Source organism: Modicisalibacter xianhensis (assembly GCF_900113605.1).
Classification (GTDB): Bacteria; Pseudomonadota; Gammaproteobacteria; order Pseudomonadales; family Halomonadaceae; genus Modicisalibacter; species Modicisalibacter xianhensis.
The window spans coordinates 1-57,671 of record NZ_FOPY01000010.1 but is presented as its reverse complement, the minus strand read 5'-3'; the positions used below and the strand labels follow the sequence as shown (position 1 = coordinate 57,671).

41 protein-coding genes, 1 tRNA gene and 1 pseudogene (1 of these 43 running past the window's edge) are annotated in these 57,671 nt (G+C 61.0%); 33 read left to right on the top strand and 10 right to left on the bottom strand.

Translation table 11 applies throughout. The annotated features are described in order from the left end of the window. Together BM194_RS12990 and BM194_RS12985 are read right to left on the bottom strand one after the other, a co-directional pair. Positions 1–66, bottom strand: the 5' end (the start) of a protein-coding gene (locus tag BM194_RS12990) for an N-acetylmuramoyl-L-alanine amidase (protein WP_092847379.1). The gene continues 1,359 nt to the left of window position 1, outside the view; 66 of the gene's 1,425 nt are visible here — the first part of the coding sequence; it begins with the start codon at positions 64–66; its stop codon lies beyond the left edge, outside the window. Positions 67–279: 213 nt separating this feature from the next. Continuing rightward, positions 280–681, bottom strand: a complete 402-nt coding sequence (locus BM194_RS12985) for a (R)-mandelonitrile lyase (protein WP_092847377.1) — start codon at positions 679–681, stop codon at positions 280–282. 115 nt (positions 682–796) lie between these two features. On the opposite strand from BM194_RS12985, the gene BM194_RS12980 reads away from it, so the two are divergent. The 4 genes from BM194_RS12980 (at position 797) to BM194_RS12965 (ending at position 4,055) form a co-directional block, all read left to right on the top strand. After that, on the top strand, positions 797–1,687 hold the full coding sequence (locus tag BM194_RS12980) for a LysR family transcriptional regulator (protein ID WP_177223411.1): 891 nt from the start codon (positions 797–799) through the stop codon (positions 1,685–1,687). Positions 1,688–2,034: 347 nt separating this feature from the next. After that, positions 2,035–2,499, top strand: coding sequence for a (R)-mandelonitrile lyase (locus tag BM194_RS12975; protein ID WP_092847375.1), 465 nt, complete (start codon positions 2,035–2,037; stop codon positions 2,497–2,499). 94 nt (positions 2,500–2,593) lie between these two features. Continuing rightward, on the top strand, positions 2,594–3,391 hold the full coding sequence (locus BM194_RS12970; protein WP_092847373.1) for a carboxymuconolactone decarboxylase family protein: 798 nt from the start codon (positions 2,594–2,596) through the stop codon (positions 3,389–3,391). Positions 3,392–3,611: 220 nt separating this feature from the next. Further along, on the top strand, positions 3,612–4,055 hold the full coding sequence (locus BM194_RS12965; protein ID WP_218155396.1) for a cyclophilin-like fold protein: 444 nt from the start codon (positions 3,612–3,614) through the stop codon (positions 4,053–4,055). Positions 4,056–4,594: 539 nt separating this feature from the next. On the opposite strand, the pseudogene BM194_RS12960 reads toward BM194_RS12965, so the two are convergent. Further along, a pseudogene (locus BM194_RS12960) lies at positions 4,595–5,486 on the bottom strand (histone deacetylase family protein). Between the two features lie 366 nt (positions 5,487–5,852). Between BM194_RS12960 and BM194_RS12955 the strand changes: the two are divergent. The 4 genes from BM194_RS12955 (at position 5,853) to BM194_RS12940 (ending at position 18,565) form a co-directional block, all read left to right on the top strand. Next, complete coding sequence (locus tag BM194_RS12955) at positions 5,853–6,572, top strand: Crp/Fnr family transcriptional regulator (RefSeq protein ID WP_092847371.1); 720 nt, start codon at positions 5,853–5,855, stop codon at positions 6,570–6,572. Between the two features lie 484 nt (positions 6,573–7,056). Continuing rightward, positions 7,057–15,633, top strand: coding sequence for a GH36-type glycosyl hydrolase domain-containing protein (locus tag BM194_RS12950; protein WP_092847369.1), 8,577 nt, complete (start codon positions 7,057–7,059; stop codon positions 15,631–15,633). 166 nt (positions 15,634–15,799) lie between these two features. Further along, positions 15,800–17,155, top strand: coding sequence for a Na+/H+ antiporter NhaA (gene nhaA / locus BM194_RS12945; RefSeq protein WP_092847367.1), 1,356 nt, complete (start codon positions 15,800–15,802; stop codon positions 17,153–17,155). Between the two features lie 444 nt (positions 17,156–17,599). Further along, on the top strand, positions 17,600–18,565 hold the full coding sequence (locus tag BM194_RS12940; RefSeq protein ID WP_092847365.1) for a zinc-binding metallopeptidase family protein: 966 nt from the start codon (positions 17,600–17,602) through the stop codon (positions 18,563–18,565). Positions 18,566–18,757: 192 nt separating this feature from the next. Here the strand turns inward: BM194_RS12940 and BM194_RS12935 are convergent. Next, positions 18,758–18,834 (bottom strand) — tRNA-Ile (locus tag BM194_RS12935). Between the two features lie 95 nt (positions 18,835–18,929). Between BM194_RS12935 and BM194_RS12930 the strand changes: the two genes are divergently transcribed. The 15 genes from BM194_RS12930 to BM194_RS12855 all read left to right on the top strand — a co-directional run bounded on the left by BM194_RS12930 (position 18,930) and on the right by BM194_RS12855 (position 41,486). After that, entirely contained in the window at positions 18,930–19,550 is a 621-nt protein-coding gene (locus BM194_RS12930) for a hypothetical protein (protein WP_092847363.1), read from the top strand. A gap of 3 nt (positions 19,551–19,553) precedes the next feature. Beyond that, positions 19,554–20,276 (top strand): 4'-phosphopantetheinyl transferase family protein, encoded by a 723-nt coding sequence (locus BM194_RS12925; RefSeq protein WP_092847361.1) that lies wholly within the window; start codon positions 19,554–19,556, stop codon positions 20,274–20,276. A 113-nt stretch (positions 20,277–20,389) separates the two neighbouring features. Next, the gene (locus BM194_RS12920; protein WP_092847359.1) at positions 20,390–22,486 is read left to right on the top strand and encodes a TonB-dependent receptor; all 2,097 of its coding nucleotides are present in this window, start codon (positions 20,390–20,392) and stop codon (positions 22,484–22,486) included. Positions 22,487–22,645: 159 nt separating this feature from the next. After that, positions 22,646–23,656 carry a helix-turn-helix transcriptional regulator gene (locus tag BM194_RS12915; protein ID WP_092847357.1) on the top strand — a complete coding sequence of 337 codons (1,011 nt, stop codon included), beginning with the start codon at positions 22,646–22,648 and terminating at the stop codon, positions 23,654–23,656. A gap of 185 nt (positions 23,657–23,841) precedes the next feature. Then, positions 23,842–25,938: a TonB-dependent siderophore receptor gene (locus BM194_RS12910; protein WP_092847355.1), complete on the top strand. Its 2,097-nt coding sequence runs from the start codon at positions 23,842–23,844 to the stop codon at positions 25,936–25,938. A gap of 305 nt (positions 25,939–26,243) precedes the next feature. Then, positions 26,244–27,827: a pyridoxal phosphate-dependent decarboxylase family protein gene (locus BM194_RS12905; protein ID WP_092847353.1), complete on the top strand. Its 1,584-nt coding sequence runs from the start codon at positions 26,244–26,246 to the stop codon at positions 27,825–27,827. A gap of 23 nt (positions 27,828–27,850) precedes the next feature. Further along, complete coding sequence (locus BM194_RS12900) at positions 27,851–29,176, top strand: lysine N(6)-hydroxylase/L-ornithine N(5)-oxygenase family protein (RefSeq protein ID WP_092847351.1); 1,326 nt, start codon at positions 27,851–27,853, stop codon at positions 29,174–29,176. Continuing rightward, positions 29,176–30,390, top strand: a complete 1,215-nt coding sequence (locus tag BM194_RS12895; protein WP_092847349.1) for an MFS transporter — start codon at positions 29,176–29,178, stop codon at positions 30,388–30,390. The genes BM194_RS12900 and BM194_RS12895 overlap by 1 nt, the downstream gene beginning before the upstream one ends. Beyond that, positions 30,387–32,879 (top strand): GNAT family N-acetyltransferase, encoded by a 2,493-nt coding sequence (locus BM194_RS12890; RefSeq protein WP_092847347.1) that lies wholly within the window; start codon positions 30,387–30,389, stop codon positions 32,877–32,879. The genes BM194_RS12895 and BM194_RS12890 overlap by 4 nt, the downstream gene beginning before the upstream one ends. Before the next feature lie 99 nt (positions 32,880–32,978). Further along, entirely contained in the window at positions 32,979–33,473 is a 495-nt protein-coding gene (locus tag BM194_RS12885; RefSeq protein ID WP_092847345.1) for an RNA polymerase sigma factor, read from the top strand. 90 nt (positions 33,474–33,563) lie between these two features. Next, on the top strand, positions 33,564–34,331 hold the full coding sequence (locus BM194_RS12880; protein WP_092847343.1) for an ATP-binding cassette domain-containing protein: 768 nt from the start codon (positions 33,564–33,566) through the stop codon (positions 34,329–34,331). 39 nt (positions 34,332–34,370) lie between these two features. After that, a complete protein-coding gene (locus BM194_RS12875) occupies positions 34,371–35,306 on the top strand; it encodes an iron-siderophore ABC transporter substrate-binding protein (protein ID WP_092847341.1) in 936 nt (311 codons plus the stop codon). After that, positions 35,299–37,290, top strand: coding sequence for a Fe(3+)-hydroxamate ABC transporter permease FhuB (fhuB, locus tag BM194_RS12870; protein ID WP_092847340.1), 1,992 nt, complete (start codon positions 35,299–35,301; stop codon positions 37,288–37,290). The genes BM194_RS12875 and fhuB overlap by 8 nt, the downstream gene beginning before the upstream one ends. Positions 37,291–37,550: 260 nt before the next feature. Next, positions 37,551–40,718, top strand: coding sequence for a cellulose binding domain-containing protein (locus tag BM194_RS12860; RefSeq protein ID WP_092847337.1), 3,168 nt, complete (start codon positions 37,551–37,553; stop codon positions 40,716–40,718). 207 nt (positions 40,719–40,925) lie between these two features. After that, the gene (locus tag BM194_RS12855; RefSeq protein ID WP_092847335.1) at positions 40,926–41,486 is read left to right on the top strand and encodes a PRC-barrel domain-containing protein; all 561 of its coding nucleotides are present in this window, start codon (positions 40,926–40,928) and stop codon (positions 41,484–41,486) included. Positions 41,487–41,547: 61 nt separating this feature from the next. Here the strand turns inward: BM194_RS12855 and BM194_RS12850 are convergent, their stop codons facing one another. From BM194_RS12850 to BM194_RS12830, 5 genes are all read right to left on the bottom strand, one after another. Continuing rightward, positions 41,548–43,653, bottom strand: coding sequence for a TonB-dependent siderophore receptor (locus BM194_RS12850; protein WP_092847333.1), 2,106 nt, complete (start codon positions 43,651–43,653; stop codon positions 41,548–41,550). 166 nt (positions 43,654–43,819) lie between these two features. Then, complete coding sequence (locus tag BM194_RS12845; RefSeq protein ID WP_092847331.1) at positions 43,820–45,475, bottom strand: multidrug ABC transporter permease/ATP-binding protein; 1,656 nt, start codon at positions 45,473–45,475, stop codon at positions 43,820–43,822. A 117-nt stretch (positions 45,476–45,592) separates the two neighbouring features. Beyond that, complete coding sequence (locus tag BM194_RS12840; RefSeq protein WP_092847329.1) at positions 45,593–46,510, bottom strand: 5-oxoprolinase subunit C family protein; 918 nt, start codon at positions 46,508–46,510, stop codon at positions 45,593–45,595. Next, entirely contained in the window at positions 46,507–47,211 is a 705-nt protein-coding gene (locus BM194_RS12835) for a 5-oxoprolinase subunit B family protein (protein WP_092847328.1), read from the bottom strand. The genes BM194_RS12840 and BM194_RS12835 overlap by 4 nt, the downstream gene beginning before the upstream one ends. After that, positions 47,208–47,960, bottom strand: a complete 753-nt coding sequence (locus BM194_RS12830; RefSeq protein ID WP_092847327.1) for a 5-oxoprolinase subunit PxpA — start codon at positions 47,958–47,960, stop codon at positions 47,208–47,210. The genes BM194_RS12835 and BM194_RS12830 overlap by 4 nt, the downstream gene beginning before the upstream one ends. A 218-nt stretch (positions 47,961–48,178) precedes the next feature. Here BM194_RS12830 and BM194_RS12825 point away from each other — a divergent pair, with 218 nt between their 5' ends. From BM194_RS12825 to BM194_RS12780, 10 genes are all read left to right on the top strand, one after another. Continuing rightward, complete coding sequence (locus BM194_RS12825; RefSeq protein WP_092847326.1) at positions 48,179–48,616, top strand: VOC family protein; 438 nt, start codon at positions 48,179–48,181, stop codon at positions 48,614–48,616. Positions 48,617–48,660: 44 nt separating this feature from the next. Continuing rightward, positions 48,661–49,608, top strand: a complete 948-nt coding sequence (locus BM194_RS12820) for a LysR family transcriptional regulator (protein WP_092847324.1) — start codon at positions 48,661–48,663, stop codon at positions 49,606–49,608. 75 nt (positions 49,609–49,683) lie between these two features. Beyond that, positions 49,684–50,679 (top strand): TRAP transporter substrate-binding protein, encoded by a 996-nt coding sequence (locus BM194_RS12815; RefSeq protein WP_092847323.1) that lies wholly within the window; start codon positions 49,684–49,686, stop codon positions 50,677–50,679. Between the two features lie 105 nt (positions 50,680–50,784). After that, complete coding sequence (locus BM194_RS12810) at positions 50,785–51,348, top strand: TRAP transporter small permease (protein ID WP_092847322.1); 564 nt, start codon at positions 50,785–50,787, stop codon at positions 51,346–51,348. A gap of 40 nt (positions 51,349–51,388) precedes the next feature. Next, complete coding sequence (locus BM194_RS12805) at positions 51,389–52,690, top strand: TRAP transporter large permease (protein WP_092847536.1); 1,302 nt, start codon at positions 51,389–51,391, stop codon at positions 52,688–52,690. 172 nt (positions 52,691–52,862) lie between these two features. Further along, entirely contained in the window at positions 52,863–53,219 is a 357-nt protein-coding gene (locus BM194_RS12800) for a gamma-glutamylcyclotransferase family protein (RefSeq protein WP_244890962.1), read from the top strand. Positions 53,220–53,299: 80 nt separating this feature from the next. Further along, on the top strand, positions 53,300–54,178 hold the full coding sequence (locus BM194_RS12795) for an AEC family transporter (RefSeq protein ID WP_092847321.1): 879 nt from the start codon (positions 53,300–53,302) through the stop codon (positions 54,176–54,178). A gap of 51 nt (positions 54,179–54,229) precedes the next feature. Then, positions 54,230–54,418 carry a hypothetical protein gene (locus BM194_RS12790; RefSeq protein WP_092847319.1) on the top strand — a complete coding sequence of 63 codons (189 nt, stop codon included), beginning with the start codon at positions 54,230–54,232 and terminating at the stop codon, positions 54,416–54,418. Then, entirely contained in the window at positions 54,418–55,872 is a 1,455-nt protein-coding gene (locus BM194_RS12785) for a GMC oxidoreductase (RefSeq protein ID WP_092847318.1), read from the top strand. The genes BM194_RS12790 and BM194_RS12785 overlap by 1 nt, the downstream gene beginning before the upstream one ends. A gap of 40 nt (positions 55,873–55,912) precedes the next feature. Beyond that, positions 55,913–56,545 carry a flavin reductase family protein gene (locus BM194_RS12780; protein WP_092847317.1) on the top strand — a complete coding sequence of 211 codons (633 nt, stop codon included), beginning with the start codon at positions 55,913–55,915 and terminating at the stop codon, positions 56,543–56,545. Positions 56,546–56,581: 36 nt separating this feature from the next. Here the strand turns inward: BM194_RS12780 and BM194_RS12775 are convergent, their stop codons facing one another. Continuing rightward, positions 56,582–57,337, bottom strand: coding sequence for a sulfite exporter TauE/SafE family protein (locus BM194_RS12775; RefSeq protein WP_092847316.1), 756 nt, complete (start codon positions 57,335–57,337; stop codon positions 56,582–56,584). Between the last annotated feature and the right edge of the window lie 334 nt (positions 57,338–57,671).

Genomic DNA, 57,671 nt, shown 5'->3' with positions numbered 1-57,671 from the left:
GGCGTACGAATCCAGTGGGGTAGTAGCCAGGCCCAGCAGGGCGAATATGGCAGCTCTCACACGCATGATTATGGTTGTTCCCTGCAGGGAGCGTCCACCAGGTGGACGTCATGATTCGGTACGCACCGCTTCGGCGATGTCTATTTACCTGCAAGGATACCATTTTCACTCTCAAGTCTGTCCGCACAGCGCTGGCAGGTACCGCCGACGGACGTCCGCCAGCCGGCTCGACGGCCTGCGGTACGCGCCTGCACCGGCGCGGCGCCGTCACAGGCAGCTTTACACCTTGCCTTCGTACTCCTCGTCCTTGACTTTCTCCATCCAGGTCACCGGACTACCGTCGATTGATTCCTGAATGGCGATATGGGTCATGGCGACATCGGGTGCCGCACCATGCCAGTGTTTCTCGCCAGCCGGGAACCACACCACGTCGCCGGGGCGAATCTCTTCAATGGGGCCACCCTCGCGCTGAACTCGTCCTAAGCCGGCAGTGACGATGAGCGTCTGGCCCGCCGGATGCGTGTGCCAGGCCGTCCGCGCGCCGGGCTCGAACGTCACCGCCGCGCCACTGGTGCGCCCAGGCGCTTCGGCACTGAACAGCGGGTCGATACGAACGGTGCCAGTAAAGTAGTCTTCCGGCCCAGGTGTGGACGGCTGCGTGCCGACGCGATTGATTTTCATGACAACCTCCTGAAGGGTGGCGGTATCGCTATCAGTGAGAGCATTTGCAGGTTAGCAGTCCTCGGGGAGTGGATAATGGGCTTGAACCGGCAGCACCTATGAAAGGAGTTAATGAATGCTGAGGGAAAACATGGCCGGCCTGGTAGCCTTCGCCACGGTCGCCAAAGCGGGAACGTTCACCAAGGCCGCGGCACAGTTGGGCGTCTCCCAATCGGCGCTCAGTCATACGGTTCGCGATCTCGAGAAACGACTCGGCATCAAGGTACTGGCCCGCACAACCCGCAAGGTCGCGCCCACGGTGGAGGGTCAGCGGCTACTGGACCGGGTGGTGCCGATGCTCGAAGAGCTGGAGGGTGAACTGTGGTCGATCATCGATACCCGTGACAAACCAGCCGGCAATTTTCACATCACCACCACGGATTACGCCGCCAATACGATCGTCTGGCCCAAGCTGCGTCCGGTGCTGAATCAGTATCCGGATATTCATGTCGAGGTGGTGACGGAGTATCAGCTCACGGACATTGTCGAGTCACAGTTCGATGCCGGCATCCGACTCGGCGAGCAGGTCAGCGAAGGCATGATCGCGGTGCGCGTAGGGCCGGATTTCGCAATGCGCGCCGTCGCCTCTCCCGACTACTTTCAGGCGCATGGCAAACCCCAGACCCCACAGGAGTTGACCCAGCACCAGTGCATCAACCTCAGGCTGCCCACCCATGGAGGCCTCTATGCCTGGGAGTTCGAAAAGGAGGGTCGCGAGATTCGGGTCAGGGTGCAGGGGCAGCTGACGTTCAACACCATCGAGCCGATACTCACCGCTGCCATCGACGGCTATGGCATCTGCTATGTCCCCGATGGTCTGGCAGCGGACGCCATCGCCGCCGGGAAGCTCGAAGCCGTGCTCGAGGCGTGGTCTCCCCCGTTTACCGGCTACTTTCTCTACTACCCGCACCGCCGGCAGTCCTCTCCCGCCTTCTCGATTCTCGTCAACGCCTTGAGCCAGACGTGATCCGGACACACTAACACCGAGCGAAAGGCCAGCGACAACGCTCGGAGCCACCCTCACACCCTGCATGATCAGCGCGTGCCGTGACATTAAGATTGCCTGACCGTCGAGGACTAACGGCCCAACCACTGCCGGCGGCAACTCACGCCACACCTCTGGCTAAAGCCCCTACCCACAAACCGATTTCGCAGCATTCATGAATTCATCTCATGAGTGCTTGCGCGCCTGGGCCATGGTCGGCCGCGAGAAGCTGTGCAAAGGTTCCTCTCGATAGCCAATTCTTCACCTTATCCCATCAGTTTTCAGGGAATCGCGACATTCAAACTCACCGCTACGCAGAGGACGACACGATGAAAACGAGCCACCTGATCGCCACCCTGGGCCTGAACCTGGCCGCAGGGATGGCCCACGCTGAAAGCACGCAGATCAGCAATCTTCATGATCGGAATACGGTCGTGGGGAGCGAGGATCTATTCGTGGGTCACGCCCTGATCGATCCACTCTTCGACAGCAACGATACCCGCCATACCACCGGCGGCGAAGTCACTTTCACACCGGGTGCGCGCTCCAACTGGCACACCCACCCCGCCGGTCAGACCCTCGTCGTCACTGATGGCATCGGCTGGATTCAGGAGGAAGGCGGTGAGAAACGCGTGATCAAGGCAGGCGACGTGATCTGGACACCGCCAGGCATCAAACATTGGCACGGGGCCTCCGACACGCATTCGATGACGCACATCGCCATCCAGGAGCAGGTCGACGGCAGCGCCGTCGAGTGGTTGGAACCGGTCAGCGACGAGCAATACCAAGGCTGATCCGGCGACGCACCCCCGCCGAGGCTCCGACTCGACCGTAACGGACCGGGGCCCAATGCGTTTCTCTCCCCCGCCGCTTTCTGGAGCCCCCGATATGCGCACCAAACGACTTTTCACGCTCCCCTTGCTCGGTGTTCTGGCCGCCTGCAGTCAGATGCCGGAATCCCAATCGACCCGAGACTTCTCGCCCGCGCCGAGCGGTGACGAGATGAACCGCGTCTCCCCGGCATTCGCACATTACACAGAGGACATGGTCATCGGCGACCTGTGGCATCGGGCCGGCCTGGACCCCAGGGATCGCAGCATCGTGACCCTCTCGGCGTTGATCACTCAGCAGCAGGTCGCCGAGCTGCGCTACCACTTCAACCTGGCGCTGGACAACAGCGTCGCACCCAACGAACTCTCCGAGATCATCACCCATTTGGCGTTCTACACCGGGTGGGGCAATGCCACCGCAGCGGTCACGTTGCTGGATGATGTCTTTTCGGCACGGGGCATCGACAACTCGTCGTCGCCCGCCATACCGACACAGCGCTTACCGCTGGATGAGGAAGCCGAGGCCAAACGTCAGCAGTTCGTCGCCGAGCGCTTCGCCGACGTTGCCCCAGGCGTGGTCGAGTACACCACCGATGCCCTCTTCCTCGATCTGTGGCTGCGTCCCGGCCTGGCCGCGAGAGACCGGAGCCTGGTTACCGTCAGCGCCCTGGTCGCAGCCGGCCAGCCCGAGCAGGTCACCTTCCATCTCAACCGCGCCATGGATAACGGGCTGTCGAAGACTGAAGCCTCCGAGACACTCACCCAGCTGGCATTCTACACCGGCTGGCCCAAGGTGTTTTCAGCCATGCCAGTGTTCAAGTCGGTATTCGAGTCGCGCGGCCTGATCGAGAGTTGATATCTGCGCCTCGCTACAACCTGCACTCGACGAGCATTTTGCCGGGTGCCATTGATACCGAACTGCCCAGCCATATCACCGATCCGGCGGCCTCGGAGGCAATCGGGGCCTTCCAAGCATCGGCGACAATTCCGGCAGATTCATTTGTACGTATCGTCTACTTTGCGATTACCCAACCTCGCCGTCCATCAGCGCGAGCACACCACCTCGAGGAGTCGTCATGCCTCGTATCACTTCAAAACGCGCCTTGGGTTGCTCCGATGCCGTCAAGGGGGCATCCACCACCACCCTATCCGGAGAAAATCACACCATGGATATCGTCTTTGATGTAGAGGGGCAGCAAATCAGCGCACTCCTCGACGACACCGCGGCCGCCCGGGCCTTTGCCGATATGCTACCGCTTGAGCTTTCGCTGGACGATTTCGGTGCCGGCGTTGAGAAAATCGCCGACCTGCCGGGAAGCCTGCCCATCGGTGAGGCCCCCAGCGGTATGACACCGCGGGCCGGCGACATAACCTACTATGCTCCCTGGGGCAATCTGGCCATCTTCCGTCAGGGTTTCAGCTATGCGAAGGGGCTAGTCAAACTGGGAGGATTCACCGCCGATTTTACCGCCATCGACCACAGTGGACCGATAAAGGTCATTATAAGACCTGCCAAGTAGTTGCTCTTGCCCGGGGCGAGCGTGCTCGGCCTGCGACCATTAATGTACGCCAGAACACCTTGGGAACAAGTTTGCTTGAGGTTAGTCGTAGCACGGCTTAAGGATGGTGGGCCCAGCAGGACTTGAACCTGCGACCAAGGGATTATGAGTGCAATTTTGCTAATTTAAGGATCGCGCCTGCAATGCGGTTTTCTAGATAAAACAATGAATTATGCTCCTCCATTTTTCCCACCTGTTACTTTAGTTGTGCGCAATCAGCAACCAATCCGCAACCAGGTACACAATGTATCGAGCTTTAAAGTGGATCGCTTACGGCCTGATCCAGCGCTGCCGGTAGGCGGCGAGTGCCAAGACGCAGCCGGCGGTTATGCCTCGATAGCCCAGCAACTTGGTGGACTGCATTCGGGTCGAGTCGGGTCAATTCAGTTACTGTTTAGCCAGACAGCCGAAAGAGACCTATTTTTGTCGCTTACACTGCTAAGCGTTCGCTAAGCGAGCAGAGAGCCTACCCCCGCATAGCTTGCTAATAGGCTGCATGTTCATCGAAACGCGTCACGATGAAAGTCAGCCAAGCCAGCCACCTCGCTAATGCCTGGCTCTTCGATCTCGGGAGGATCACCACCTGCGAGAACCTCCAAGACGGTGCGGACCCCACGTGCCAGCGATTCGAGATGGTATCCTCCCTCTAGCACCATGGCTAAGCGCCCGCCACAATGGTTATCTGCCAGCTCCTGTACGATGCCGCTCAGTGCACCGAAGCCGCTATAGCTCAAGTTCATGCACAGATCCAGACGGTGCATGTCGAAGCCTGCAGAGACCAGTATCAGATCCGGCTTGAACCACTCGACTGCGGGGACCAGTATTTCGCGGTAGGCCTTGACCAGCGAAGGATCGCCGCAACCAGCCGGTAAAGGCACATTTACGGTCAGCCCTTCGTCCAAGCCCACGCCGACCTCCTCCTTGTTACCGGTACCCGGATAGAAAGGCGCTGCACGGTGGGTATCGAAGAACAACACATTGGGCGAAGCCCAGAAAATATCCTGGGTCCCATTGCCATGGTGGACATCCCAGTCGATGATCAACACCCGCTCGCAGCCGAGCTCGGCTTGGGCGTGAGCGGCGGTCACCGCAACGTTATTGAACAGGCAGAAGCCCCGCGCGCGTACCGAATCCGCATGGTGCCCAGGGGGACGACAAAGGACGCGCGCTGCCGGCCCGCCCCTGCACGACCGCCTTGACCGCAGCAATGGCAGCGCCCGCAGCTACCTCAGCGGCAGCGACACTTCCGGGAGAAACCGCAGTGGTATCGACATCCAGCCATGCCTGCTTACCGCGCAGATCATAAATATTCTCGATGTAAGAGGTGGTGTGTACCCTGCCAAGCTGTTCTTCGGTGGCGGGCCTGGCCATTTCGTAGCGAACCCCGGGCACGGGTTCGCGCGTCAATAAGTCGGTAATGGCCAGGAGCCTTCCGGGATGTTCGGGATAACTCCATTTGATTACGGCACCTTCGAAAAGCCCTCCAAGAATCGCCTATACACGGCTATCCAGCTTTCCGGGTTGGAAAGGCTCCTCGGCGTTGGGCCGATGTGCCAGCATACGGTCATCGTGAATAACGAGTACATCGCGTTCACCGACTAAGAGCAATTCTTCTATGGAAGAAATGGAGAACAGCTTTACTTCACCTGCAGGGTAGTCGACGTCTACGCGAAGCGAATTGGCCTAGTGCCAGTTACGATAAGATCGAGGAAAGACGGAACAGCATGGTTTGAAACTCCTGTCCGATGGAGAAGATGCATGACCGAGAGCCTTTCTCTTGAGAAAAACCACCTATTGGCGGCACTACCCAGCGAGGTCAAGCAGCGCTTAACACCTCTTCTGGAGCCAGTACAGCTTTCCTTGGGGCAGGTACTGCACGAGGCGGGAGGCGCGCTGAGTCATGTCTATTTCCCTAGCAACGCAATCGTGTCGCTGCTTTACGTGACAGAGAACGGGGCATCCGCGGAAATTGCAGTGGTGGGTAATGAAGGCCTGGTCGGTATCGCCGTCTTCATGGGCGGCGAAAGCACCACCAGCCGGGCGATAGTGCAGAGTGCCGGCCACGCGTTGCGATTACCGGTGAATCAGCTCAAGGATGAATTCAATCGCCACGGGGAAATGCTGCACCTGTTGTTGCGCTATACCCAGGCGCTGATCACTCAGATGGCACAAACGGCGGTATGCAACCGCCACCACTCGATCGACCAGCAGTTGTGTCGCTGGCTGCTGCTGTCTCTAGACCGGCTCCCAGGCAATCAATTGAACATGACCCAGGAACTGATCGCCAACATGTTGGGGGTGCGCCGCGAAGGGGTCACCGAGGCAGCAGGCAAATTGCATAGGCTGGGTGTGATCGAATACCGGCGCGGACATATTACGGTACTCGACAGGCCTAGGCTCGAACAGCTTAGCTGCGAGTGTTATGCCGTGGTCAAGAAGGAGAGTGACCGCCTGCTGCCCTATTACACGATCACGTGAACCGGAAAGCGAGGTTATCCTTGGAAATGGCGGGCCAACGGCCCGCCAGGTCATTCAGGCTGAGCTGGGCTCCATGCTCATGAGATCGTCGTCCCCGCGAGCCGCTTGCAGTGGTGCACTCGGGTTAGCTTGGCTGGGAACGTGCAGATACGTGAGCTTACCAAAAACGACCGGTCCATGTTCGGGGCGACGCGCAACGACTAGATGCAAGGTGCTTGGAATACCGGTGCGGGGCAGATCGCTGACATTTTTCATGGGAGGTGACCTCAGTGACGCCATCCGCGAAATGCATGACAGCGACGAGGCTATGTTGCTCTAAGTGATCGGGACATTCAGTGCGCTAGCGCGCTTAAGCGCCTATTTTTCGTCTGACTTCCAGCTCAGTGTGCGCTAGCGAACCGACAAATTCGCGGTTCTTTCGCATAATTCCGGGAACGAAGCATCGCTTGCCCCAGTGGGCAATGCATCGACCAGGATAGCGCTCGTGGCCTCTTTTTTTAGTATTTTACGCCGGGCTTCCTCCTCGCCATCGCCCTGGCATGATACGCCCCCGGTGCGGGAAGAGCTGTTCAGTGTCGAACGGCTCGAACAGCATGCCGGCAGCCTTGCGCTGGCTCAGCGTGTCACCTTCAAACCGCCTAGAGTGTTGCCGCTGGCAAGGCGGCTCGAGGACAATGCCAAGCTCCTGCTGGAGGCTTACCGCGCAAGTGCCCTAGAAGTCGCCGAAGGGCGCGATATCGTTCCCGCGGCGGCCTGGCTGCTCGACAATTATCATCTCGTCGAAGCCCAAATCCGCGAGATCCGTGGCGACCTTCCCCCCGGCTATTATCGCCAGCTACCCAAACTGGCCGATGGCCCTTTTGCCGGCTATCCACGCGTCTTCGGGATGGCTTGGGCCTTTGTCGCCCATACCGATAGTCACCTCGACCCTGATACCCTGCGTGGCTTCATTGCTGCCTATCAACGCGTTCAGCCGTTGACCATCGGCGAGCTATGGGCGGTGGCGATCACCCTGCGCATAGTTCTCGTAGAGAACCTGCGACGACTCGCCGAGCAGATCGTCAGCGAGCAGGCCGCTCGCAACGAGGCCGACGCCCTGGCGACCCGGTGGCTGGTCCCGGAGGGGCACCGATCCTCGCTGGATATCAGTACGTTGCCCCGCAGCACGACACCATTGGCAGAGCCCTTCGTCGCTCAGCTGGCCAAGCGCTTGCGAGGCCTGGATCCGCGAACCAACCCCATGGTGGGCTGGCTGGAGGGGCAAGTCAGTGCCCAGGACGGCTCCATCGATGACGTGATCCAGCAGGCCCAGCAGCGTCAAGGCACCGCCAACGTCACCGTTCGCAACATCATTACCAGCATGCGCTTCGTATCGAGCATCGACTGGGCTGAGCTGTTCGAGAGCGTCAGCCTGGTCGATGCACGGCTTGGCCAAAGTGGTCTCTTCACGCGGCTGGATTTCCCGACCCGCAATAGTTACCGCAGTGCCGTGGAGCAATTGGCCCGTGGCTCTGCACGAGAAGAACTGGAGGTAGTGGACCATGCCCTGGCTGCATCACGTGAGGCGATGGCGAACGCTGGCGACCCTGCCGAGACCGCACGGGTGGGCGATCCCGGCTATTTCCTGATCGCCGCCGGACGACCTTCGCTCGAGCAAGCGATCGGCTTTCGACCTTCTCTGTACCAGCGCTTGCGGCAGGCCATTCTGACAGGTGGCATGAGCGGCTATGTCGGCTTGGTCGCGGTAGCCACCGCTGGGTTGCTGACGGTGACACTAGCGGCTTTATGGTGGCTGTCCGCAGGTGAGCTCCATCTCGGGTGGCTGTGGTTGCTGGGCCTGCTGGGACTGCTCCCCGCCACCGAAGTGGCGACGCTACTGGTCAATCGGCTGATTGTTTTTAGCGTCGGTGCCCAGCCTCTGCCGAGCCTGGATCTTTCCGAAGGCGTCCCACCCACCCTGCACACATTGATCGCCGTGCCGACGTTGCTGACCAACGAGGCCGACCTGCACGAACAAATCGAACGGCTGGAGGTCCATCACCTGGCCAGTGGTGGCGGCGCTATCGTATACGCCCTGCTCACCGATGGGGTCGACGCCCAGCATGAGACTATTGCCGAGGACGCCTCATTGTTGGCGACCGCCAGCGCGGCAATCGCCCAACTGAACCGCCGCTATGGGGTGAATAATGGGAGCGAGCGCTTTTTCCTGCTGCACCGTCGACGGGTATACAATCCTGATGAAAACTGCTGGATGGGCTGGGAGCGAAAACGCGGCAAGCTGCATGAACTCAACCGCCTGCTCCGCGGCGCCCGAGACACTACATTCGAAAATCCTGCCGCTCTGCCGGGCGATGTGCGTTATGTGATTACACTGGATGCGGATACCCGGCTGCCCCGAGGGGCGGCCAGCCGACTCATCGGCAAGATGGCGCACCCATTGAATCAACCCAGTTTCGATGCAAGCCGTCAGCGCGTCACAGAGGGCTACGCCATTCTCCAGCCGCGGGTGACGCCCTCGCTGCCGCTGGGCCGTCAGGGTTCGATTCATCAACGCCTATTCTCCGCTCCCGGTGGCATCGACCCCTATGCCGCAGCCATATCGGATTTGTATCAAGATCTTCTCGGCGAGGGCTCATTTGCCGGCAAGGGCATCTATCATATCGATGCCTTCGAAGCTTCGCTCAGCGGGCGCGTGCCGGAGAACAGCGTACTTAGCCACGACCTGTTCGAAGGTATCTTCGCCCGCGCCGGCCTAGCCTCGGACATCGAAGTCATCGAGGAATTCCCGGCCCGCTACGATGTCGCCGCCAAGCGCCAACATCGCTGGACACGGGGCGACTGGCAATTGCTGCCATGGATTTTCGCACAAGCGATGCCCTGGACCGGCCGCTTGAAACTGATGGACAACCTTCGCCGTTCGCTGCTGGCACCGCTGCTGCTGGCCTGTCTCGCTGTCAGTTGGTTGTTACCGCTGCCCGCGGCTCTAGCAGGCACGCTGTTCGTCATCACGGTCATCGCCGCGCCCTCGCTGCTGCCACTGCTGCTGTCCCTGATCCCGACTCAAGCAGGCGTCAACCTGCGGCACTATTTTCACCAATGGCTTTCCGATCTGAAACTGGCCTTGGCCCAAACCCTGTTATGGATAGCCTTCCTGCCCGACCAATCCTGGCGGATGCTGGATGCCATCGTCAGGACCCTGGTTCGTGTGTTTTTCACCCGTCGCCACCTGCTCGAGTGGACGACAGCGGCCCAGTCGACGGGACGGCCGAGACTGACGCTAACAGGCTTTTATCGCAGCATGGCGCCGGGGACCGTACTGGCGCTGGTGGTGTCACTGGGTGCCGTGAGCCTGACGCCTCCGGCCTGGCCCGTGGCGCTGCTCATGTTGCTGCTCTGGTCGGCTGCGCCGGCAATCGCCGCGTGGATCAGCCGACCCGGAAGTCTCGCGCCACAGTATCCACTACCGATAGCCGAGGCTCAGGAGCTGCGCCTGATCGCACGGCGTACCTGGCGCTACTTCGAAACCTTCGTCACAGCTCGAGACAACTGGCTTCCCCCGGATAATTTCCAGGAAACCCCCCAGCCCGTCATCGCCCGTCGTACCTCCCCCACCAACATGGGGCTTTATCTCCTGTCGGTGCTAGCCGCGCGCGACTTTGGCTGGCTGGGTGCGCTGAATGGCGCCGAACGTCTTGAAGCCACATTGAGGGTCATGCAGACCCTCCCGCGTTATCGTGGACACTTTTTCAACTGGTATGACACCCAGGACCTTCGCCCATTGGATCCAAGGTATGTCTCCTCGGTCGATAGCGGCAACCTCGCGGGTCATCTGTTGGTCATCGCCAATGCCTGTGAAGCCTGGTCGGAAAGCGAACAGTTGTCCGACCCTCGCCCGGGTATTGCAGATAACCTGACCTTGGTGCGCGAGGCCCTCCAGGCGATACCGACAGCTCATTACGTGGATATCGCACCGCTCGTGGCCTGTCTGGACGAGGTCGAAGCGAACTTGCAGGGCGCCCCCCTGTTCACGGCGTGGTTGCCGGCACTGCAAAAACTCGTTGATCATGCCACGGCGGTGGCCCACGGAGCCCTGCGAAATACCGAAGGTGCCTGGGTTGAGGAGTTGTTGTTCTGGGTGGGGGCTCTGCGCCAGTCGGTCGCCGAGCATTGCCGAGACCGAAAGCAGATCGCCAGGAGCGAGCCTCGAAAACGTCTGCGGGCCCGCTTCAGGCAGATCGCCGACACCGCGCGGAGTATGGTGCTGGAAATGGATTTTGCCTTCCTGCTCGTTCCCGAGCGCCAGTTACTGTCGATCGGTTATTCCTTGGACGACAACACGCTCGACGGAAATTGCTATGACCTGCTCGCCTCCGAAGCGCGCTTGACAAGCCTGTTGGCGATTGCCAAGGGCGATGTCCCGACGCGTCACTGGTTCCGTCTCGGACGTACGGCCACGCCGTTGGAGCACGGCTCGGCGCTGATCTCCTGGTCGGGTTCGATGTTCGAATATCTGATGCCGTCGCTGGTGATGCGCGCTCCTGCGGGGAGTCTTCTCGAGCAGAGCAATCGCCTGGTGGTCAAGCGCCAAGTGGCGTATGCCGCTTCGTTGGGAGTTCCCTGGGGCATCTCCGAATCCGCCTACAATGCCCGCGATAGGGAACTCACCTATCAGTACTCCAACTTCGGCGTACCCGGCCTGGGATTGAAACGCGGTCTCTCCGCTGACCTGGTGGTAGCCCCCTATGCGACCGGTCTGGCGACGATGACCGACCCTCTCGGTGCGCGTCGTAACTTCACCCGACTCGCCGATTTGGGGGCGCTGGGTCGTTATGGATTCTACGAGGCGCTCGACTTCACCCGCTCGCGAGTCCCTGAAGATGAAGAGGTCGCCATCGTACGCAGCTTTATGGCTCACCATCAGGGCATGAGTATCGTGGCCATTGCCAACACCCTGCATGACGGCCGGATGCGCGAACGCTTCCATCGTGAACCGATCATCCAGGCCAGCGAACTGTTACTGCAGGAGCGCATCCCGCGCGACGTTGCCATAGCCCATCCCCGCGCCGAGGAGGTGAAGTCGGCACCGAGCGAGGCGCTCAACGACAGCCATGCAATTCGCCGCATCGCGACAACGGCCATAGTAGAGGTACCCGTTACTCATTTGCTGTCGAACGGGCGCTACTCGGTCATGTTGACAGCGACCGGGGCGGGGTACAGCCGCTGGCGGCATATCGCCATCAGCCGCTGGCAGGAAGATGCAACCCGCGATCACCTGGGCAGCTTCATTTTCCTGCGCGATAGAGTCATGCCTGGCGTCTGGTCGGCCAGCGGCCCCATGCCCGGCCAGGGAACGCAGGCTGAGAAAGGCATTCATGAGGTGCTCTTTGCCGAAGACTATGCCCGCTTCACGCACCGTCATGGCGACTTGACCACCCACCTCGATGTGCTTGTATCGGGCGAGGACGACAGCGAGGTACGGCGCGTGTCGTTGACCAACAGCGGGCGGCGGGCGCGTCATATCGACGTGACCTCCTATTCGGAACTGGTGCTGACCACGCCGGCCACCGATGACGCCCACCCCGCCTTTGCAAAACTGTTCGTGGTCACCGAATATCTTGAGGAATTCAGCGCGCTGATCGCCACCCGTCGCCGGCGTGGACCGGACGAAGCGCAGATCTGGGCGGCCCACTTTGCCGTGGTGGAAGGCGAAGTCTTGAGCGAGCCGCAATACGAGACCGATCGCGCCCGATTCATCGGCCGGGGCCGCACGGTGGCAACGGCCGCGGCCCTGAGCGGAGAGCAGCGGCTGACGAATACCACCGGCACGGTACTCGATCCGGTCTTTTCGCTGCGCCATCGCCTCAAGATCGCTCCCGGCAAGGTCGCCCGTGTCGCTTTCTGGACCGTCGTGGCGGCATCGCGCGAAGCGCTGCTGGATCTGATCGACAAGCATCACGACCGCAGCGCCTATGAGCGGGCCAAGACCCTGGCCTGGACCCAGGCGCAAGTCCAACTCCACCACTTGAGCGTCACGCCCGAGGAAGCGGCGGACTTCCAGCGCCTGGCCGCCCCCATCCTGTATGCCGACCCGCGTTTCAGGGCCTCGCGTGAAGCCATCGCGCGCGGCGCGGGTCCGCAATCGGCACTCTGGCCGCACGCCATTGCCGGCGATCTGCCAATCGTGTTGCTGCGCATCGATTCGACCGATGACCTGGCCCAGGTGCGCCAACTGCTGCGCGCCCATGAATACTGGCGCATGAAGCGTCTCGGCGTCGATCTGGTGATCGTCAACGAGCGCGCCTCCTCCTATGTGCAGGATCTCCAGCAGGCCATCGAGACCGCGGTGAACAGCAGCCAGTCGCGGCCACGTATCCACGAGGATCATGCTCAGGGCTCGGTCATCGTCCTGCGTGGTGACCTAATGGGCCTCGATGCGCGCCTTTTGCTGCAGTCCGTGGCCCGGGTGGCGCTGCTGGCGCACCGCGGGCCGATTGCCGATCAGCTCGCGCTGATACCGCCCGCGTTGCGTTACCCGCCCCCAGAGCCGGGTGCAGAAGTGACCGGGCGACACGGCGCGGTGCCGGTGCCATCGTACGCCGAGGCGACGCCGGCCCTCGAGTTCTTCAATGGCCTGGGGGGGTTCGACAAGCAGGGGAAAGAATACGTGACGATACTTGAGGCCGGACGCTCCACCCCAGCCCCGTGGCTCAATGTGATCGCCAACACCGGGTTCGGTTTCCAGGTCTCGGCGGAGGGCTCCGGCTACCTGTGGGCCGACAACAGCCGTGAAAACCCACTCACTCGCTGGTCGAACGACCCCGTGATGGACCCCAGCGGCGAGGCGATCTACGTACGCGACGAAGAGAGCCTGGCGGTGTGGACGGCGACGGCACTGCCGGTTCGCGACGGGGGACGCTATGTGGCACGGCACGGTTTCGGCTATAGCCGCTTCGAGCACGAGGCTCACGGCATCGCTCTCGACCTGGTGCATTTCGTGCCCCTCGACGCCCCCATCCGTATCTCGCGCCTGACCCTCGTGAATCGCTCGGGCCGCTCCCGCCGGTTGTCCATCACCGCCTACGTGGAGTGGTCGCTGGGTCTGTCACGCAGCACATCCGGCCCGTTCATTATCTCGCGCAAGGATGAAGCCTGTGGCGCGATGCTGGTCAGCAACCCCTGGAACATGGCCTTTCCCGGACGCGTCGCCTTCGCCGACCTGGGCGGCCTGCAAACGGCCTGGACGGCGGATCGCGGTGAATTCCTCGGCCATGGCGGCAGCCATGCTTCCCCTGCGGGCCTTGCCGGTCGCACGCCCCTTTCAGGGGCCGTCGGTGCCGGGTGGGATCCCTGCACGGCCCTGCAGTGCATCGTCGAGATGGCCAAGGGGGAGACGGTAGAGATCGTCTCGCTCATCGGCCAGTGCCACTCCGCCGATGAGGCCAGGGATCTTATCGTCCATTATCGTCAGGCCGATCTCGACGCCGAGCTCGCCGCGGTCACCGCCTACTGGCAGGGGCAACTTGGCGCAGTGCAGGTCACTACCCCGGACCGCGCCATGGACATCATGCTCAACGGCTGGCTGCTCTACCAGACCCTCGCCTGCCGGATCACCGCGCGTTCCGCCTTCTATCAGGCCAGCGGCGCCTATGGTTTCCGCGACCAACTACAGGATGGTATGGCCCTGACCTTCGCCAGCCCCGAGACGACCCGCCACCACCTGCTGCGAGCCGCATCGCGACAGTTCGTCGAAGGCGATGTCCAGCACTGGTGGCTGCCCCATTCCGGCCAGGGCGTGCGCACCCGCATTTCCGATGACCGGGTCTGGCTGGCCTATGCCAGCGCGCTCTATATTGCTACCTCGGGCGATGATGCTGTGCTGGACGAGCCGGCGAGCTTCCTGGAAGGTGCGCCGCTCGGCGAGGGTGAGCACGATGCCTTCTTCCAACCCATGATCGCCGACGAAACCGCCTCGCTGTTTGAACATTGCGCGCGCGGTCTCGACCAGTGCCTGACGTTGACGGGCGAGCATGGCCTGCCGCTAATCTGTGGCGGCGATTGGAATGATGGCATGAACCGGGTTGGCGAAGCAGGCAAAGGGGAAAGCGTGTGGCTGGGCTGGCTGCTGGTACGCACGCTGGATCTTTTCCTGCCCTTCGCCGAACAACGCAGTGGCGAAGCTGCCCGCGTTAACCGTTGGCGGGCCCACGCAGTCGCGCTGCGAGGGTCGCTCGAACAGCATGCCTGGGATGGCCAGTGGTACCGGCGGGCGACCTACGACGACGGCAGCTGGCTCGGCACCCGGGAAAGTGCTGAGTGCCGTATCGACTCGATTGCCCAGTCGTGGGCGGTACTCTCAGGTGCGGCAAGTCCACAGCGTGCCGCTCACGCCATGCGTTCGCTGGAGCGTAAGCTGATTTGCGTGGATCCCGGGCTTGCCCTGCTATTCTGGCCCCCCTTCGACCAGCCCGCGCGCGATCCCGGTTATATCGGCGGCTACCCTCCCGGGCTGCGAGAAAACGGCGGCCAGTACAGTCATGCCTCGATGTGGGTCATCCTGGCCCATGCGCAGCTGGGCGATGGCGACAAAGCTGCAGAGCTGTTCTCGCTGCTCAACCCCATCAACCACGCCCGCACGCTGGAAGAGGCAGAACGTTATAAAGTCGAGCCTTATGTTGTCGCTGCCGATGTGTACTCCGTCGCCCCGCATGCCGGGCGGGGCGGCTGGACCTGGTATACCGGATCTGCCGGCTGGATGTATCGGGCGGGGCTCGAAGGCATCCTCGGCATCCGCCGCGAAGGTACTTTTCTGGTCGTCGCCCCGTGCCTGCCTGCTGCCTGGCCGGGCTATAAGGCGATAGTTACAGTGGCGGCGTCGCATTACACCATCCAGGTGGATCAGTCTCCCACCCGGGGCCTCGTTACCTCGCAAGCCCATCTGGACGGAGAAGCAATAGCCTGCGTCGCGAGGGAAGTCCGTGTGCCACTCGATGGGGCCCGGCATTATCTGTTGCTTTCGATGCCTTCTACCGAATTCTTGGCGGCAAGGCAAGCGCATCCGTAAGTCCCAACTCCCGAATAGTCGGATTAAATTTAATGCTCATCATTGCTCTAAAGAACATATTCTGGCAATAACCCTGTATAGCTGAATATCCAAACCATCACCACAAGAGTGCCAGCTCTCCGAGGGCTGTTATCGACATCTATAATTGCCGCAATGGTGTATCCTAATGGTTGATCAACGTAAAAATCAGCTTGCCCCCCCATTGCTTCCCAAGGGGTATATAGACCGAATTGCAAGACCTTTCTCGAGCTTTTTGAAAATTGAGTCGGCTGGGGGTGGGCTTTTGCTTTTATTCACCTTAGTAGCTCTTGCTTTATCAAACTCTCCATGGGCTCCCCGCTTCGAAGGAATATGGGAAACATCGGTTGGTATTCACATTGGATCGCTGGAGTCCTCCCGTACTATACGTGGGTGGATCAATGATGCCTTGATGACTCTGTTTTTCTTTCTTGTGGCTCTTGAGCTCAAGCGTGAACTGGTGCTCGGTGAACTAAGGAAGCCCCGAGTGGCCGCGTTACCCATAATTGCCGCCTTGGGCGGCATGGCCGTGCCTCCCTTCATTTACTTGGCATTGCAAGCCGGACAGCCTGGCCAGCATGGCTGGGGTACGGTCATGGCAACCGACACGGCCTTTGTGATTGGCTGTCTGGCACTACTGGGACCACGTGTCCCTCAAAGCTTGAGATTATTCATGTTATCGCTGGCGATTATCGATGATATTGGCGCAATTCTGGTCGTTGCCATCGCGTATAGTGATAATATCAACTGGTTATGGTTGCTTCTTGCTGTGTTCGGCTTATTGTTAGTCCGAGCAATGGCAATGCTCGGCCTGCGCGGCTTGTCTCATTACTTTTTGCTTGGAGCGCTGATATGGCTGGCCGTTGATGCTTCAGGGATTCATCCAACAATCACTGGTGTCATACTTGGTTTGATGACACCTGCGCGGCGATGGGTCAGTGATGAACGGCTATATGCCATCTTAGGGCAGGTCGTATCTCATCCAGCCAATAGCGAAAGCAGCAAGGGCACACAGGGCAGAGAGACATTACAGGTAGCCGCAGTTGCAGCACGAGAGTCATTATCCCCCGTAGAGCGCCTTGAGATTGCGCTGCATCCCTGGGTTGGCTTTTTCATCATGCCGCTTTTTGCGTTGACCAACGCCGGATTTCCATTCGCTTTTAGCGACTTTGGCAACCCGGTTACCGTGGCGGTATTCTCAGGATTTGTTTTCGGAAAACCCATCGGCATTCTACTTTTCAGTTGGCTAGCCGTGCGTTTATACATCGCAAGCCGCCCACCTGAGCTCACTTGGGAACTAATAGCAGGTGGCAGCCTGCTTGCTGGGATTGGCTTCACTATGTCGCTGTTTATTGCAGGACTGGCCTTTGGTGAAAACTTAATAAATAGCGCCAAGCTAGGGATATTTCTTGCATCCGTATTTTCAGCCGTAACGGGGATATCACTGCTCTTCTGGCTGCATGGCAGGAGTAACTCACCCACTTTTAACAATGTAAATCACTAGCGCCTCCTACAAAAAAACAGATAGGATTTTATTCATGCCAATAGAGCGACTCTAGAAATCACACTTCACACAACCCTCATGAAGCAATAACTTACTTATTCTGCCGCAATGAGCATAAAAATAGTTGACTATGGCGTATCTATATTCACAAATACGTGTGACTATGGTTATAACGTAGAGCAGAAGATGCCCTACGGAGGAAGACCGAGCATGGGTTAGCTGAAGTTGGCAAGGATGCACTAACCGGCTGCCCGTGGCAGCAAGCAAGGATATGCAGCAGTAAAGAACCCAACTCAAGGAAATTGGGTAGGGTTCTTTACTCCCTATTTATTACTTTCGTTTCGCTACTAAAATAGATATAGGATAGGACACTCGCTTTAACGGCGAGGGCAGCTATTCTTACTTTCTATCCTTCTTGCGGTCCCTGTTACGGAGACCTTTATCATGCGCGTTTTCTCCAACCCAGTCGGTTCCGGCTCATTGTGGTTTGACAACCTATCCACGGCCGATGGCACACCGGTAGCTTACGACCCGCAGGCCCGGGCCTTTCTGTCCATGCCACCCTTCTGCGCGAATCGTGACGTGATCAGTTGCAACTGGATCGCTCCCAGGCAAGGTGCGTTCTGTCAGTCCTGTGCCATGACTGCGCTTGCCCCAGACCCGGCCATTCCCAATGCTATCCCAAACTGGGCACAGACCGAGGCTGCCAAACGCTGGGTACTCGATAACCTGGGGCGCTGGAATTGGTTCCGGCCAGAAGATCCTGGCGTTCGTCCCCTTTTTCATATGCTCGCCGAAGGCCCAACTCCTGTGCCCATGGGCCATGCCCAGGGTGTCGTGACTATCAGCGTTGCCGAGGCGGACCCAGTCCTACGGGCTACCCGTCGTCAGGCGCTGGAGGAGCCTTACCGAACTATGATCGGCCATATGCGCCATGAAATAGCGCATATGATTTGGTGGCGACTCAGTTTGCGCGCTGATTTTCTCGATGCCTTCCGAGCCATGTTCGGCGACGAGAGGATGGATTATTCACAAGCACTGCAGAAACACTATCATCAAGGTCCGCCTCTGGACTGGGAGCAGCGTTTCCTGACCACCTACGCTTCCTCGCATCCCCATGAAGACTGGGCCGAGACAACAGCTCATCTCCTGCATTTGACCGATATTGCCGATAGCTTTGTTGCGGCAGGCCTATCCTCGCCTCAATTGCCGAACTCAAGCTGGGATCCGTATTCGGAACCCGATGCAGAGCGCCTGATATATATTTCGGCGTCACTGGCCGTGGGGGTCAATAACGTCAACCGATCCATGGGGCTACCGGATCTCTACCCGTTTGTGCTGTCGGACATCTCGCGTCGCAAGCTCGCTTTTGTACATGGCTGGTTGCGCCGGGGTGCCCAGGGGCGCTGAGTTTCAGGGCCGCTCGAACCATCCAGATGAGAAGAGCGGCGCGGGCCTCAAGACACGCGGCCCAGCGTCGGCCGACTATTTTCGGAAGACGCCTGCCAGAACTCCCCCTCCCCTCGAACATGACGGCATCGAATCGCCAAGGGACAGCGAATACAGTCGGAAAGTGGAAAAAGCGTAATCACTTGATTTTAATGGTGGGCCCAGCAGGACTCGAACCTGCGACCAAGGGATTATGAGTCCCCTGCTCTAACCAACTGAGCTATAGGCCCTGACAGTGGTGGCGTATGATAGCGAATGATAATGAAGGAGACCAGTCGCGTTTTCGTTGTCGAAGAGCGAGCTACATCACCACGGAGGGCTACCGATGCCATCGATCCACAATCTCACGTCTCGCCCCGCCCGGGCACTGTCATTGATCGCCGCGGCAGGAGCCGCACTGCTGCTGGGTTCACCGGCACAGGCTGCCTGGCAGCTCGTGCCCGAGCAGTCACGTGTCGAGGCGACGGTCGTCGAGATCACGCCGACCGGGCCGGTGCCGCACACGCATCGGGTTAGTCAGCTTCAAGGCACGCTTGGCAGTGACGGGACGTTGCGGGTGCCACTGCGGCTTCGCCAGACGGATATTCTGGAGCGCGTAGGTCAGTTGCCTCCCCTGCTATCCGGCCTGGCCGACACCACGCTGACCACCGTAACCATCCAATTGTCTCCCGAGCGGCTCGATAACCTGAAGGTCGGTGAATCGACGATTGAAACGGTCATGCTGGGTGCGGATAACCAGGGCCAGCATCAACAGGAGCCATTGAAGGTCCGCATCACACGCGAATCCGACAACACATTGCATGTACGCAATGCCGAACGGGTCGCGCTGGATGGCAATGAACTGATGCAGAACCAGACAGCACGCACGATTCTCATGCTGCTGGGGTACGACGAGATCGGTGACGAGGTGCCGGTCGAGCTCGATGCTCGCCTGGAAGATCGCTGATTCATGGCGTTACGACTCCCCGCCTGCTGCCACTCCTTGGAAGACGCTTGGCCGTGGCAGGCGGCGCTTCCCGGCGTGCAGTGGCGTTCGGTGCGTTTCGACCGTCAGCGCCTGGCTGTGGATGATTTCATTCATGGCGGCATCCCGCTGCACGACAAGGTACGCCATGCCGCCGCCAAGCGGCAGGTCGAGTATCTGGCTGGTCGGTGGTGTGCCCGCGAGGCACTACAGGCATTGATCGGGGCGCCCCACGTACCAGGTATCGCTGAAAGCAAGGCCCCGCTATGGCCCAGCGGTACGGTGGGTTCGATCACGCATAGCGGCGACCTGGCTGCTGCAATAGTCGCACCGTCAGCTTGCTATCAAGGCATCGGGCTGGATGCCGAACGTCAGCTCGAGCTTGCCCGGGCCGAGCGGCTGGCCCCTCAAATTCTTACCCCGGACGAATGCCACCGGATGGCGGCCCTGCCTGCAGCCCAACGAGCATATTTCGTCACGGCGATGTTCTCGCTCAAGGAGAGCCTGTTCAAGGCGCTGTTTCCACTAGCTGGTGTGCGTTTCTATTTTCAGGACGCCCAGCTCGTCGATTGGTCCCCCGATGCCCAACGGGCAACCCTGCGCCTGAACAAGTCGTTGAGCAAACATTGGCCGGCCGGCAGTCTGCTGAGCGGTCAGCACACCCAGCAAGGGCCCTACGTAATCAGTCTGATCGATATACCTGCCTAGCCCACCAACGATAACAATAATGAAAATAATTATTGTTTGACTTTTGTTTGCATATTCTTACCCTTGCACGTCTGAGTTAAGGCAAAAACTTGCCAGCAGCAAGGGAACAGACAATGAAAAAGACATTCAGGTATGGCCTCCTCGTGGCTGCCGGATCGGCCGCCATGTCCGCGTACGCTCAGCAGGATCAGGACACCATGGTCGTGGTCGGCTCGCGCACGCCCACGCAGATCAGCCAGATTCCTGGGGCGGTCTGGATTGTGGAAGAGCAAGAAATTCAGCAACAGATTCATAGCGGCCAATCACTGAAGTCGGCACTCGGCAAACTGATTCCAGGCTTCGATTTTGGTTCTAGCACAAATCGCACCAACTATGCGCAGAACTTTCGTGGGCGTGATGCGCTGGTCATGATCGATGGGGTTTCCCTAAATAACTCTCGAAGCTTGTCTCGTCAGTTTGACTCGATCGACCCTTTCAATATCGCACGCATCGAAGTGTTGTCGGGGGCCAGCAGCCTGTACGGGGGCGGCGCTACCGGTGGAATCATCAATATTGTTACCAAGAAAGGCGACGCTGGTGGGCCACACTTCGAAAGCGAAGTTGGATTGACTTCCGGCCTCAACGACTCCGAAGATCTGGACAAGCGAGCAGCACAGTCCATCGCTGGCGGTAACGACAAGGTCCAAGGCCGCCTCGCTGTCGCTGCTCAGGAAAACGGCTGGTTCTATGATGCTGATGGCGACATCATCACGCCGGATATCGCCCAGTCGGGCCTGCAAGGCAACCGTTCCGTCGACGTGATGGGTAACGTGAGCATCGAGCTCAGCGAAACACAACGCCTCGACTTCACGGCTCAGTATTACAACTCTGCTTTTGAGGGAGACAAGGGACTTTATTATCCTGCTTATTCGACGGGGACGACATACTCCGAGAAGATTCAGGGCAGTGAGGTCCGAGACGGTTACGAATCCGACGTGGATGCAGAAACCGATCGCGTCTACCTGAACGCGAATTACCACAATCGTTCGTTCCTCGGCCAAGAGTTCTATCTTCAGGCTTATCATCGACAAGAATCGTCGGTATTCCATCCTTTCCCGGGCTCTTCAACGTTCACGATATCCGAGCAGAACACTGACCTGACGGGGACTAAGGCTGTCTTTACGGCTGATGTCAGCGAGCCATTCAGCCTGACCTACGGAATTGACCTCTCCCGCGAAGAATTCGATTCCAAGCGTTACACGCTCGCCGTCTCTGAAGGCGGATTGGATCTCGATCAAGTCTCGGTACTTGCCCCCTACTACCCCTCCTTCGAGGCAGACACCTTTGCCGGTTTCGCACAAGCGGATTACCAACTGACTCCACAACTTCTCTTGTCTGGTGGAGCCCGCTTCGAACGGACGGACGTGGACGTTGCTGCCCAGAGCGGCAACGACGGGGGCGAGAACGACTACGACGTTTCCTTGTTCAACGCCAAGGCACTCTATGACTTCGAAAATGGACAGCAGGCTTGGCTAGCCTATACCCAAGGCTTCGAGATTCCGGACATTGCCAAGGCCTATCGAGGTGTCAGCTTCGACATTTCAAGCAACCCGGTGGACGGTATCAAGACAGAGCAGCTCGAAGCTGGCTGGCGGCTTTCTAACGGCGACTGGCAGACACAGATAGCGGCTTATTACAGCTGGTCTGACAAGGATATCGGCTATCTTTACAGCGATGACGAGAACATCGAGATCGGCGTGACCACCGTCGACAAGGATGTCAGAACCTACGGCGTCGAGGGCCAAGTGCAGCGCTTCGTGGGCCAGAACTGGTCATTCGGCTCTAACTTCAACTGGGTCCGTTCTGAAGAGAAGAGCAATGGTGACTGGATAAAGGCCAGTGTCACCGAGGCCAGCCTGCCAACAGCAACTGTGTTCGGCGAATGGTCAGATCTCGATACTCGTGCCCGTTTACAGGCAAGCCGCGCCTTTGGCATAGAGGATGAGGCTGGTTATGAAATTGACGGGTTCACTACAGTCGATGTTATTGCAAGCCAGGATACCGGTTACGGCACATTCAGTCTGGGTGTGGATAACCTACTGAATGAGGAATACACCACAATTTGGGGGCAGCGTGCTGCAGTATTCTACGAAGTCTACGGTGCCGACGCTCTGTGGGACCTGCAAGGCCGCGGCCGCACCTACACCCTGACCTGGTCGCACCAGTACTGATTTCATCGCCAAGCTCGCATGCATTACGCCCACGTCATCGTGGGCGTTTTTTCGAAGCGATAGAGTAAAGCGAACGATAAGGATTATTATTCATAAAGTGCCAGTGCACGGCTCCTAGGACCCTGGCACATCACTCCGACATTGACGTGTGATGCGATCATGAAACCGACGTCTTACTCGCCTTCACAATCTGCAGCGCCCCTGGCAGCCCGTCGGCTCACGGTGGCGGATTTCACCACCTATGAGCATCGCTATCATCTGACCCATCGCTTTCCCTCCCTGCCCAAGCGGCATTGCCCCCAGGGTGGGTGCATGGTTGCCGAGGGGCACATCGGCGAATGCCAGCCCTGGCGGGACCTGCAACTGGTCGGCTCGGACCTGAACGTCTACCACACCTACGAGACCCACGCCCGCGAGGATGCGCCGGGCCACGTGTCGATCATCGTCATACTGGAAGGTTGTGCGGAGTTGAGACTGGGCGACAGGCACTGCAGCCTGACGCCAGGAAATGGCGTGTTGCTCGCCTACGCCGGCGCACAACGGCTTAGCGCTCGGCATATTGCAGGCCAGCGGGTGCGCGCGGTCAACCTGACGGTTCTCGAGCAGGCACTGGAGCAGGATCAGCGCCTGGTCAGCCTGTCGCCGTTGCTCCAGGCCAAGGATGGGCTGTGGTCGCTTGCCATACCTAACGGACTCTGCCAGTCATTGGCCGAATGGCTCGCGTCGCAGGCGCAGGGAGCGGCCGCGCTACTCCAGGCGGAAGGCCTTGCCCTGCAATTGCTGTCCCTGGCATTGGCTACCCAAGACACCACGCGGCCTCCCCCACCGTCTCGTCATGCCGAGTCGCCGATTGCCTCGCCCCGCCATCGTCGCCTGTTGGAGCGAGTCCGTCATTATCTCGATGCCCAGCCCGGCGATGCGCATACGCTGCGAAGCCTGGCCGAAATGGCCTGCATGAGCCCCAGCAGCCTGCGCGAGAAATTCCGCCAGACGTATGGCCAGCCGATCTTCGATTACCTGCGGGAGCGGCGACTTGCGCTGGCGTATCAATTGCTGCGGGAAGGCGAAAGCGTGCAGCAGGTCGCCACCCAAGTCGGTTATCGCCATGCCACGAACTTCGCTACAGCGTTTCGCCAGCGGTATGGTGTAGCGCCAAGAGATGTAGAGTAGTGCCGAGCGAGGCTTGGTGAACCCTTAGATCCGGGCCAGCCACCTCGATCGAGCCAGGGACAAACGCCTTGCCAGGCTGCGGTTCGTCACATGGCATAGCATTTTCGACATCCAGCATACGCAACGCCTTACGCAAACGTGAATAATTCTCAGTCATAATTATTCATCGAGCGTAAGGAGCATTCATGCAGGACACGTCGTCAAACCGCCCCCTTCCGGTATGGTTGCTGGGACTTACCCTTTTGCCCCTGTCCGCCACGGCCCAGCAGGCCGGCGAGGATGCCGCTACGCTGGATACGGTCACGGTGACCGGCCAGGCTGCGACCAAGACCGATACGCCCTTCATCGAGACGCCCCAGGCCGTCTCGGTGATCAGCCGGGAGGACATCGAAGAGAAAGGCGCCCAGACGGTACAGCGCGCGACCAACTACATCCCCGGCGTGTTCTCCAACCAGATCGGCGCGTCCAACCGCTACGACTACATCGTACTGCGCGGCTTTTCCGACGGCAGCATCAACAATACCTTCCTCGATGGACTCAAGCTGATGGGCGACAGTGGCTCGTACAGCTCGATGGTCATCGATCCGTATTTCCTCGAAAGCATCGAAGTCGTCAAAGGGCCGGCTTCCGTGCTCTACGGCCGGGCGTCCCCCGGTGGCCTGGTCGCCATGCAGAGCAAGCGCCCCGAGTTCGATACCGAACGGGAAATCCAACTGGGAGTCGGCACCAACGATCAGCGCAGCGCTGCCTTTGACATCACCGGCCCGTTGGATGACGAGCACCGTGTCGCCTATCGCCTGATCGGGCTGGGGCAAGCCGCCAATACGCAGTTCGGCCCGGTCGAGGAAGAACGCTACGCCATCGCGCCTTCTTTGACCTGGGATATCTCCAACGATACCAGCCTGACCCTGCAGGCTTACCTGCAGAAGGATCCTGAGGGCGGCTACCACTCCGGCTTGCCCTTCGAAGGCACGGTGGAAAGCCGCAATGGCGTCAAGATCGATAACGAATTCTTCGAAGGGGAAGAGGACTTTGAAAAGTTCGAGCGCACCCAGCGCCAGTTCGGCTATGAATTCGATCACCGTTTCAATGACGATCTGACGTTCCGTCAGCGGGCACGTTACTTGAACTCCGATGTCGAGCTGCAGCAGGTCTATGCCTACGGCTGGGCCTCGGACACGGAGCTGGTTCGCTACGCCTCGGGCGGCAAAGAAGACCTGCAGGCATGGACGGTGGACAACCAGCTCGAGGCTCGCCTGGCAACCGGCGCGGTCGAGCATACCCTGCTGTTCGGCGCCGACTATCAGCAGCGTGAAAATGATGTCACCTGGGACTCGGGCTCGGCCGGTAATCTGGACGTGACGAATCCCCAGTATGGCAGTGATGTATTGATCACTTATACCGACAACCAGACACGTGAACTCAGCCAGACTGGCGTCTATCTGCAGGACCAGATGACCCTGGACAACTGGCATCTGGTGCTGGGCCTTCGCAACGACTGGGTCGACATCGAAAATACCAATCACACGCTCGGCACTCGCAGTGAACTCGACGACACTCAGGTCAGTGGCCGTGCCGGGTTGCTGTATCACTTCGATAACGGAGTCGCGCCGTACCTGAGTTACTCGACCTCGTTCACGCCCAACGCCACGACGGACGAGAACGGCGATCTGCTGGAGCCGACCGAGGGTGAACAGGTCGAAGCCGGGCTCAAGTACCAGCCGGCTGGCACGCAGGACCGCTACAGCATTGCGCTGTTCCACATCACCCAGGAAAACGTGTCGACCAAGGACCCCAACGAAAGCTTCTATCGTGCGGTCGGCGAGATCGAATCCCAGGGGGTCGAGCTGGAATCCCATACCCAGCTCACCGACAACCTGAGCCTGCAGGCCAGCTACACCTACACTGACGTCACCTATGTCGAGACCGAGGACGACACTGAAGGCAATACCGCCAACCAGGTGCCGCGCCATCAGGCCAGCGTCTGGGTCAACTACGGCTTCGACCGTGGCAGCCTGGCCGGCCTGGAAACCGGCCTGGGCGTGCGCCACTACGCCGACATCTGGGTCGACGAGGCCAATACCGAGACGCTGCCGGATTACACGCTGGTCGACGCCATGCTCGGCTATGACTTCAGCCAGGTCGGCCTGGAAGGCGTCAGTGCCCGCGTCAATGTGCACAACCTGCTGGACAAGGAATACGTCGCGTCCTGCTACGACATCAATTACTGCTACTTCGGCGAAGAGCGCAACGTGATGGCAACGGTCAGCTACAACTTCTGATGTGATTTGCTGCCACCTGCTACGGCCAGGGCCTGACGGTACCTGGCCGTTGTTGTTCCGGCCTCCTCCACGTCGTTGGCACCTCACGCCGTGACCAAACTTCCCCTCATTCTTTGTCACTACTCGACTAACACTTCATTTACAAAAAATTTCCTTTTCCGGGTTCAGGAATTCGTGCCGGGTTCGTCTTCTTCAACGAGACAAAGAAAACAATAACCATTCGCAAAGAAGAAGGACATACGATGCCGGGCACGCGTCATCGCCACACGGCACGCGATACGAATCGAACTAGGAAAGGTGATGTCATGAGCCATGTTGCTGCACCCCAAACGGCCATTCCCATCCGCTTCACCGACCTGACCCAGTCGGGCCTCAAGGACGACCAGTTGTTCAACGCCCACAACGCCGATGGCTATCTCCAGGGCATGCTGCGTTGTGTCGATCTCGTCAAACGCAAGGTGGCCTCGGTCGACCGGCCTTTCACGGGCGTTCTGCCCGAGGAGATGAAAGCACGCTTCGCCTTGGTGGACCTGGACCGGCACCTGGGCGATCTCGATGCGGTACTGGACGAGGTCGAACACCTGTATCTCGACGATGCCGTGTACTTTCACCACCCGCGTTATGTCGCCCATCTGAATTGTCCGGTCACCCTGCCCGCGATCCTGGCCGAAGCGATTACCGCCCCGATCAACACCGCAGTGGAAACTTGGGACCAGAGCGCCGGTGGCACCTTCATCGAGCAGCACCTGATCGACTGGACGACCCAGCGTATCGGGCTGGGGCCACGTGCCGATGGTGCCTTTACCAGCGGCGGTACGCAGTCCAACCTCATGGCGCTGCTGCTTGCACGAGACCGCTACTGCGCCGGTATCGAGGGCCATATCGGCAACCAGACGCACGGCCTGCCGGCAGAGGCTGGACGCCTGCGCATCCTGGCCTCGCAGGTTAGCCACTTCAGCCTGCAGAAGGCCGCCGCCCTGCTTGGCCTGGGCCACAATGCCGTGGTTCCCGTGGCCTGCGATGCGAACTACCGCATGGACACTCGGGCGCTCGAACGGGAGATCGAGCGCTGCCGACGAGACGGTCTGATTCCCGTCGCCGTGGTAGCCACCGCCGGCACCACGGATTTCGGCAGTATCGACCCGCTGAATGATATTGCAGCGCTGTGCCGCCGGCATGCGCTGTGGATGCATGTCGATGCGGCCTATGGGGGTGGATTGCTGGTGTCGACACGCCACCGCCATTGGCTTGCAGGTATCGAATGCGCCGATTCGGTGAGCGTCGATTACCACAAGAGCTTTTTCCAGCCGGTGAGTTGCAGTGCCTTCCTGGTCCGGGATCGTCGCATGCTGGGCCATGTCACCTATCATGCCGACTACCTCAACCCCGCCAGTCAGGCCAGCGAAGGCACGCCCGACCTGGTCAACAAGAGCCTGCAGACCACGCGGCGCTTCGATGCCCTGAAACTGTGGATGACACTGCGCCTGATGGGGGCCGACCAGCTTGGCGAATTGTTCGATCATGTCATCGCCCTGGCCCACGACGCCTACCGCGCCCTGCAGGACGACAGCGAGCTGGAGATTGCCGTCGCCCCGCAGCTCAGCACGCTGGTGTTCCGCTACCGCCCCGAAACGCCCGTACCCGACGATGTGCTCGACGCCGCCAACGCCTACATCCGCCAGGCGCTGTCGCGTTCCGGCGAGGCCGTGATCGCAGCGACCCGTCTCGACGGCCACCAGTTCCTCAAGTTCACCCTGCTCAATCCGGAAACCAGCGTGGCCGACCTGCAGGTCATCGCCGAGCGCATCAAGCATCACGGCGCTAACTACCTGACCCGGCATGCCCTGACCACCCCGGCCCATGCTCGCGCCACGCGCGCCCTGTCCTGACGGTTCTTCAAGGAAGACACGCCATGCACGACAAGACCTACGACTTCATCGCCATCGGCCTGGGCCCGTTCAATCTGGGCCTCGCCTGCCTGACCGAGCCCCTGGATGACCTCGACGGGCTTTTCCTCGAGCGCAGCGCCGGTTTCGACTGGCACCCCGGCATGCTCCTGGAGGATGCCACCCTGCAGACTCCGTTTCTGGCCGATCTGGTCACACTGGCCGAACCCACCAGCCGCTTCAGCTTCCTCAACTATCTCAAGGCGCAGGGCAAGATCTACTCGTTCTATATCCGCGAGGACTTCTTCCTGCTGCGCAACGAGTACAACCAGTACTGCCAGTGGGCGGTCGGCCAGTTGTCGTCGCTCCGCTTCCAACAGGACGTGCAGCGCATCGACTACGACGCGCAGCAGGACCATTACGTGGTGCGCTGCCTGGATACCCGGCGCGGAGAGCCGGTCAGCTATCGGGCCCGCAAGCTGGTGCTGGGCACCGGCACCCGCCCCTGGCTGCCCGAGAGCTGCCGCCCCCATGCCGAGCGGGTCGTGCATAGCGGCCAGTATCTGGACAACAAGGCGGAGCTGCAGGCCAAGGAGGCCATCACGCTGGTCGGCAGCGGCCAGAGTGCGGCGGAAATCTACAAGGACCTGCTGCAGGACATCGACCGCTACGGCTATACCCTCAACTGGGTTACCCGCTCGCCGCGCTTCTTTCCACTGGAGTACGGCAAGCTGACGCTGGAGATGACCTCCCCGGAGTACATCGACTACTTCCATGCCTTGCCCGAGACTACCCGCGACGCGCTGATGCGCTCGCAGACCGGGTTGTACAAGGGCATCGACCTGGACCTGATCAACGCCATCTACGATCTGCTGTACACCAAGCAGCTCGGCGGCAAACTCGACACCCACCTGTTCACCAATGCCCAGCTCGAGGGCTGTCGCTTCGATCCCGCCAGCGGTGAATTCGACCTGACCCTGCTGCATACCGAGCAGGCACAGTACTACCGGCATCGCACCCAGGCGCTGGTACTGGCCACCGGTTACCGCTACGAGGAACCGGCCTTCCTGGCGCCGATCGGCTCACATATCCGCCGCGACTCTCACGGGCGCTTCGCGGTCGACCGTCACTACAGCATCGACCGCTCGCACTCCCGGATTTTCGTCCAGAATGCCGAACTGCATACCCACGGGCTGGCGGCACCGGACCTGGGCATGGCCTGCTACCGCAACGCCTGCATCATCCGCGAGCTCAGCGGCATCGAGCATTATCCCATCGAGCGGCGCATCGCGTTCCAGACCTTCGGTGCTCCCGACGAAGCCGTGTTCCGCCCGCAACGGATGACCGCCTGATGCTCAAGGGGCTGTTGATCGGCATGACCGCCGTAGCCGTGGTCAGCGACTCGATGCTGTTGCCGTTCTATCCGCAGTTCTTCGCCGGACGCTTCGGCATCGAAAGCCCGCTTCATGTCGGGCTGTACCTGGCGGCGGCCTGCCTGACGGTCATGCTCGCACTGCCTGCCTGGGCGCGCCTGGCCAGGCGCATCGATCCGCTGGTACTGCTCATCTATACCCAGGTGGCTGCCGGCGTGCTGTGCATAACCTGCTACACGCTGAGGGATGTACTGGCGTTCTGGGTAGTGTCGATGGCCATGCTGGTGTTCAAGGCCAGCTATCTGCTCATCTATCCCTACGTCATGCGCCTGGAACACCGCGACAGTCACGCCGGCACCATCGGCGTGCTGTCGGTCGTGGTGCACTTCGGCGGCATCCTCGGCGCCTTGCTGGGCGGGGTGGCTCTCGATCACGGCGAGGCGCGCGATATCTTCCTGGTCATGGCCGTCAGCGACGTGATTCAGGTCGCGGTGTGCCTTTTCCTGGTCATGCGAGGTGTCCACCGTCCGACAGCCGACACCGCCGCCGAGACGCCGGCTTCCACGATACGCCCCAGCGGTCACGGCATCATTCGCCTGGGCCTGGTGATGCTGATGTTCTACTTCAGCGCCTTTTTGATCCGGCCGTTCTTCGTGCTGCATTGGGAAACGGTGTCCGGACTGGTCAATGCCAGCATGTCGGCACTGGTCTTTGCCATTCCCGGCGCGGTCGCTCTGCTGGCGCTGGTATGGAACGCCCACGCCCGACGTCAAGGCGGCCGGCCCGGGGAGCGCCTGGCGGTCCTGCTGGTACTGGGGGCCGCCGGCCTGTTGCTACAGGCCAGCCCGCTGGCCCCGGTGGTCCTCATCGGGCGCGTCCTGTTCGGCTGGGCGCTGTTCCAGGTCACTGTACGCCTCGAGGTGCTGATCTTCGCGTCCGGGACACCGGACAGCTACGCCAGCGATTACAGCAAGGCGCACATCTTCCAGAACCTGGGGGTACTCGGCGCCTCGTTCGCCGCTGGCTCGACGGTCAGTGCCTTCGGGCTGGCCAGCCCCTTTTTCATGGCCGCGCTGGGTTTCGTAGCGACGGCCCTGCTCTTTCCCCTGTTGCTGCAGCCTGTGCTGACCCCGCGCCAGGCGGACATGCCCAGCCCGGCTGCGCCCTACCGTGCGAGAGGTCTTTCGCAATGACGACGACACCATTCCTCAGTGCCCTGTACGACCCAAAGATCCGCTTCACTCACGACGTGCCAGGACTCGGCCGTTTTCACCTGCGTGCCGTTCGCCTGCCCCACGACATCGCCCTGATCCATGACTGGGTCAGCCGCGAGTACGCCCGATTCTGGGGCATGAACGGCGACAGCGTCGCCCAGGTCCAGGCGTTCTATCAGGCCATGCACGACAGTACCCATAGCCAGGCCTTCCTCGGTTTCTTCGAGGATCGGCCGGCGTTTCTGGTCGAGTGCTACCAGCCAGAGCATGACCCCATCGGCGCGCATTACCCGGTCCAGCCGGGCGATCGCGGCATGCATTTCCTCGTCGCTCCCGTCGAGAAACGCATTCACCGCTTCAGTTGGGGCGTGCTGAGCACAGTCATGCACCTGATGTTCAGCGCAGCCGATACCCGGCGCGTGGTGGTCGAGCCCGACGTGAACAACGCCAGGATCCATCCGCTCAACCGCCGGGTGGGCTTCGCTTACGACCGCCAGGTCGCGCTGCCGGAAAAGACCGCCCATCTGGCTTTCTGTACCCGCGCCCAGTTCCAGGCCGCCGAACGGCGCGAGCTTGACGAACTCACTCAGGAAAAGACAACAGACATGCCAACCCGTCCGACCACCGCCCAGGTAACCACCGATCACCTTCAACCCGCCCTGTGGGCCCAGGCCAATCGGCTGCTGATCCGCAAGGCCATCGCCGAATTCACCCACGAGCTGTTGCTGGAGCCCACCTGCCTGGTACGCGACGGTGACTGGGGACACTACGAGCTGCGCGTACCCGACCAGGACATCCGCTACCGGTTCCGCGCCCGGGTAATGCAACTCGACCACTGGTGGATCGAGGCTGGCTCAATCGAGAAGTTCGTCGGCGACCGCTCCGCCGAGCTGGATGCCCAGCATTTCATCATCGAATTCCGTGATGTGCTGGGCATCGACCACGAGACCCTGCCGGTCTATCTGGAAGAAATCAGCAGCACCCTGTTCGGCAGCGCCTACAAGCTGGCCAGCCAGCGGCTCGATGCCAGCACCCTGGCACTTGCCGATTTCCAGACCATCGAGACCGCCATGACCGAAGGGCACCCGGCCTTCGTAGCCAACAATGGCCGCATCGGTTTCGATGGCGTCGACTATCACGCCTATGCCCCCGAGGCCGGCGCCGAGATCCATCTGGTGTGGCTGGCCGTGCATCGCGAGCACGCCCGTTTCACCTGTTCGGCCTCGCTTTCCTACACGATGCTGCTCGACGAGGAGCTCGGCAATACCACGGTGAGCGACTTCGAGCGCCGACTCGTCGACCTTGGCCTGGACCCGCAGGACTACCTGTTCATGCCAATCCATCCCTGGCAGTGGCACAACAAGCTGGCCATCACCTTCGCCGGCGAGATCGCCAGTCAGCGCATCGTCTGCCTGGGCAGCGGCGAGGATGGCTATCGTGCCCAGCAATCGATCCGCACCCTGTTCAACGCCCACCGCCCCGAGCGCCGCTACGTCAAGACGGCACTCTCGATTCTCAACATGGGCTTCATGCGTGGCCTGTCGCCCTATTACATGCAGGGTACCCCGGCGATCAACGACTGGCTCAAGCGCCTGGTCGACGATGACCCGTTCCTGGCGGCCAACGGCTTCACCCTGCTGCGCGAGGTCGCGGCCATCGGTTATCGCAATGCCTACTTCGAGTCGGCCATCGAGCGCGACAGTCCCTATAAAAAGATGCTTGCCTGTCTGTGGCGGGAAAGCCCGATCGGCCTGCTCGAGCCCGGCCAGCGGCTGATGACCATGGCGGCCCTGCTGCACCGTGACCGGGACGGCCACGCCCTGCTGCCGGCACTGATCGAGGCCTCGGGGCTCGACACCCGCACCTGGCTGAAACGCTATCTGGAAGCGTATCTCACACCGCTGCTGCACTGTTTCTTCGCCCATGACCTGGTCTTCATGCCTCATGGTGAGAACCTGATTCTGCAACTCGAGGGGCACGTGCCGGTCCGGGCGATCATGAAGGACATCGCTGAAGAGAGCGCCATCATGAACGTCGACGCCGAGCTGCCGGACACGGTGCGGCGACTGGCCGTCGAGGTGCCCGACCACCTCAAGGTGCTGTCGATCTTCACCGACACGTTCGACTGCATCTTCCGTTACCTGACGCATATCCTGGTCGAGCATGGCGGCAGCGACGGCACGTTCGAGGAACGCGACTTCTGGCAGTGCGTCGCCGACTGCATCATCGACTACCAGCGCCGCCATCCGCAGTATCGCGACAAGTTCGCCCGCTACGACCTGTTCGCCCCGGCCTTCGCCCGCTCCTGCCTCAATCGCCTGCAACTCGGCAACAACCGGCAGATGATCGACCTGGCCGATCCGTCGAAGAACCTCAAGTTCGCCGGCACGCTGGACAATCCCATCGCCGCGTTCCGCCCTACCGCCATGCCGTCGGACTCGGCCACGGCCCAGGCCACGACGGCCTGAGACTCACCAAGGGATGGGTTACCCGCCTGCGGGCGGGTAGTCGTTTCGGCCAAGGCACGGAATGTGCCCCAGGCCTTCACTGTTCAGACGTGATCCGCCATGACCTCCACGCTCGATCAGTTGTTTCAGGAACATTCCCGGGAACTTGCCGGTTACCTGGCGCGCAAGCTGGACGCCCCCGATCTCGCCGCCGACCTGTGCCAGGAAGTCTACTTGCGCCTGCGACGCTCGGCGCTTCCCGATCCGCTGCGCAACCCACGCGCCTACCTGTTCCGGATCGCCCGCAACCTGCTCATCGATCACCAGCGCCAGCGCGGCGCGCAACCGGAAACCATGCCGCTCGACGATCCGACCCTGGCGCTGGAAAGCACGACAACTTGCCCCGAGACTGCGGTCAGCCAGGCGCAGCGCCTGGCCCAGGTGCGCGCCCGCCTGTCCCGACTCCCCTCCCACGTTCGCCAGGCCCTGCTGTGGCATCGTCTCGATGGCCTGCCCCAGCGCGAAATCGCCCAGCGGCTCGGCGTGTCCGAACGTATGGCGGGACGCTACATCACCCAGGCCATCGAAGCCTGCGCTCGCGAGGCCAGCCGGTGAGCGCTTGTGTCGCAGCGGGTAATTTTGATAACTGTTCTTATTTGAATTACGATTGCGACGTACGAGTCTTTCCCTTGTGGGGTTCATCGCATGTTCGACGTCGACGCTGCCAGCTTCGAAGTAGGTGGCAAGTGCCTGTTGCAGCCTACCAGCCTGACCTTCGGCGAAGGTCAGGTCCATGGCCTGATCGGTCACAACGGCTCAGGCAAGTCGACGCTGCTCAAGCTGCTCGCCCAGCAGCAGCCGGCAAGTGGTGGCGAGATTCGGCTCGATGGCCGCGCCCTGTCGGCCTGGGGCAATCGTGAGTTCGCCCGGCAGGTCGCCTACCTGCCGCAGCACCTGCCCAGTGCGGAAAACCTGACCGGCCGCGAGTTGGTGGCGTTCGGCCGCTACCCCTGGCATGGCCTGCTGGGTCGCATGACTCGCGAGGATCGCACCCAGATCGAACGGGCCATCGCTCTGACGCACACCGAGGCCTTCGCCGACCGTCTGGTCGATACCCTGTCGGGCGGCGAGCGCCAGCGCGTGTGGCTGGCCATGCTGCTTGCCCAGGGCAGCCGCTACCTGCTGCTCGACGAACCGCTGGCAGCACTGGACATCGCCCACCAGGTCGAGGTACTGGCACTGGTGCGCAAACTGTGCCGCGAGCTTGGCCTGAGCGTGATCATCGTGCTGCACGACGTCAACATGGCGGCCCGCTACTGCGACCGATTGATCGCCCTGCACAGCGGCCGTCTGCTGGCCCAGGGCTCGCCCGGCGAGATGATGTGCGACGCCACGCTGGAAGCGATCTATGGCATTCCCATGCGCGTGATGCCACACCCGGGTGGCGAGCATCCCATCGCCATCCTGCACTGACATTTTCGCTTCGCTGACCGCCATGTTTCCGGAGACTGCGTGACCGACGAGACCTCCCAGCCCGCTCATTCAAGATCGGCCCTGGCCGCTCTCGTCGTCACGCCACTGCTGATCCTGCTGTTGCTGGCCAGCCTGACGCTCCCGAGCAGGGCGGATGAGCCACCCGACATCGCCACCCTCGACTGGACCCTGGCCGAGACGTTGCTGGCCCTGGGCGTCGTGCCGGCAGGCGTCGCGCAGATCGAGGCCTATGGCGATTGGGTGCTCGAGCCGGACATTCCCGACGGTGTCTCCGATCTCGGCCTGCGCACCCAACCCAACCTGGAGCTGCTGGCCAGCCTTGGGCTCGACCGAATCCTGATTTCACCGATGTTCGCCAACCTCGAACCACGCCTGTCACGCATTGCTCCAGTGACCACCATCGGTATCTACGGGCCGGACAGCGATCCCTGGCAAAGCATGCTTAAGGCGACCCGCCAAGTGGCGGAGGTGGTGAATCGTCCACAAGCCGCCGAGCGCCTGATCGAGTCCACCGCCACCTATCTGGACGAGACGCGGAAAGAACTGCCCAAAAACGTGCCGCCGTTGTTGCTGGTGCAGTTCATGGATGCCCGTCATGTGCGGGTATTTGGCGAGAGCGGCCTCTACCAGGCAGTCCTCGACCATATGGGCCTCGACAATGCCTGGCCCGGCCCGACCAATTACTGGGGATTTTCGCTGGTGGGCCTGGAGAAGCTGGCCGAACTCGACGCCCAAATGGTGGTCATCGAGCCGTTGCCGGTCGGGGCCGCCAAGGAGCTGCAATCCAGCGGGCTGTGGCGCAACCTGCGTGCCGTACGTGAGCGTCCGGTCATCTACCTGCCGCCGGTCTGGAGTTTCGGCGCCCTGCCCTCGGCCAAGCGCTTCGCCGACCTTCTGGCCACGGCCTTGCAGGCACCCTATGCGACAGCCGATGGAGACAAGGCGGATGATTGAAGCTTCGCGCTTGATATCGCCGGCCAGAACCTGTCTGTTGCTGGCCCTGCTCACGGTCGGGCTGGGCTGGCTGGTCTTGGCTAACCAAGCTCAATTGTCGCTGGCGACCGCCCTGCAGGCCCTGTTTTCGCCGGCGCACGATGATATCGCCCAGGTGCTTGCGCACTATAGCTGGTGGCCACGGCTGGTCATCTCGCTGTTGGCCGGTGGCGGCCTGGCCCTGGCCGGAGTGCTGATGCAGCAGGTACTGCGCAACCCGCTGGCGGCGCCCACGACGCTGGGCGTGGCCAGTGGCGCCAACCTGAGTTTGCTGGTTGCCACACTAGCGGCGCCCGGCCTCATGGAAGTGGGCCGCGAATGGGTAGCCTTGGTCGGTGGCGGACTGGCCATGGGGCTGGTGTTCCTGCTGGCCTGGCGGCGCGGCCTGTCCCCTGTGATGGTGGTGCTGGCAGGCCTGGTGGTCAATCTCTATTTCGGTGCCCTGTCGTTGGTGCTGCTGCTGTTCAATCAGGAAGCACTCAAGGGCCTGCTGATCTGGGGCGCCGGCTCGTTGTCGCAGAATAGTTGGGAGGGCGTGGCGTTCCTGTGGCCGCGCCTGCTTGTCGGCACATTGCTGGCCTTCGCCATGCTCAAGCCGCTTAGTGTGTTGGAACTCGACGATACCAATGCCCGGAGCCTGGGCGTGTCGCTAAAGTACCTGCGCCTGGCCAGCCTGGGTCTGGCGGTGTTTCTGACCGCCTGCGTGGTTAGCGTGGTCGGCGTGATCGGCTTCATCGGCCTGGCGGCGCCGGCCATCGTGCGCCTGCTGGGTGCGCGCCGCCTGGGTCCGCGCCTGCTGTGGTCGGGCCTGCTCGGCGCCCTGCTACTGGCCTCTACCGACCTGCTGCTGCAGCGCTTTTCCGGGGCTCTGCCGACGCTGATCCCGACCGGGGCGACCACTGCCGCACTCGGCGCCCCGCTGCTGCTGTGGCTGATTCCGCGCCTCAAGCTCGGCAGCGACCGCCCCCGCACCGGTGTCTCCCTGCCCATGGCTACTCGTCCCGCAATGGCCTGGCTGCCCGCTCTGCTTGGCGTGGGACTGCTGTTTGCCGCGGCACTCGCCCTGCTGTCCGGCCAGAACGCTGAAGGTTGGCAATGGCTGCCTCGGCTCGGTGACACCCCGATGCTCGAGTGGCGCCTGCCGCGCATGCTGGCCGCTGCGGGTGCCGGCGTGCTGCTGGCGCTGGCCGGCACGTTGGTCCAGCGCGTCACCGGCAATCCCATGGCCAGCCCTGAGGTATTGGGCATCAGCGGCGGCACGGCCATCGCACTGATACTGGCCATATTCCTGATCCCCGGCGCCAGCCAGTGGACCCTGATCGGTGTCGGCACATTCGGCGCGCTGGTGACCTTGGGTGTGCTGATCGGGCTCAACTATCGCAGCGGCTTCCTCCCCGAGCGCCTGCTGCTCACCGGGGTGGCCATCACTGCCTTGTTCGATGCCGTGCGCAGCTTCATCCTCGCGGGTGGCGACCCACGCGGTCAACAGATCATTGCCTGGATGTCCGGCTCGACCTACTACGTCGACTTGTCCACGGCAGTGATTGTCGTTGCCCTGGCTGCCCTGCTCGGCCTGGCCACGGCCCCCTTCTCGCGCTGGCTCGACCTGCTGCCCCTGGGGGCCCCTACGGCCAAGGCGCTGGGCGTGAACATCCTGCGCTCGAGATTGATACTGCTGGGCTTGGTAGCGCTGTTTACCGCCTGCGCCACGCTGGTGGTCGGCCCGCTCTCGTTCGTCGGCCTGCTGGCGCCACACATGGCCCGCCTGCTGGGCTTCTCCCGTGCCGGTAGTCACCTACTGGGCTCGGCCCTGCTCGGTGCCCTGTTGATGGTGGTCGCCGACTGGCTCGGCCGGCAGTTGCTGTTCCCCGACGAGATTCCCGCCGGGTTGGTCGCCTCATTGTTAGGCGGCGCCTACTTCATGTGGGGCCTGCGACGCCTATAGGGCCACACTCGAGGTCAAAGCCCTAAAATAGCGGCAAAAGCGCCGCTTCCTCTCACTCAAGTTTGTCTTCGGCACGCCGTTAACGGAGTCATGTCCTGCTTGCAAGAGCAAGTCAGGGACGACATCCGGGCGAGTGAATGCCCACCACACCGCCGTTGCCTCTTCCTTGAGGATAACGCGTGACTCTCCTGCAGCCGACATCGTTCTGCGGTCCGCGCCCACGCTGGCCGTCCTCCTGAGTTTTTCGATACAGGTGCACGATGCGTCCCTCGATCAAATACAACGTGACCAGCCAATGGAATGGCGGCTATGTGATGGAAGTCTTCATCACCAATGAAGGGACTCAGGCTATTCAGGACTTTCAGGTCGGCTTCGATCTTGATGGGACCATTTCCGATGTCTGGGGTGGCGTCATCGCCGGCCAATCGGTAACCGGCTACACCATCGCCGACGATGACGACCAGAACGATATCGCTCCCGGCGAGACCGTACGCTTCAAGTTCAAGGTACTGACCGACAGCGGCGACATGCCATCCGGTTTCACCGTGAACGACGAACCTGCCGCCGTGAACGGTGTCGAGCCGATAGCGCAGGATACGGTAACGGAGAGTCTCGACAGCATCATGGAAACGATCACCGACACGGTGGAAGCGGTAGACGATGCTATAGACACCGTCGTCACCGAGGTGATCGAGACGGTGGCCGATACCGTGGAAACGGTGATCGAAGATGCCCTGCCCTCCCTTGGCGAGGCCATCACCGTCCAGGTGGGGTCGGATATTACCGCTAGCGAACTCGAGGCGCTGATCGCCAAGGCGCCGGCCGGTGCCACCATTCAGCTCGCTGCCGGTGAATACCGCTTCGACGACTCGATTCACATCACGCGCTCGGATATTGCCGTGGTTGGCGCCGGTTCCGACCAGACACGCATCACCTTTACCGACAAGGCGCTGGCCAATGACGACTCGCATGCCTTCTATGTCGAAGGCACCCACACCGAGTTCGCCGGCACGTTGCGCAGCGATGCTGCCGAGGGCAGCAACACCCTGGCCCTGAGCAGCAATCATGGGCTCGGGGTCGGAGACACGGTTCGCATCTGGCAGGACAACACGCAGGAGTACTTCGAGGAGATCGGCGATACTTCCTGGCAGAAGCTCAACGCGCCGTTGCGCACCAGCATGGCCAAGGTGGTTGCCGTGGATGGCGACACGGTCGTCCTTGATCGGGGCGTGCATTTCGATTTCGACGGCGGGGAAACCAAGGTCGAGCGCATGGATGCCCTGGAGAACGTGACCCTGCAGGGCTTTACCGTCCAGTATGAGCTGGGCACGCCCGACAATGCCGTATTCCAGAACACGCTGTCCAGCCTGACCGATTACCAGGCCGTAAAATTCGATGGCACGGTGAGCAGCAGCGTCGTGGATGTCCAAGTCCTCGATGGACCGTCCACCGCGTTCGAGTTCGCCCTGAGCCTCGACATGACGGTCGATGGCGCGCAGGCCCATGGCGCGTTCAACAAGGGCACCGGCGGCAACGGCTATGCCTATGAGCTGCGCGAAAGCTATGACGGAACCTTCGTCAATCTCGAAGATTCGGGCATGCGCCACAGCATCCTGTTCGCCTCCTGGCGCTCGTCCGTGGGCAACGAGGTGCATGTGCTCTCCACCGACCGCGACGTCAATTTTCATGGTGGACAGGATCATGACAACACCGTCCACGTCGAACAGTCGATTCGCGACCCCAACGCCGACGGCATGTCCACCACGCTGTGGTACAACAACGGCGGCGAGAGCTTCGGGGCCATTACCGAGGCCGGCGCCAACACCATCACCTTCGACTATGTGATCGGTTCGCGGCGCGACGACATTCTTCAGGGCTCCGACGATGGCGTCTACCTAGATGGCGCGCTGGGTCACGACACCCTGAGCGGCGGCAAGGGCGATGACATCCTGCGTGGCGGCCTGGGCAGGGACACGCTGATGGGCGGCGAGGGTTTCGACACTGCCATCCTCGAGCAGGACTACACGGCCTACAAGATCCGTTTCAACGACGACGGTAGTCTCTACCTGGACGGCAGCAGTGACGACAATACGCTGATCGACATCGAGCAGGCGATCTTCGCCGACGGCACTCGCCTGGACATCGCCACTCGCCAGACGAGCCAGGGCGACAAGCCGGTCGTGCCGACGGCGGCGGAAATCCTCGTCAAGCCGGTTACCGAGATCACCGAGCCGGTCGTGGATGTGATCGAAGAAGAAACCGCTCCGCCAGTCGAAGACAGTGTAGTGAGCACACCGGAAGACACCGTGTCTGCACCGGACTCCAACATTGACGAGCCTGTGATCGTTGCCCCCGAGCCGGTGCCAGAGGAAACGACACCGGCGATGGACGTCATCGAACCGGCCCCCGAGGTAGACACTGGCGACTCGATCAGTGCCCAGGTCGATCTGGAAACCGTCAGCCAGTGGTCCAATGGCCATGTGATGCGCATGACGATCACCAATACCTCCGCCGAGGCTATCGAGACGCCACAGATCACCTTCAGCCTGGCGGCGGATATCGACACGCTCTATGGCGCGACACTGCTAGAGCGCAACGGCGACGTCTATACCGTGCGCTACGACGGTACTGATATGGTCGAAGCCGGGGAAGCCCTGCGCATCTCTTACAAGGCCTACGTTTCTCCGGACGTGCAGCCGAGCGTATTGGCCATCAATGGCCTGGCGCTGGAAAGCGCCACGAGCGAACCTGCCGGCGAGGACATCGCCGCTCCGGTCATCGACGAGCCACCGACAGACATCACCGAGGGCAGTCTCGACCAGCCGACGACCGAAGCGCCCGCGGAGGAAACCGCTGACGAGATCATCAGCGAACCGGTCACGGACGAGACCGTCAGCGTGGCCCAGCCCAGTGATGCGCTGGTCGTGACCAGCAATGTTACCAAGTCCTGGAACAGCGGCTACGTGACGGAAGTGCTGGTCGAGAATACCTCGGACATCACGCTGAGTCAGCCCAAGGTGACCTTCGATCTGCCGGTGGAGATCGCCGAACTCTGGAATGGAGAATTTGTCCCGACTGAAGACGGCTACACGGTATCAGCCATCAACGGCGGCGTGGAACTCGAGCCAGGCGAAGTTTGGCGCTTCTCCTACAAGGTAAGCGATACGCAGCAGGCACTGCCCAGCAATATTGATGTCTCGAGCGCCGAGGATTTGCAGGAGGCATACGCGACCGACGAGTCCGAGTTGATCGTGTTCCCGGGCATCGAGGAATTGCTGACGAGCGGTGACGACACGACGCAGGTCTTTGACAGCGAGATCGTGCTGACCACCGAGAGTAGTGACAGCACGAGCACACTACTCGACACCGAGTTGGCCAGTGCCGAGTTGTTGGGCACGGACACGGCGCCCAGCGACACGCTCATGTGATACATGAAGTAGCATGACGGGGGCCTGGCGCCCCCGTTTCTGTTACAGGGTTGAAATGTATGGCGCATGTCTTATGTTGGAAGAGAGCCTAAGGAAACTGGCTTGAACGATCGTTGTCTCACGTTATGACGTTGCCAGATGTTTCGAAGGTAAAAGCCTCGCTAACGCGACGTACATTCAAAAGGATATTGAAGAAGGAGCGACAACATGACCCTGCGCAAGCCGCTCAATCAGGCGATCACCACGGCCCTGATCGCTGGTGGCCTCACTCTCGGCGGAACCGCAATGGCCCAGCCCCAAGGGTTGTATTCCGCCGATGAATTGATGGATGCCGAGGTTTATTCCAAGGAAAGCGATACCGAGACCATTGGTGAAGTCGAGGACATTCTGCTCGATGAATCCATGCAATTGCACAGCGTGGTCATCGAGACGGGTGGCGTATTCGATTTCGGCGAGAAACAATACGTGATCGACGCCGGCAACTTCGCGGTCGAGACCAGCAATGGAGACAATCTCGACAATATCCAGTATCGGGTGCTCGTCAACATGACCGAAGAGCAGATCAGCCAGCAACCCGAATATACCAACGATTGGTGGAACCAGACCAAGCAGACTACACGCCAAGCTTGGGAAAACACCAAGGAAACCGCTAGCAGCGCCTGGGAAAGCACCAAGGCATTTACGTCAGATATGCTGGAGGATGCCAGCGACGCGCTGGACGAGGCAGGTGACGAAGCCGACCAGGCGGTGCAGAACGATCAGCAGTAAATCAGTTTACAAGAGACAACCCCGGCTCTATGCCGGGGCTTGTTTTTCTATCTATAGGTGATTACCAACGGTATTTAAGGCTGCCGATTACGCTCCGCGACTCGCCGTAGTAGCACCATGAGTTACAACCGCTAATATAATCTTCGTCAGTCAAATTCTTGATATTAATTTGAGCTATCCAAGACGGAGTAAACTCATAGCTCGCCATAGCATCGTACGTGGTATAGGAAGAAACCTCCTCATTACTGTTAGGATCAGCATTGACGCTTTCTCCTACGTAGCGCACCCCGGCACCTACATCTACACTATTCAGCACACCTCCCTCAAAACTGTAATCTAGCCACAGAGAGGCCTGATGATAAGGAATTAAACCGGCGCGAAATTCACCACGATCGGGATCCTCGATCGTAGTGTCCAAATAGGTATATGCCGCGGTCAACTGCAACTGATCAGTGATGTAGCCCACCCCTTCCAACTCGAAGCCACGAGAATGACGCTCGCCACCCTGCCGCTGGATGAACTCCCCTACATTGCTATACAAGGTATTGGTTTCTTTGAGATCAAAGACGGCAGCAGTCATATAACCATCAAGCCAATCGGGAGTGTACTTAATGCCAGCTTCCCATTGCTCGCCCTCGCTGGGCACATAGGCCTCATTATCAGGGCCGCGCCCAACTTGGGGGCTAAAGGACTCGCTATAACTGAGGTAAGGAGAAAGACCATAGTCTCCTAAATACATTACCCCACCACTAAAGGAAACCTGACTCTCACTTTCATCGTAAGGCACAGCAGTAGGATCCTCACTGTAACTTTCTACATCTACCGAGTCGTGACGCACTCCACCGAGCAAAACCCAGCGATCACCCAGCCGCAACTGATCCTGCAAATAGACACCAACTTGCTCTTTCTTATCTTCAACACGATAACGCAGCGCACCTGGCGATAGGTTACCGTACTGAGGATCGAAAACATCAATGGGAGTAAAAACACCATCCCCCACTCGATAATTTATGTCAAACCTCTGGTAATCAATCCCTAACAGCAAAGTGTTTTCAGCCTTAGAGGTAAACCATTTTCCTACCAGACGATTATCGACCGTATAGGCATCATAATCTCCTTCGCGATAGGTCAGAAAACGGCCAACTGTTCGACTGTCTGTTTCGAGTGAGGTATACGGTGACAGCGAACGCAGGAAAAGGTCCATACGGCTGTAACGCAGATTTTGCTCGAACTGCCAAGTGGAGTTGATATCGTGCTCAAATTCATAACCCAGTGTAAACTGCTCACGCTCAAGGCGCTCGTAATCAGGTTCGCCTAGGTTCGTTTCTGGATCAATACGCCCAAAAGCAGTATCAAGCAATGAGCCTTTGACCGGCCGAAAGCCCTTGCTAGGCGTACCGTGATCTTTCGTATAACTTGCAAGGAGGGTCAAAGAAGTATCTTCGGAAAAATCTACCGCTAGGCTGGGAGCCAGATATACACGCTGATTGCCGGTGCCCTCCAACTCGCCATCTTCTTCGCGGAATAGGCCAACCATTCGGTAACTTATATTTTCATGCTCAGCGACTGGGCCGGCAGAATCGACACCAAGTTGGCGATGATCCTTGTTACCGGCCTCGATTTCTACGAGCCCCTGCCGTTCCTCTGTAGGCCGCTTGCTGATTGCGTTCACCACTCCGCCGGGAGGCGCTTCACCATACAGGATAGAAGCCGGTCCTTTGAGAAGGTCGACACGCTCTAACCCGAACGGCTCAGTTACCCACCAAAAATAACCTCCTTCACGGAACAGACGTAACCCATCCATGTAAGTGGAATCTTCGCCACTGAAACCACGCAGGAAAAACCAGTCCGCGCTGTTGTCATCGCCATAGGGAGCGGAAATAACTCCGCTGCGATAGCGGAAGACCTCATCGTAGCTGTTGACTGCTCTTTCGTTGAGGTCTTCCCGTGAAACCTCTGAAACCGCCCGTGGTGTTTCTAGCGCAGGGACTTCGACCTTGAGGGCAGTAGCCGTAATAACCATGGTGCCCGTTTCATCGGGACTGGCCGCCCCTTCCTGAGCCGATGCCGCGAGGGGCATCGCCACCAGGGCACCGGAAAGCGACAGGCCCAGGCAGTGGCGAATGGCCTGGGCAAGGGGCTGGGAAGCGAAAGCAGGGTTTGGCATGGAGGCCTCGGGCGTGGTTTGGGCGGGATGCAAAACGCCGTATCGGCCCCTGGCGTGGGATTTGGATGGAGCCTTAACAGCGGGTAAACCTAACGCATAGGATAAGGATTTTTATTTGCACTAACAATGGAACCATCTTATCAATCCAGGGTCCCGCCGCGATATTTCAACCGATACGAGATACCGCGTCCCGGCTTGCCAGTTCGCGCTGCTCCCCGGTCAGTTCGCTCAACAGCCCGTCACGCATTTCAAGTAGTCGATCGGCCTGTTCGAAGTAGCTGTCGTCATGACTGATGGCAAACACCGTCGTGCCCGCTTCACGCAGCCTTGGCAGCAGTTCCTGGTAGAAGACGCGCCGGAATCCCGGATCCTGGTCGGCGGCCCACTCATCGAGCAGCAGGAAGTCGCGCTGCTCGCAGATGGCCATCAGCAATGCCAGGCGCTTGCGCTGGCCCTGCGAGAGTTGCGTAGAGGCGACCTGCTGGTCGACGAAATCCAGCTTGTGACGCATGGCCAGGCGATCCAGCCAGGTATCGATCAGCTCGGGATCGGCCTTGCCGCCGTCGGGGCCGATCAACTGATCGAAAAGATGGAAGTCGGTGAACACGCTGGCAAAGCGTTGGCGATAGCGCTCCCAGTCGCCCGCCTCGACCGGCTGGCCATCGACGAGTATCTCGCCACTCTCGGGTTGGTACAGGCCGGTCAGCAATCGGGCCAGCGTCGACTTGCCGCTGCCGTTGCCACCGATCAGGAAGATTTGCTCGCCCCGCATGATGCAGAGGTCGATTGGCCCCACGGCAAAACCGTCCCGTGTTGCCTGGGCCGGATAGCGATAGGTGACGTTGCGCAGCTCCAGGGTTTGCCAGTCGGAGGCAGGCGTCGCGGTACCGAACTCACCCCGGTAGTCGGCCAGGTCCAGCCCGGCAAGCTTGTCGAAGGCCACCTGGGCACTGAGCAGTGTCGGTAGCGCACCGACCGCTTGGATGAGCGGCGTGCGTAGAAACAGAATCGCCAGGGAGTAGGTCGCCGCCACGGTGGTGTCGGCCCAACCCAGGCCGTTGGCCATGAAGAAGACGATGCCGATGGCGCCGAGCATCATGATGTTCGACCAGTTGTTGGCGCTCAGGTGGTAGGTATCGGCACGGATGATGTGGTAGCGATAGTCGCGGGCATTGGCCTCGTAGCTCTCCTCATAGAATCGCCGGGCACGATGCCGGTTGAGGGCCAGCTCCTTGCGTCCGTCGATCACCGATTCGTAATCTCGATAGAGCCGATCCTCGGCATCGCGTACCCGGTGGAAGTGGCTATAGACCCGCGACACCAGCCACCAGCCCACCGCCATGGTCATGGCAATCCATACCGCCGTAACGACAAGCATCGGCGGCGAGAGAGTGAAAAGATAGGCTATCGTGGCCAATGTCAGAATCACACCTTGTACCAGCTCGGGTAGGCGCACGAAGGCAATGGTGACGTTGCGTATATCGCTCGACAGGCTGGCCAGCAAGTGCGCGCTTCCTACCTGCTCGAGGTGCTCGATGTCGGTATCCAGAATACGCTTGATGAGCCGGCCGCGCAGCCGGTAGACGAACCGGTGGCCCAGTGTCGTCAGGGCCAGTTGCGAGGCCAGTGACACGGCCAGCAGCACCACCAGCAAGGCGATGAACTGCGGCAACTCGCTCAACGCGTTGCCTCCGGCGACGATCAGACGCTGGTTGATGAAGGCAATGACACCGATCCCCAGCCCGGCGCTGGCCATGCTCAACGCCATGACGCCGATGAAAGGCCAGCGATAGTCGCGAAAGACGACGCGCAGCAGTTCCATAACATTTCCCGAGTCGTGGTTGCAGGCGCACACCTTTGTGGAAAACGCGGCCTGCGTCAACGACTCGTTTGCATTTGCAATACAGTGGAACTTGCTGCGCCCACCCTGCCTACTGGCTTATCCCCACGCTTGCCACTGGGCAAGATAAGCCTGCCGGGACTGGCCGGGCGTTACCGGCACCAGGCGCAATGCATCGCCTGGTGCACATTGAGCCAGGCGCGCGCAGGCCAACGGCGTCAGGGCACCGAGACGGGGATAGCCGCCTACGGTCTGGCGGTCGTTGAGAAGGATGATCGGCTGGCCATCGGCAGGCACCTGAACGGCACCCAGCGGGATGCCCTCCGAAACCATGCCGCTCAGGGTGCAGCGCAACTCGGGTCCGCGCAACCTGACGCCCATGCGATCGGCCCGGGTGTCCACCTGCCACTCGCTATTGAAGGCTGCATACAGGCTCGCGCCGGTAAAATGAGCGATCTGCGCACCGACCACCAGGCCCAGCGCGCTCGGCGCCTCGTGAGGGAGCGACACTCCCTCGGGTAATCGCCTTGTCTCGGCCGAGTCATTGGGCCAGGCCAGTCGATCCCCTGCCTGCAATGCCCTGCCCTGACCATCCAGCCCGCCCAGTCCCTCGCGCACCACGCTGGAGAGACTGCCCATGACCGGCTCGGCCTGAATGCCTCCCGGCACGGCCAGATAGGCACGCAGTCCTTTAACCGGCTGGGCGAAGGCCAGCGACTGACCGGGTTCGATCACGAAGCTGCCGTTGGCGGGCAACGGCTCGCCATCGAGCGTGGCCCCCAGGTCGGCTCCGGCCAACGCCAGTGTGACCCGCGACTCGGCACGCAGCACGAGACCGCCCACGGCAATTTCCAGCCCTGCCGCTTGCGGTGAATTACCGAGTTGCCAGTTCGCCCAACCCAATGACACCCAATCCAGCGCGCCACCCTGGGTCACGCCCAGATGGCGCACGCCAAAGCGGCCCATGTCCTGAACCAGGGCCTGTGGCCCGGTGCGCTCGACGATCAAACCACTCATCCACGCTCCTCCAGCGGTGTGGGATCGCCACCCTGCTCGATGAACGCCTCGCGACTGATCGCCTCGAAGCGCACGCGATCGCCAGGCCGAAACAGGCTGTAGCCTTCGCGGCCCCGGTCGAACAGTGCTACAGGCGTGCGCCCGAGAATGTTCCAGCCGCCTGGCGAACGCATGGGATAGATGGCGGTCTGGCGGTCGGCGATGCCCACGCTGCCGGCGGCCACCTTCTGGCGGGGCGTCTTCAGACGCGGCGTGGCCAGTTCCTCTTCGACCAGCCCCATGAAGCCATAGCCCGGCGCGAAGCCCAGGGCGAAGACGCAATAGTCACGGCCGCAGTGGCGAGCTATGAGCTCCTGGGTATCGATTCCCAGGCGCTGGGCAATGCGCGGCAGCTCGGGACCGACGCTCTCGTCGTACCACACCGGGATCACATGGCGCTCGCCTTGCGCCTCTTGTGTCGGTTGCAACCCATGCAACGCCTGGCGAGCCAGGTCCCAGGCCTCGGTATGCGTCAGTCGCATCACGTCGTAATGAATCAGCAAGGTGGTATAGGACGGCACCAGATCGACCAGCGCCTCGCCGAAGGCCTCGCGCAGTGCCGCATCGGCCGCCGTCAACCACGGCATGTGGTCTTCGTCGATGGTATCGAACAGGCGGACGATGAAACTGTCCATGCCGACCGTTTCGAGTCGTGGGGTCATGTCCGCTCCAGCGTCTGGAACGCTTCACGTATGGCACGTACCGCGGCGACCGATTCGGCATTGTCGCCATGCACGCAGAGCGTGTCAGACACCAAAGTCAACGAACTGCCGTCATTGGCCGTCAGCGGCTCGCCGCGTGCCAGCTTGACCGCCTGCTCGACGATCACTGCCTGGTCATGGTGTACCGCACCCGGCTCGCGCCGTGAGACGAGTTGACCGCGTGCGTCATAGGCCCGATCTGCAAAGGACTCGAACCACAGCGTGATACCCATCTCGGCTGCCAGCGACTTCATCGGCTCGGGGTCCGCCGTGGCCATGACCAGCAGTGGCAATTGCGGGTCGTAGGCATGAACGGCACGCATCACGCCGCGTAATAAATCGAAGTCGCGCGTCATGTCGTTGTACAGCGCACCGTGCGGCTTCACGTAGGTGACCCGGCCGCCCTCGGCACGGCAGATTCCGTCCAGCGCCCCGATCTGGTAGAGCAGCATGGCCTCGACCTCGGCTGGCGAGCAGGCCATCGAGCGGCGACCGAAGCCCTGCAGGTCAGGGTAGGCGGGATGGGCACCGATACGTACGCTATGGGCCACGGCCAGCGCCACGGTACGGCGCATGATGATCGGATCGGAGGCATGGAAACCACAGGCGATGTTGGCACAGTCGACGTAGGGCATGACCTCGTCGTCGAGGCCCATGCTCCAGTTGCCGAAGCTCTCGCCCATGTCGCAGTTGAGTAGCGGAACGGGCATGCGATTTCCTCTCGTTATTGTCATTGGTTGGTGAGACTTGCCAGATTACCCACTTTAGGAATCGCACCGAAAACGGTCCAATCGTTTTTCGTGATGCGCGGTATAGACGCAACTTTTCATGTGCGGGGTTTGACGAAATCAGTTGACGTTACCGCAGCCGAAGGCAAAGAATTCTGCAGGTAATCATCCTGATAATTTTTACAAAAGGAGACCTTTTCATGGCTGTCAGTGACCCTTTCCACCTGGCCATCCAGGTCCGTGACATCGACGAGGCGCGTCGTTTCTATGGCGACTTCATGGGCTGCCCCGAAGGACGCTCCTCCGACAGCTGGGTCGATTTCAACCTCTACGGTCACCAGTTCGTCTGCCACCTCAATCCGGCACTGAAGGACAACCCGGTGTCCAGCCACAAGAACCCGGTCGACGGGCATGGCGTGCCTGTCCCGCACTTCGGCATCGTGCTGGAGATGGCCGCCTGGAACGCCTTGGCCGACAAACTGCGCTCCCATGGCGTCGAGTTCGAGATCGAGCCTTACGTGCGCTTCAAGGGCGAGCCCGGCGAACAGGCCACCATGTTCTTCTACGATCCGTCCGGCAATGCGCTGGAATTCAAGGCCTTCAAGGATCGCGAGACCCAGCTGTTCAAGAAGGCATGACGTCGGCCACGCCGGCTGACGACACCACGTAGCGAGGCGCTGCCATGTTCGATTTCAAGGAACTCGAAGCCTTAGTGTGGGTCGTCCGCCTGGGGTCGTTCCGCAAGGTTGCCGCCCGCCTGCACCTTACCCAGCCGTCGATTTCGGATCGCATCAACCGGCTGGAGGCGGCGGTCGGCGAGTCGCTGCTCGAACGCACCGCCCGCCCGGTGCAGCCCACCCTACGCGGGAGGGAATTCTTCGAGCATGCCGAGCACCTGCTGGCGGGCCGCGAAGAGGCCCTGAGACTGTTCCAGAATGAGGAAGAGTTCTCGGGCACGCTGCGCCTGGGCATCATCGAGACCATTGCGCATAGCTGGTTTCCCGACTTCATGCGCCGCCTGGCCGAGCGCTATCCGCAGTTGACCATCGAACTGACCGTGGATATCTCGCCACTGCTGCATCAGCGCCTGGCGGACAACGACTTCGACATGCTGTTCGCGATGGACGGTGTCGCTCCCGGGCTGTGTGTTGAGCAGGTGCCCCTGGCGACGTTCGAGATGGGTATGTTCGTCGCCCCTCAGCACATCGAGACCCTGCGTCGGCAAGGCCCGCGTGCCCTGCCGTTCATCTCCTTTTCGCGCCAGGCACGCCCGTATGGTGAGCTGGTCACCTACCTGGCCGAGCAGGGCTTCGAGGACCCCAAGATCCACTGCGCCAGCACGCTGATGTCGATTGCCCGCATGAGTATCGAAGGCCTGGGCATCGGCGCCTTGCCGGTGTCCACCGTCGTCGACAGCGTAAAGCGTGGCGAGCTGGTGCGGCTGGACCTGCCCACGCCCCTGCCAGCCATGTACTACGAAGCCATCTGGCGCACGACCAGCTATCCCAACTTTAGTCGCAGCGTGTCGCAGCTCGCCCAGGACTGCGCGAACCGTTATGCCCAGGAGCATGCCGACGATGCCACGCTACCCAAGGTGAAAGCCTGGACCGATACTGAAAATAAGAATTAACGATTTGACCTTGCAATAGCGTGGCTTGAAGAATGAATTGACCCGACTCATTCAATAACAACATGAGGTAATCCCATGCCTACCCGTCTGTTCTCCCTGGCCGCACTGGCGACTGTCGGTGCCATGGCCGTTTCCGTACCGACGTTCGCCGCCGAGCAATGGAACCTGGCCACCCCCTACGGCGACGCCAGCTTCCATACCCAGAATACCAAGCAGTTCGCCGAGGATGTGCGTCAGGCCACCGATGGTGAAGTCGATATCACCGTACATGGCGGCGGTTCGCTGATCGGACATGCCGAGATCAAGCCCTCGGTGCGTCGTGGCACGGTCCAGGCCGGCGAGATCTTTCTCTCCACATTGTCCAACGAGTCGCCGATCTACGAGGTCGACACGCTGCCGGGACTGGCCAACAGTTACGAGGATGCCTATGCGCTGTGGCAGGCCTCCAAGCCGATCATCACCCGGATGTTCGCCAAGGAAGGGCTGATGCCGCTGTATTCCGTGCCGTGGCCCTCGCAGGGGATCTACACCGATTTCGAGCTGACCGACGCCTCGCAGTTCCAGGGCCTGCGCGTGCGTGCGCCCAACATCAATACCCAGCGCTTCGTCGAGAACCTCGGCGGCAACCCCACCGAGACCGAGGAAGCCGACATCCCCACGGCATTCAGCACCGGGCGCGTCGACGCCATGATTACCTCGGTGTCGACCGGCAAGGCCATGTCGGCGTGGGATTACGTCTCGAACTTCAGCGATGCCAACCTGTGGTTCCCGAAGAACATCGTGTTCGTCAACAAGCGTGCCTTCGATCGCCTGGACGAGTCCGCCCAGCAAGCGGTGCTGGACGCCGCGGCCCAGGCCGAGAGCCGCGGCTGGCAGATGAGCCGTGACGACCGGGCAGCCAGCGTCGAGGCACTGAAAGAGCACGGCGTCACCATCACCGAGCCCCAGGGCGAATTGCAAGCCCAGCTGCAGGCTGCCGGCAACGAGCTTTTCGAGAGCTGGCAGGAGCGAGCCGGCGAGCAGGCCGAGCAACTGGTGTCCGACTACCGCAAGCGTCAGGCGGCCCAGTAACGCGAGTCGGGCCGCTCCGCCGGCCCGATCCGACCGCAGGGCGTGACGAAGCCATCCGATGGCATCGTCGCGCCCTCGCCCCACCCGTCATGTGGACGTTTCGCCATGACCTTCCGACTTCGCAAGCTCTATGACCTCGGCGCCTGGGGCGCCGCCATCTGCATGCTGATCATCTGCGCCCTGGTCACGCTGCAGGTCCTGTTTCGCTGCCTGGACGGCCTGCTGGTCCTGTTCGGCGCCAGCCGGCTGGGCCTGGAAGTCTCCGGCGTGTCGGAGATCGCCGCCTACCTGCTGGTGGGCGCCACGTTCCTGAGTCTCGCTTATACCTTCGTTCACCATGCACATATTCGGGTGACGTTGGTGATTTCGCGCCTGCCGAGCGCGGTTCGCGTGTGGGTCGAGAGTGCCTGCCTGGTCGTGGCCCTGGCATTGAGCCTGGTACTGGGCTGGGAGTTGATCGGCCTGATTCGGGAGAGCCTCGATTACGGCGATGTCTCCTCCGGCCTGCTCGCCATTCCGCTGTGGATACCGCAGACGGTGCTGACGATCGGCGTCGGCCTGCTGTGCCTGGCGCTTGTCGAGGCACTTATCGCCACGCTGCGTATCGCTGTCACGACGCCGAACCGTTACATCGCCCCCGAACGCCATGAAGAGGCCGGTGGCGAATGAGCCGCACCCCTCGTCCACGCTATTTCTGGAGATCGCTCCCGTGCTGACCCTCAGTCTCGTCACGATCCTCGCCCTGGCAGTGCTGTTGGGTGGCGGTGTGTGGATCGCCTTCGCCCTGCTCGGCACCGGCTGGATTGCCCTGTCGACGTTCACGAGCTTCGAACCCGGCCCGATCCTGGCCTCGGATTTCTGGGGGGCCAGCTACGGCTGGGAACTGACCGCCCTGCCCATGTTCGTGTGGATGGGCGAAGTGCTGTTCCGTTCCGGTCTGGCCGACAACATGTTCCGCGCCCTGTCGCCGTGGCTCAATCGCCTGCCCGGGCGCCTGCTGCATTCCAATATCATCGGCAGCGGCCTGTTCGCTGCTGTCTGCGGCTCCTCGGCGGCGACCTGTGCCACCGTCGGCAAGATGACCCTGCCGGAGCTGGAACGGCGTGGCTACGACACCAACCTGGCCATCGGCACGCTGGCCAGCGCCTCGACGCTGGGCCTGCTGATTCCGCCCTCGATCATGATGATCGTCTACGGGGTGGTCACCGAGCAGTCGATCTCGCGGCTGTTCATCGCCGGGATCGGCCCCGGCCTGCTGCTGCTCGGCCTGTTCATGACCTACCTGATCGGCTGGTCGCTACTGGTCGGCGAGCGCCAGGGGCGTGCCGGCAAGCGCGAGCCATCGACCACGCTGCGCGAGAAACTCGCCGGCAGTATTCAGCTCATACCGTTACTGATACTCATCGGCGGCATTCTCGGCAGCATCTACGGTGGGTTTGCCTCACCCACCGAAGCGGCATCGGCCGGTGTCGTGCTGTCGATGCTGATTGCCCGCGCCAACGGTCATTTCAACAAGGCGATCTTCCTCGACTCCCTGTTCGCGGCACTACGTACCTCGTGCATGATCGCCTTCATCATCGCCGGGGCATCGTTTCTGTCGTCGGCGATGGGCTTCACGCAATTGCCCATGCAATTGGCCAACGCCATCGCCGGAATGGGCCTGTCGCCAACGGCGCTGCTGGTGATCCTGACCCTGTTCCTGCTGGTGCTGGGCTGCTTCCTGGACGGCATCTCGCTGATCCTGCTGGTGACCTCGATCATCATGCCGCTGATAGAGACCGGCGGGTTCGACCTGATCTGGTTCGGCATCTATCTGGTGATCGTCGTCGAGATGTCGCAGATCACCCCGCCGGTGGGCTTCAACCTGTTCGTCATTCAGGGCATGACCGGCAAGGATATCGTGACCATCACCCGGGCCACCGTGCCGTTCTTCCTACTGATGCTGCTGGCCATCGCCCTGATGCGCCTGTTTCCCGAGATCGCGCTTTATTTGCCCCAGGCAATGAATTGAACCTGCCTGCCGGTCCGTGCCGCCATGCCAGGCACGGACCGGCGTTTTCCCCGCGCTCAACGACGACTGGCTCAATGCTGCTAGACTACGGCCCTCATCGACCGAGTCGTGCTTTCACCTGCAGGAGCCAGCGCCATGCCAACGCCCGCTCTCGCCACAACGTACCCCGCTGGTGGCCGTCTACGGCACGCTCAAGCGTGGGCTGCGCAATCATTACTGGCTATCCGAGGCGGAATTTCTGGGGTCGGATCGCCTCACTGCCGTCACACTCTACGACCTGGGCCCTTACCCAGGCGCCAAGCCCGAGCCGTCACTTGGCATCGAGGTGGAGGTCTTTCGTGTCGATAGCAACGTTCTTGCCGGTCTCGACCGCCTGGAAGGCTACCGGGTACGCGCACCCAAGCAGGGCGATTACGACCGCCTGGTGCATCGCACCGCCTTTGGCCCGGCCTGGCTGTATCTCTACAACCACAACGTGTCGGGCTGTCGCCCGATCCGCGAAGGGGCCTGGCCGACAGCGCGCCGTTAGCGGGCTTCGCAATTGCACAATGGGCTGTCGATTGTAGACAATAGTCGAACCCTGTTTCGCTTCGATACCAAGGACCGCCCATGTTCGCCGAACTCTTCGCCGTGATGGCCCCTGTCTTTTTCGGTGCCAGCCTCGGCTTCTTCTGGAAACGGCTGGGCTACGACTATCCCGTCGACTTCATCACCCGCCTGGTCTTCAACATCGGTACGCCGACCCTGATCCTCGCGGCCCTGGGCAATGCGGAGATCGACGCGCGCAGCTTCGGCCAGACCATGCTCGGCACGCTGCTGGTGCTCCTCCTCATGGCCGCAGGCAGCTTCCTTCTGGCCAAACTGCTGCGCAAGAACTGGAAGGTCATCATTTCACCGATGATGTATCCCAATACCGGCAACATGGGCTTGCCCGTCGCGCTCTATGCCTTCGGCAAGGCCGGCTTCGCCTATGCCATCACCATCATGGTCTCGGTGGCGCTGGTGCAGTTCACTTTCGGCGCCATGCTCGCCAGCCGCAGCGGTCGTCCACTGCGCACGTTGCTGCGCACCCCGACCATCTATGCCATCCTGATCGCTTCCGTCCTGCTGCTTACCGGACATACCCTGCCACGCTGGCTGTCCAATACGGTCGAATTGATCTCCGGTTTCAGCGTGCCGCTCATGCTGATCACGCTGGGGGTCTCGCTGGCCAGCATCCAGGTACGCAGCCTCGCTTCGAGCCTGGAGTTCAGCCTGCTACGTATTCCCGCCGCAGCGCTGGCGGCCTTCGGCGTGTCGCAACTGCTCGGACTGCCACCGCTGGCACAGAGCGTTCTGATCCTGCAGATGAGCATGCCGGTGGCGGTCTACAACTACCTGTTCGCCCAACGCGCCCGCCGCGAGCCGGAATATGTCGCCGGGCTGGTGTTCTGCTCGACCCTGCTCTCGTTTCTTTACCTGCCGGTATTACTGGCGCTCATGATGTGAGGCGCTCGCGGATCGGATAGAGTGGATCTCAAACGATAATGAGGTCATGCCATGCGCTTACCGCAAAAGGACTTGCTGCCCCCTCCTCCTTTGTCACGTCGACATTTTCTGGGCCTGCTCGGCGTGACCCTGGTTGGTCCGTTCACGGCGAGTGCCAATATCTCTCGGCCGCCGGATTCCGGCCAGGGTGACAAGCCACGCAATGTCAACGGCTGGCTGCTTCGCGAGAGCGATATCTGATGCAGATCGAATTTTCCGAACTCGGCAACCATTCCGTTGACGTATGTATCGTGGGCTGCGGTGCGGCCGGGCTCTCGATGGCCCAGCGACTGGTGCGCCAGGGCTATCGTGTGGCCCTGTGCGAGGGTGGCGACCACGAGTACAGCGAACGTTCGCAGGAAATTTATGCCGGCGAGTCGCTCGGCGATCCCTACATCCCGCTCGTCAGCGCCAGGTTGCGCTACTTCGGTGGATCGACCAATCACTGGGGAGGCATCTGCCGCTCGCTGGATACCTACGACTTTGTCGCAAAACCGGCCGCTCCCGCGACGACGGCCTGGCCGATCGGTCGTGAGGCGCTGGAGCCCTACTATGCCGAAGCGGCGGATATTCTGGGCGTCGTTCCCATTCCCCCGGATAGCGATATTCCCGGTACAGGACTCAAGCGGATCCATTTTTCCGCTCCGCCCCCGACACGCCTGAAGCCCAAGTACACCGCATTTGTCCAGAATGCCGAGGCACTGGCCTACTGCCCGACGGCCAACCTGTGGGGGCTGCAAACCTCGCAAGGCAAGGTGACGCGAGCGGTCTTCCGCGACTATGCCGGCAATGAGCGAAGAGTCAGTGCCCACTACTTCGTGCTGGCCTGTGGCGGCATCGAGAACTCACGCCTGCTGCTGTGGTGCAACCGCCAGGCGGACGGTCAACTGGTCAAGCACCCCGAGACCCTGGGCCGCTACTGGATGGATCACCCCCATGCCACCATTGGCCGGGCGCTGTTTCTCGACCCTGCCCGCTTCGGGCTCGACCTCGACCACACGGCCTTTCTGGCCCCGACCCCCGACAGCATTGCCGAGCGGCGCATTCTGAATTGCGGCCTGCGCTTGCACCGTATGGGCGACGAGGATACCGAGCAGTTGATCGACGACCTGGCCTTTGCCGCGCCGGCACTGGGACGCCAGCTCAAGGACAAGGCCCTCGGCAAACGCCTGATGTGTGGTGCATTGCTGCGGGCCGCGTGGGAGCAGGAACCGCACCCGGAGAGCCGTATCGAACTGGACACGGCAACCGACAAGCTGGGCATGCCGCGCGCCCGCCTGATCTGGCGCAAGACCCCGCTGGATGCCAGAACCGTTCGCGACAGCACCCTGTTGCTCGGCGACTACCTGCGCGATCAGAATGCCGGCCGGTTACAGCTTGCCCCGTGGCTGGCAAATGAGGCCGTCGAGGCCATTGAGTTTCCGGCCGACGGCGAAATTGCCGGTCGCCATCATATGGGCGGCACGCGCATGAGCCTGACCTCCGACCAGGGCATCGTCGATAGCGACTGCAAGGTGTTTGGCCAGGATAATTTCTATATCGCAGGGTCAAGCGTGTTCCCCAGTGCGGGGCATGCCAACCCTACATTGACGCTGACGCAACTCGCGCTGCGCCTCAGCGCCCATCTCGAGCGCCGGCTCGGCCAGCGCATATGAATGTCGCGCGGTGCCCCTCATAACCTGACGGAGCGTTCACATGTCCCCAACCCACTCAGCCGACCCGGCTTTTTTCGATGTCGCGCAATTGGACGCCGGCACGGTTTATCGCTTGCTTTCAGGGGCCATTGCGCCCCGCCCGATTGCCTGGGTATCTACTGTCGATGCCGAAGGCAACGCTAACCTGGCGCCGTTCTCGTTCTTCAACGTCGCCAGTGTCGACCCGCCGGTCCTGGCCTTTGCTCCGCTGCTCGACGATCGCGCCATGCCCAAGGACACGGTGCGCAACCTGGAGACAGTGCGGGAGTGTGTGGTGCATATCGGTAGTGAGGACCTGATCGAGGCCCTGAACGCGACCAGCGCCACGCTGCCCCCCGACGGGGACGAGTTCACTCATGCCGGACTCGGCAAGGCCCCTCTGGGAGAGTTGAAGCCCCCACGCATCGCCGAAGCGCCGATCGCCTTTGGCTGTCGGGTCCGTGACGTGCTGAGCTTCGGTGACCGGCCGCGCTCGGGGCGCCTGGTGCTGGCGGAGGTCGTGGCCATCCATGCCGACCCCGGGGTGTGGGATGGACGCCACGTCAGTCGCGAGGCCCTGCGTCCCGTTGGCCGCCTGGCCGGAGCCGATTACGTGCGCACCACGGATGTGTTTGCCCTGGAGCGCCCTAGCTGAACCAGAAGCCCCTGCCGGTGACACGAGCTACGGGGCTCAGGTCCTGAAAAACAGGATCGTCATGACCAGGCCCGTGGCGATGACCACCGTGCGAACCACGACCGCCGGCAGCCGGCGCGCCACGCGGGCCATGACATAACCGCCGGCAATGGCGGCGATCATCATGACCAGCGACTCTTTCCAAACGATGGCGCCGCCAAGGGCATACAGCGTCACCGCAATTGTTGTGAGCACCGCGGAAATCAGGTTCTTCAACCCCTGCATCATGTTGAGGTCGCGGTGTCCCAACAGGCTGAAGACTGCCAGCAGCACGATGCCCAGCCCACCATTGAAGTAGCCACCGTAGAGGCTCACGGCCAGCAGCGACGCCGCATGAGCGATGCCGCCTGCCTCGCCATCACCACGCTTGAGCGCAGTCATCAAGCGCGGACCGGCCGCGAAAAGCACGGTCGCCGCCAGTAGCAGCCAAGGCACGACGGCACGAAAGACCTCATCGGGGGTAACGAGCAGCAACCCTGCACCCAAGGCCCCTCCCAGCAGGCTGACGCCCAGCGTCTGCCCCATGGGCAGGGCCGCGGGGGCTTTCAGGTCTTCACGGAAACCCCAGGTACTGGCGACATAGCCTGGCAACAGGGCCAAGGTGCCCGAGGCATTGGCAGCCACGGCCGGCACGCCCGCATATACCAGGGCCGGAAAGGTGAAAAAGCTCCCCCCGCCTGCGATGGCATTGAGCCCGCCTCCGAGAAAGGCGGCAACGATAAGCAGTCCCCAGGTAAAGAGAGAGTCTTCCACGGCGTTTCCTTACTGCGAACGAGACAGACATGGCTGGCACTGAGTTGGCACCCAGGCCGGCATGGCATGTATTGGTGCAGGCAATATTACACTGCAAGCTGTTTCTGTTTCAGGTAGACCAAAGGGCTATGTCCTCAGTTCAACTAGGTTATTGGCCTACTCATAAAATGAAATTATTTTCCATTTTATCCGAAAATGGATCGCGCAGCCTGCCGGAACGGCCTCGGAAACAAGCCATACTGTCTAGTCCTGAAATAGGTTGACACCTAATTTCGCCTCAGAGCGCCCGATGCACTGCATCGGGCGTTTTGTATTTCAGGGCCAGGTGGGGCCG

Excerpts from the sequence above, each read along its gene's own strand:
- BM194_RS12985 (WP_092847377.1), bottom strand. The coding sequence starts at position 681 with ATGAAAATCAATCGCGTCGGCACGCAGCCGTCCACACCTGGGCCGGAA.
- BM194_RS12980 (WP_177223411.1), top strand. The coding sequence starts at position 797 with ATGCTGAGGGAAAACATGGCCGGCCTGGTAGCCTTCGCCACGGTCGCC.
- BM194_RS12975 (WP_092847375.1), top strand. The coding sequence starts at position 2,035 with ATGAAAACGAGCCACCTGATCGCCACCCTGGGCCTGAACCTGGCCGCA.
- BM194_RS12970 (WP_092847373.1), top strand. The coding sequence starts at position 2,594 with ATGCGCACCAAACGACTTTTCACGCTCCCCTTGCTCGGTGTTCTGGCC.
- BM194_RS12965 (WP_218155396.1), top strand. The coding sequence starts at position 3,612 with ATGCCTCGTATCACTTCAAAACGCGCCTTGGGTTGCTCCGATGCCGTC.
- BM194_RS12955 (WP_092847371.1), top strand. The coding sequence starts at position 5,853 with ATGACCGAGAGCCTTTCTCTTGAGAAAAACCACCTATTGGCGGCACTA.
- nhaA (WP_092847367.1), top strand. The coding sequence starts at position 15,800 with ATGGTTGATCAACGTAAAAATCAGCTTGCCCCCCCATTGCTTCCCAAG.
- BM194_RS12940 (WP_092847365.1), top strand. The coding sequence starts at position 17,600 with ATGCGCGTTTTCTCCAACCCAGTCGGTTCCGGCTCATTGTGGTTTGAC.
- BM194_RS12930 (WP_092847363.1), top strand. The coding sequence starts at position 18,930 with ATGCCATCGATCCACAATCTCACGTCTCGCCCCGCCCGGGCACTGTCA.
- BM194_RS12925 (WP_092847361.1), top strand. The coding sequence starts at position 19,554 with ATGGCGTTACGACTCCCCGCCTGCTGCCACTCCTTGGAAGACGCTTGG.
- BM194_RS12920 (WP_092847359.1), top strand. The coding sequence starts at position 20,390 with ATGAAAAAGACATTCAGGTATGGCCTCCTCGTGGCTGCCGGATCGGCC.
- BM194_RS12915 (WP_092847357.1), top strand. The coding sequence starts at position 22,646 with ATGAAACCGACGTCTTACTCGCCTTCACAATCTGCAGCGCCCCTGGCA.
- BM194_RS12910 (WP_092847355.1), top strand. The coding sequence starts at position 23,842 with ATGCAGGACACGTCGTCAAACCGCCCCCTTCCGGTATGGTTGCTGGGA.
- BM194_RS12905 (WP_092847353.1), top strand. The coding sequence starts at position 26,244 with ATGAGCCATGTTGCTGCACCCCAAACGGCCATTCCCATCCGCTTCACC.
- BM194_RS12900 (WP_092847351.1), top strand. The coding sequence starts at position 27,851 with ATGCACGACAAGACCTACGACTTCATCGCCATCGGCCTGGGCCCGTTC.
- BM194_RS12895 (WP_092847349.1), top strand. The coding sequence starts at position 29,176 with ATGCTCAAGGGGCTGTTGATCGGCATGACCGCCGTAGCCGTGGTCAGC.
- BM194_RS12890 (WP_092847347.1), top strand. The coding sequence starts at position 30,387 with ATGACGACGACACCATTCCTCAGTGCCCTGTACGACCCAAAGATCCGC.
- BM194_RS12885 (WP_092847345.1), top strand. The coding sequence starts at position 32,979 with ATGACCTCCACGCTCGATCAGTTGTTTCAGGAACATTCCCGGGAACTT.
- BM194_RS12880 (WP_092847343.1), top strand. The coding sequence starts at position 33,564 with ATGTTCGACGTCGACGCTGCCAGCTTCGAAGTAGGTGGCAAGTGCCTG.
- fhuB (WP_092847340.1), top strand. The coding sequence starts at position 35,299 with ATGATTGAAGCTTCGCGCTTGATATCGCCGGCCAGAACCTGTCTGTTG.
- BM194_RS12860 (WP_092847337.1), top strand. The coding sequence starts at position 37,551 with ATGCGTCCCTCGATCAAATACAACGTGACCAGCCAATGGAATGGCGGC.
- BM194_RS12855 (WP_092847335.1), top strand. The coding sequence starts at position 40,926 with ATGACCCTGCGCAAGCCGCTCAATCAGGCGATCACCACGGCCCTGATC.
- BM194_RS12850 (WP_092847333.1), bottom strand. The coding sequence starts at position 43,653 with ATGCCAAACCCTGCTTTCGCTTCCCAGCCCCTTGCCCAGGCCATTCGC.
- BM194_RS12845 (WP_092847331.1), bottom strand. The coding sequence starts at position 45,475 with ATGGAACTGCTGCGCGTCGTCTTTCGCGACTATCGCTGGCCTTTCATC.
- BM194_RS12840 (WP_092847329.1), bottom strand. The coding sequence starts at position 46,510 with ATGAGTGGTTTGATCGTCGAGCGCACCGGGCCACAGGCCCTGGTTCAG.
- BM194_RS12835 (WP_092847328.1), bottom strand. The coding sequence starts at position 47,211 with ATGACCCCACGACTCGAAACGGTCGGCATGGACAGTTTCATCGTCCGC.
- BM194_RS12830 (WP_092847327.1), bottom strand. The coding sequence starts at position 47,960 with ATGCCCGTTCCGCTACTCAACTGCGACATGGGCGAGAGCTTCGGCAAC.
- BM194_RS12825 (WP_092847326.1), top strand. The coding sequence starts at position 48,179 with ATGGCTGTCAGTGACCCTTTCCACCTGGCCATCCAGGTCCGTGACATC.
- BM194_RS12820 (WP_092847324.1), top strand. The coding sequence starts at position 48,661 with ATGTTCGATTTCAAGGAACTCGAAGCCTTAGTGTGGGTCGTCCGCCTG.
- BM194_RS12815 (WP_092847323.1), top strand. The coding sequence starts at position 49,684 with ATGCCTACCCGTCTGTTCTCCCTGGCCGCACTGGCGACTGTCGGTGCC.
- BM194_RS12810 (WP_092847322.1), top strand. The coding sequence starts at position 50,785 with ATGACCTTCCGACTTCGCAAGCTCTATGACCTCGGCGCCTGGGGCGCC.
- BM194_RS12795 (WP_092847321.1), top strand. The coding sequence starts at position 53,300 with ATGTTCGCCGAACTCTTCGCCGTGATGGCCCCTGTCTTTTTCGGTGCC.
- BM194_RS12790 (WP_092847319.1), top strand. The coding sequence starts at position 54,230 with ATGCGCTTACCGCAAAAGGACTTGCTGCCCCCTCCTCCTTTGTCACGT.
- BM194_RS12785 (WP_092847318.1), top strand. The coding sequence starts at position 54,418 with ATGCAGATCGAATTTTCCGAACTCGGCAACCATTCCGTTGACGTATGT.
- BM194_RS12780 (WP_092847317.1), top strand. The coding sequence starts at position 55,913 with ATGTCCCCAACCCACTCAGCCGACCCGGCTTTTTTCGATGTCGCGCAA.